The sequence below is a fragment of the Asaia siamensis genome (assembly GCF_014635085.1).
Taxonomy (GTDB): Bacteria; Pseudomonadota; Alphaproteobacteria; order Acetobacterales; family Acetobacteraceae; genus Asaia; species Asaia siamensis.
In genome coordinates this window covers 401,279-458,949 of the sequence record NZ_BMCH01000002.1, presented here as the reverse complement: position 1 = coordinate 458,949, position 57,671 = coordinate 401,279, and the positions used below count along the sequence as shown (strand labels likewise).

The following is a 57,671-nucleotide window of genomic DNA, read 5'->3' as shown; positions in this document are numbered from 1 at the left end:
CCGGTCAGCAGCGCACCAACGATACCGCCCGTTCCATGAACACCAAAGGCGTCTAGGCTGTCGTCATAGCCGAGGCGCGGCTTGAGAATGGCAGACGCCCAGAAGCAGACCACACCGGCCACAAGACCAATGATCAGCGCCGGACCGGCCAGAACGAAACCGGCAGCCGGGGTGATGGCAACCAGACCGGCCACCGCACCCGAGATGATGCCCAGAGCCGTCGGCTTGCGCGAATGGATCCATTCTGCTGCCATCCAGGCCATGGCACCGCCTGCGGTCGCGATCTGCGTGGTCAGCATGGCCATGCCTGCGCGCCCGTTGGCACCACCAGCAGAACCTGCATTGAAGCCGAACCAGCCAACCCAGAGCAGCGAGGCACCAATAATGGCGTAGGTCAGGTTGAAGGGCGAGAGATCCTCATGCCCGTAGCCACGACGCTTGCCCAGAACCAGTGCCGCGACGAGACCGGCCACACCGGAATTGATGTGAACGACCGTACCACCGGCAAAATCGACAGCGCCGATACCAGCCACCCAGCCAAGCGGGCTCCAGACCCAGTGAGCGATCGGGGCATAGACCACCAGCGACCACAGGATGGTGAACACGCAAAGTGCCGAGAACTTCATGCGCTCGGCAAAGCTGCCGGCAATCAGGGCGGGGGTGATGATCGCGAAGGTCATCTGGAACATGACCCAGACGCTTTCGGGAATGGTCATCGCCACCGGGTTGGCCGAATTGGCGCCCATGGTGAAGGCCTGATCGACACCCTTGCTGATATGCTCGGCAACGCCGTTCAGCATGAAACGCGACATATCGCCGATCCAGGGCGTGCCCGTACCAAAGGCAAGGCTGTAGCCCACCACAAGCCAGACAAGGCTCGCGATACAACAGATGGCGAAAGACTGGATGAGCGTGGCCAGCACGTTTTTCTTGCGTACCATGCCGGCGTAGAACAGGCCGACGCCCGGAATGGTCATCAGCAGGACAAGAGCCGTGCTGACCAGCATCCAAGAGGTGTCGCCGGTATCAATGGCGGCGGGCGCTGCAAAAGCGGGCAGCGGCATCAGGGCGAGAGAAAGAGGAGCAAGCGCCTTGTACATGCGGCTCATATGGCTGTTTCTCCCGTTTCACCGGTTCTGATGCGGATGACAGTGTCCAGCGGCGAGACAAAGATCTTGCCATCGCCGATCTTGCCGGTACGCGCGGCGTTCAGGATCGCCTCGACCACCTCATCGACGATATCGTCGGTCACGGCGATCTCGATCTTGACCTTGGGCAGGAAACTGACCTGATATTCTGCCCCTCGATAAATCTCCGTCTGTCCCTTCTGACGACCGAAACCCTTGATCTCGGTAACCGTTAGACCCTGTACCCCTAATGGGGTGAGGGCTTCACGGACATCGTCCAGTTTGAACGGCTTGATAATCGCCGTGATGAGCTTCATTACATCCCTCCGCGCCGCAACAGGCCCCTGTTTAGGCAAACAGTTCTGCCAGTTATCATGAACGTAAATCGTGCCAGTTTCATAACGAGATTGGCAAGGGCCTATAACGATCCATTTCCCATTTCCTAGGACTGCATTAAAAAAGCCACGGTTATTCAGGCTGCGAGGAAATGCACCCCATGCGACAGGTCGATATCTGCATCAACGGCGCCGGTCCGGTTGGCGCGACTCTGGCCTGCCGTCTCGCGGCGTCAGGTCTGCGAATCCTGCTGATCGACCGGGCCCCCCTGCCCGGCATGGAGCACCCTTCGCTCGATGGTCGTGCCTATGCCATTACCGAAGGTTCACGCCGCATGCTCGATGCGGCCGGTATCTGGCAGCATCTGCCCAGCCCTTCGCAGCCGATACGCAGCATCACCGTCAGTGACGGCCGCCCCGGCCAAGCCGCCTCGCGCCACGGCCTGTGTTTTTCACCCGACGACGCCCCCGTCGAAAATGGCGCGAAAACCCCTTTCGGCTGGATGATCGAAGCGCGCGACCTGCGTGCCGCGCTCAATCATGCCCTGACCGCGCATGAGGGCGCGCTCGAAATTGCCGCCCCGGAAACCGGCAGTTTCGTCTTCGAAGACAACCATGTCGCGATCACGCTCGGATCGGGCGCCTCTTATCGCGCAGCCCTCGTCATTGCCGCTGAGGGTCGGCAAAGCCCTCTGCGCCAGCAGGCGGGCATCATGGTCACGCGTCTGCCCTATAACCAGTGCGGTCTAATCAGCATCATCCATCATGAAAGACCGCATGAGGATCGTGCGCTCGAGCATTTTCTGCCTCAGGGCCCATTTGCCCGCCTGCCTCTGCCAGGCAATGCCGAGCATCCCTATCGCTCGGCCATTGTCTGGGCAGAATCGACCCGACGCGCCGAACGCTTCTACGCTCTCGACAAAACCGGCTTTGCCAGAGCCATCATGCAGCGCCTTGGCGATGATGTCGGCAACGCCGTGCCGGTCGGGCGCCGCTGGATCTATCCGCTCTCTGCCCAATATGCGCAGCGCTATATCGGCCCTCGCCTCGCTCTGGCGGGTGATTCCGCCCATGGTCTGCACCCGATTGCCGGGCAAGGGCTCAATGTCGGCTTCAAGGATGTCATTGCCCTGACAGCCCTGCTCGAAGAGCGTTTCGCGACAGGCGGGGATCTTGGCGGTGCAGATCTGCTCACCCGTTATCAACGTCGCGTACGCCCGGGTAACATGGCCATGATGGCCGCCTGTGACGGGCTTGAGCGGCTTTTCGGCAACGACAACCCCGTTCTGCGTTTCGGGCGCGATCTGGGTCTGGAAGCGATGAGCCGCCTGCCCGGCCTGCGACGCGCCTTTGTGAAGAAGGCCATGGGTCTATGAGCACACCACCCGATCTCAACGCCATCTGGCAGGAAATGCTCAAGCAGAGCGATGTCTGCTGCGACGTACTTATTCAGGGCGTTTTCGCGACCGGCATCAGCGATCATCGCAATTTTCAGGGCGCATTGGCTGCCCTGCTCGGCACAAAACTGGCAGACCGCGCCCTGTCGGCGCCCGTGCTGTCGGCCCTCGTCACCTCGGCTCTGATCGAACGACCCGAAATTGCCGAAGCCGCCGCCGAAGACATGATCGCCATTTTCGAGCGCGATGCCGCCTGCCCCGATTACGTAACGCCTTTCCTGTTCTTCAAAGGCTATCACGCCATTCAGGCCTATCGCATCGCCCACTGGCTCTGGCAGCATGACCGCCAGCATCTGGCCCGCCATATCCAGAGCCTCGTGAGCGAGCGTTTCGGCCTCGACATCCATCCCGCCGCACAGCTCGGTCGGCGCCTCGTTTTCGATCACGGCGCAGGGATCATCATTGGTGAGACCTGCATCATCGAAGACGATGTTTCACTTCTTCAGGGTGTGACGCTGGGCGGCACCGGCAAGGAGACGGGCAATCGTCACCCCAAGGTGCGTCGCGGTGTTCTGGTCGGCGCTGGCGCGATCGTTCTCGGCAATATCGAGCTTGGCGAGGGCGCCAAGATCGGTGCCGGTTCGGTCGTTCTGGAAAGCGTCCACCCCTACACCACGGTCGTCGGCAACCCGGCCCGCCGCATCGGCACACGTCACACCAACATGCCCGCCCTTGCCATGGACCAGCGCCTGCCCCCGGTCGATTACGTGATCTGACCGGACAGACAGAACGAGCGCACCAGAGTTGGAGACACGACACCGGTGAAACGACCCAGCCTGAAAAAGAGCCGAGGGGCCGTCTGCCGGGTCGGCCTCTCACTGACGGGCGCGTTAGGCTTGTATATCGCTATACTGGCTTATCCCCAGCCCGCCTTCGCCTATCGTCTGCACTATCGGCAATTCGATATCTGGTCGGATCGACCCATCGACGATCCTATCTCTGCGGTCCTGGATGATGCGACGCGACGGCTGCAGACATCCATCCTTTATACGCCAGAGCAGCGTTTTCACGTCTTCATCTGCAACACGCGCTGGCGCCTGCAACTCTACGGGATATTCCATCCCCGTGTCGGCGGCATCGTCATCGCGCCTCTCACATCCAATATCTATCTTCGTGAAGCCGATATCGCCCGCAACAGGATCATTCCCCCTGTTGCGGGGCCTATGCTGGATGCGAAGGAACGTCCGCTCGCCTATTATATTACCCATGAGGCAACGCATGTCATGCAAGGCCGCGCGTTCGGTCGTTTCTTCGCCCTAATCCATCCAGCATGGCTCAATGAGGGCTATGCCGATCTTGTGGGTAAGGGCGGTGACTTCGACCTGAGAGACAATCTGGCGCGTTATCAGGCTCATGACCCCCTGATGGATGTGGCCCGGAGCGGCCTTTACCGACGCTATCATCTGGAAGTGGCGTGGATGCTCGAGCACGACGCTGTTCCTCTCCGGATGCTTTATGCGCATCCTCCGGCAGAGAAAAAGCTGCTGGCACGACTGGCCAAGGTGCGACTACCTTGACTCCGGCCAGCTCGCGCTGATCCCGGATCAGTCGAAGGCCTTGCGAACGAGCGAGCCGAGCAGCGTGCCTTCTGCCGCTCCTTTCGCCTCCGTGGCGCCAAGATAGGGGCCGATGGCCCCTGCCAGATTGGACAGGGTCAGGGTCTGCAGCCATATGCGCCCTGGACCGGTCAGTCTGGCAAGAAACAACCCGTCGCCGCCGAACAGCTTGTTGCGTATGCCGGGCAGCATGGTGATGTCGAACTGGACGCTCTCTTCAAACATGCCGACATGACCGGGATGCACATCTATCTGCTCACCGGACGCCAGATCATGCGCGATGATCTCACCGCCAAGCTCGGCCCAGAACTGGCCGTAGCCCGAAATCCGTTGCAGCACGAAGCCCTCACCGCCAAACAGGCCCGCACCAAGCTTGCGCTGAAAGGCGAGGTCGAGGCGCACCCCTTCAGTACCTGCGATGAAGCCATGGCGATGCACGAGATAGGCGCGCGACCCATCCAGCGTATGTTCTGTGATATGACCCGGGATTTTGGCGGCAAAGGCCACCATGCCGGGTGCCCCTTCGGCACGGTATTCGGTCATGAAAAGACCACCGCCTGCAATCATGCGCGAAACCGAGCCGAAAAACCCGCTATTGCCAGCCCCAGCCGTGCTCGTATTCAGGGTCACATGCGGGCTCTTCCAGGAGAGTTCGCCCGTCTCGGCCACAAGGCGCTCACCCGGCTGAAGCGCGATGCGAAGCACCGGAAAAAGCGATCCGTCAATGTGCGCGTCCATGCGAGAGTCTCCTGAAACAGTAAGACACAAAGCTTGGCACGATCACTGCGTTCGATGCAGCGAAAAAATGGGCTATTCCCGCTGTCTGAAGCGGAATTCCTGGCAGGCGCCGTCAGAGAAACTCGATATGGGTCTTGAAGCCCAGAAGCACCGCATCCCGCAGATTGCCCTGCCCGTTGGGACGGATGAAGGCCTGGACCATCGGCTGCATCAGCACGCCACGAAAAGCGTGCCAGCCATAATTGGCTTCCATCACAATGGCATGGCGCTGGATGCCTGTCGCACGATAGGGTAGCGTCCTGCCCTGCGCACGCAGCAATTCCTCGGTGCGCTGCACGCCCGGTGAAATAGCGGTGTAGCTGAACACCACCGCAATCGTATCTTCCGGTCGCGAGGCGAAGGTACCGCGGCTGATAAGGCCACCATAGGCCTGCCAGTTGCGCAGAGCGACATGCTTGTCGTTGTACAGAAAGCCCCAGAGCGCCGTCAGGCCGGCATCGGAATCGTTGCCGAAACGATCACGCCGGTAGGTCGCAAATTTCTGGTCCATCATGACCCAGCTATTCAGGCTGGCATGGTGTTGACGCTGGCTTACCCCGGTCAGCACGTAAGGCTCGCCATATTCATCTTCATGAATATCCGAGAGTGCGGCGGTCGTGAGGGCAACGCCAATCTTGTAATGGCCGGACAGATGACTGCGTATTTTGGGCTCCCAGCCCAGTTCGAGCGGCAGCCTGACGCCATTGATATAGGCACTGTTGAATTTGAAACCGCTTCTGTTCATCCCGTAGGAGAACATCCCCTCCTCAGTCAGATAAAGGCCGAGCTGGATATAGGATTGCGGCAGGGGACGACCACGCACACGCAGCCCCCAGTTTCCGGCGGGGAAGGTCGACGCATAGCCTGTATCGGCAGCGGCGCGCGGTCGCCCGCAGATCGCATTGATCTGAAATGTGCAGAAAAGCGGGCTGGCCGCAAAATCGGAGAGTTCGGCCATACGCCCGGCCGCAATCGAGAGCTTGCCGCCGTAAAGCGTCTCTTCGCCATAGGCCATGACGAGATGCACGACCACATTGCCGCCGCCGCCATAGATTTCGGATGAATGGTTGAGCCAGTCACCGAACATGCGGTTGGCAGGCGTCCCATAGCGTCCGGTCACGACCATATGGGTGGCAAAGCCCTTGATATGGGCAATGCGCTCCCAGTCCACGTTCAGGGAAAGGGCATATTGCCCGGCATTGCTCGAACCCTGCCGGTAATCGCCGACGTTTTTCGTGGGCGCCGTGACCGCCGCCGCATATTCGTTGATGTTGTCGAGCAACACGCCAATGCCATGACGACGCAGCCAGTCTGTCAGCCCGTATGGATTGTAGAAAACAGCCTTCGGCTGGCCGAATGCCGGCACACTGGTCGGCTGCAATTGCCGGTCAGGAAACGGATCATTGATCTGATAGCTGGGTTCCGACCCGGTTTCTTCGTCGCTGTCCTCACCGGCCCAGGCGGGCAGCGGCGCCGTCAACCCGGCCAGACAGGCAGCCGTGAGGCTCCAGCGAAAAAGGGATTTCGACACGATAGGCAGGGCTCACGAAAACGTTAGTCTCATGTCCCTAGCACCGGTCAGCCCCGCCTGCCACCTGCTTTTGAGGCGGAGCTGCTCTGCCTTATAGGCAACTCACTCTTATTCAGCGTCGATCTTGCGTTTGGGAAGCAGGGCCGGGATGAAGGTCAGGGTCGCCAGAAGCGTACAGGCCAGCGACATCAGAAGCAGACGCCCCATGCTTGCCGTACCCGGATGCTGCGACGCCGCCAGAGAGCCGAAAGCCGTCCCGGTGGTTAGCGCCGAGAAAAGAACAGCGCGCGCCGTGGGCGAGGTCAGCGGGCTTTTGATGCCGGCACGCCAGTTCATGACGAAGTAGATATTGAACGACACGCCAACGCCCAGAAGCAGCGGCAGGGCGATGATATTGGCGAAGTTCAGCGTCTCGGGCACCGTCACGATCAGGATGACCGTCAGCAGGGCCGACAGCATCAGGGGCGCCAGAACGAGCACCATATCCAGCAGACGGCGCAGGGCGACGAAAAGAATGATCGCAATCATGGCCAGAGCCGACAGGGCCGCCGTCGAAAAGGCATGCACCATGGTATGGGCGCTCTCGACCACCTCAAGCGCCGTGCCTGCCGTATTCTTGTCGACCGAAAGCATGTCGTTCAGGAAGTGATACAGCACCTTGCTGTCAGACATGCGCCCCTTTGGCAGGATCTTGAGCAGCGCACGCCCGTCAGGCAGCACATAATCGCGCGCGATATCCTGAGGAATGCCCTCAAGTGTCACGGGGGTCGGCTGAAGCACATCCACAAGTTGCGAAAGCTGCTCAGGCAGGAAGCGTGTCAGCGCCGTATTGGCCGCCAGAATCTGCGCATCCGACGCCTTGGCGAGAAGGGCAAGCGATTTCTGGATGTCACGCAGGGGCGAAGCTGGCGCCGTCTTGTCGAGAACAGCCCCAAGCTTGCTGGCCGCCGCCGCAGCGCTGGCGCGCAATGCATTGGCATCGGGAGCAGGCGCAACCTCCTGCCCCACAAGCGTCGGCAGAAGGATCGACGCCGTATCCTGAATCATGGCCAGTTTTTCGGGCTGGTTTTCGGGCACGAACATGCCAAGCCACATGACCGACGAGACACTCGGCAGCGCCTCGAACTGCTTCACCCGCTCAGCCGCAATCCTGAGATTGGGCACAATGACCTCGCCGTCATAGGGCGATGCACGGGGGTCCTGCTCAAGCAGGTGAAGCGCCCGCATACCCTCGGTATCGGGGTTCTTGGTATGCAGCGGATCGGCATCGAAGCTGAGACGCGGAATGAGAGCCAGACCGGCGATGGCCAGCAGGGCATAGAAGGCGAGCACCGGCTTGCGATAATGACGCAGCCAGTGATCGGCCCCTGCCAGTTTCGTGAAGCCAGGCTCACCACGGCTCAGACGCGCACTGAACAGGCAGAGCAGCGCAGGCAGCAGCGTCATGGTGCAGAAAAAGGCAATGATCATGCCAATACCAGCGATCAGCCCCAGCTGTGCCACACCGACGAAATTGGTCGGCACGAAGGCAAGGAAGCCTGCCGCCGTCGCGAGCGAGGCGACCAGAATCTGGTGCCCCGTTTCACGCCCTGTTTCGGCCAGCGCATCAGCCGGTGACATCTCGCCCCCCGATGTCAGACGCTGACCACGGAAACGCACCGAAAACTGGATAGCGAAATCGACGGCAATACCGACAAACAGCACGGCAAAGGCGACAGAAATCAGATTGAGCTTGCCGACCGCGATGGCCGCAAACCCGGTGGTCAGAAGCAGGCCAATCACGAGCGTGATGAGAATGGGCACGATGACACGCACCGAACGCACGGCGAGCACCAGCCAGCACGCCACCAGAACGAGAGAGGTCAGCAGCCCGAGACCCATGCCATGAGCGACTGTCGAGAATTCCTCATCGCTGAGCTGCACCGGGCCTGTGATCATCGCAATGGCGTTGCCACTCTTGACGAAAGGCAGGGAGTCGATGGCCTTGCGCATGGCAGCACTCGCCTCGCCACCCGGCTGGAGCGAGCCGAAATCCTGATGCGGCTGCGTCATGACATATTGATAATTGCCTGCCATGTCGGCCAGCGGCCCCGCCAGAAGATTCTGCCAGGAGAGATCCTTAGGATGGCCCTGAGCCGCATCACGAAGCGCAGAGGCAAAGCCTTGAAGCTCCGGGGTGAAGCTTTCGGGAATGTCCTCACCGGCTGACAGCCCCTCCCCCATCAGGCCGAGCGCCGAGAAGATCCCGCGGGCAGAGGGATCAGCCGAGAGCGTGCCCAGAAAAGGCTGCGCGGCCACAATGGAGTCGAGCAAGGACCCCAGAACCGGCTTGTCGAGATAGAGCAACCCGTGATTCTGCAGGAAGGGTGAGTCGTCAGGCAGTCTGACCGTGCGGAAATTCTTGTGATCGGCACGCAGGATCTTCGCCAGTTCACGCGCTGTCGCCCGCCCCTGTTCAGGCATATCGGCCTTGATGATGGCGACCATCAGGTCGTCATTCTGCGGGAAAAGGCGGCTCAGCTCGGCACCGCGCTGTTTCCACGGCAGGCTGGCGGCAAACATCTCGTCAGTATCGGTCGTCACGCCAAGGCGTTGCACTGTCAGAAACAGGCTGCCCGCCGTCAGAAGCGCAAAAAGGAGAATAACGATCCAGGCGCGTCTTGTGCAGAACGAGACGATCGAGCCGATGAAGTTTGCTAGCATTGGAGTGCGATGAACCCTGCCACGGTGAGACGCCAAAGCGTCACGGTCCGGGCAGGTTTAGAGCATTGTTTCCCGATTGGGAAACTTCATCCGTCACACTCTTGTAACACCTGGATCAGCTGCGTGTGTTGCGCAGGAAGGCCAGCGTCTCGACGCAAGCAGCGGAAGCCTCGCGTCCCTTGTTATGGACATCCTTGCGCGAGCGGGCCTGAGCCTGTTCGTCGGTATAGGTGGTGAGCACGCCAAACGAGATTGGCGTCTCGGTGGCAAGCTGTGCCTGCATGATTCCGATCGTCGCACCAAGGCTGATGAACTCGAAATGGGCCGTATCACCCTTGATGATGCAGCCAAGGCAGATCACGCCCTCATAAGTGCCGGTCTTGGCGAGAGCCTGCGCCATGAGCGGCAGTTCGAAAGCGCCGGGAGCATCAAACACGTCGACATCGCGAATGCCGTGCTCTTCAAGCCATTCAAGCGCGCCGTCGCGCAGACCATGCGTGACATCGGTGTTGAAGCGGCTGACGAGCAGAGCGAGCTTGGGGGTCGGCACCAGGTTGAGATCGGGGGCGACGGGGATGGTCTTGCTCATGGGTGATCCTTATTTCTGAACCATAGTCTCGACGAGTTCCGGCCAGACATCACTGAGCTGATGTCCCATCCGGGTACGTTTGGCATGAAGATAGGCGCGATTGAACGGATTCGATCCGGCTTCGAGGCGCTCCTGACTGACGACTTTCAGCCCCGCTGCCTCCAGACCCGATACCTTGCTGGGGTTGTTGGTCAGCAGGGTCAGGGTATGGATGCCGAGCAGCTCCAGAATAGCGGCCCCAGTCACCCAGTCACGCGCATCGCCGGGCAGGCCGAGTTCGAGATTGGCCTCGAGCGTGTCCTTACCCTCATCCTGAAGCGCATAAGCCCTGATCTTGTTGCCAAGGCCGATGCCCCTGCCCTCATGACCCCTCAGATAGACGAGGGCGCCCGACGGCGCCGCCGCGATCCGCTCGAGCGCCTCGCGAAGCTGAGGACCGCAATCGCAACGCAGGGAACCCAGCGCATCGCCGGTTACGCATTCCGAGTGCAGGCGTACGAGAGGCACGCCCTTTGTCAGATCGCCCTTGACCAGTGCCACATGCTCGATGCCGTCCGGTGCACGAAACGCCTGGATGCGCAGATCATGCCCGCCATAGACGCTCGGCAGCGCGGCGTCGGCAATGCGTTCGACCGCAGGGGGCACAGGTGTCGGCACCACGAGGTCGCTCAGCGCCTCGCGTCCATGCACACGGCACCAGGCCGCGATCTCTTCGATGCTGATGACCGGCATATCGTGACGGGACGCGAATTCCTGCAGTTCCGGCAGACGCGCCATGGTGCCGTCGGCACTCATCACTTCGCAGATCACCGCTGCCGGATGCAGCCCGGCAAGACGGGCAAGATCGATAGCGCCTTCAGTATGGCCATCGCGCGCGACCGTGCCTTCGGGATGGGCGCGCAGCGGAAAGATATGGCCCGGTGTGCTGATATCTTCAGGGCGGGCGTCGGGATGACCGGCAAGCTGGATCGTGCGCGCCCTGTCGGCAGCGGAGATACCTGTCGTAATCCCCGTCGTCGCCTCAATGGAAACGGTGAAGGCTGTTCCACGTGGATCATGGCCGCGTCGAGGCATCATGGGCAGATCGAGGCGTTCGAGCTGCTCGGCCTCGAGAGGCAGGCAAATCAGGCCCCGCGCATGGGTCGCCATGAAATTGACCGCCTCAGCTGTCGCGAATTGGGCTGCGATCACGAGATCGCCCTCGTTTTCGCGCCCTTCATCATCGACCATCATCACCATGCGTCCGTTACGCAGAGCCGCAATGGCTCTGGCGAGCGGATAGGACGGCGTCGTGCTCATGACCGCACCCCGTATTTCAGCAGGCTCTCGACATATTTGGCCAGAACATCGACCTCAACATTGGCCGGAGCGCCAGGGGTTAGTTCGGACAGCCCGGTATGATCCCAGGTGTGAGGGATGATCATGAGCGCAATAGTGAAACTGCCCTCTGCCACGTCGCTCACCTCATTGACCGTCAGGCTGACGCCATCGAGCGCGATCGAGCCTTTTTCAACCACATAGCCGCGCAGGGCCGCCGGAAGACGAAACGTGATATGGTGCGATTCCCCGACCGGCCGCACGGCCACAAACTCGGCCAGACCATCGACATGACCCTGAACGATATGACCTGACAGACGGGTGGCGGGTGTGCTGGCCCGCTCGAGATTGACGCGTGAGGCCTCTTTCAGTCGCTCGAGGGCGGTGCGCGCGAGGGTTTCGGCACTGACAAAGAAATCGGCGAGACCTGACGAGTCATAGGCGGCAACCGTCAGACAGACTCCGTTGACGGCGATGCTCTCACCCAGATCCATGTCCGAAAGACCTGTCTCGACCTGAAGCAGAATTGCCTGGTCACGGGGTTCGACGGTCTTGATACGGCCGATATGCTCGATAATGCCTGAAAACATCAGAATGCAGCCTCGTCAGCAGGAAGGGGATTTGCCCCTTCATCAAGTATGAAACGCAAGGGAGAAGGTCCGTGGGAGCGCACCGAACATCGATCGGGGCCTTCATGCGAGGCTCTTATGGTCAGCCAGTCATCCCACAGGCCGAGCGTCTCGATTTCAGCCAGAAGCGCCGGTCCGGCCTCGACCATGGCCCAGTTCACGCCGTGATCTCCCAGTAGGGCCGGGATTTCGGCGAGATTGTGCGATGCGATCACCTTGTAGCCGCTTCCTATCATCATCTCCCGCCATGAATCCGGCAGCCGGTCCTGACGATCGCAGACAACCACCAGACGCGGTGCCCGGTCTTCATGATCGGGAACATGGCGCACGGTAAAGCGCGGGCGATCGGCCAGAACCGTGCCAATGCCCGTGATGATCGCATCACTCGCCCGTCTGAGACGGTGGGCAATCTCGAGCGAATTCTGGCTGGTGAAGGTTGTCTTGCCCTCAGGCGGGATCATCGAGCCCTTGGCGTCACAGGCCTGTTTGACCGTGATCCAGGGCCGCTGCTTCACGATCCGGGTTGCGAAAGGCGCGATAAGCGACTGGCAGGCTCGATAGGTCTCGGCCAGTGCAGGATGATCCTCCAGAAGATGGACTATGCGCCCTTCAGGCATCTGCCTCAGCCGGGCAATACCGCCACCGGCGACAGGATTGGGGTCGCGCATGCCGATCCAGACCGTGCTGACCGGGCTGTCACGCAGGGCCTCGCTGCAAGGCGGCGTCCGACCCACATGATTGCAGGGTTCAAGCGTCACAAGCGCGGTAGACACCCGATCGATTACACCGAGTTCTCGCGCCCTATGCAGCGCCAGCGCCTCGGCATGGCGCGCCCCTGTGCGATGATGCGCCTCGGTGACAAGGATCTCCCCCTCACGATCGAGCAGGGCACAACCAACAGCGGGATTGGGAGAGGTGGCGCCAAGATAGCGCGAAGCTTCAGCAAGCGCAGCGTCGAAGCCCAGACGGATGGCGTCCAGAGCGGGCCCTGAAAGGGCCCCTTTCTCTAGGTCAGGTCTGGAGGAGAAAACTCCCGGCACAGCAATACGGTCCCATCCCATCAGGACGGTCCCCAGGCGCGAACATCCCTCGTTCTCACCGTGGCACGCCAGGGTGAGAGCGTTTTCTGTTCTCTTCCATCCGGACTGTGACCGTCGGCTCCGGGTTCTGACCGGATCTGCTGACCCTCCGGCTCAAAAGCCGAAGGCGCTCGCGGGCTCGTGCCAATGCACCTACCGCCGGTGGGGAGTTTCACCCCGCCCCGAGAACGTCAATTATAAACCCGGTCTTCATGACCGGGCGCTTACTATGTGCTGTCTTGGCCGCAATTTGCAAGAGCAGGCGCTGAGCCTGCCCCGATACCGTTGAAAAGCCCATGCGGCAAACATGAAAAAGGGCGGGAAATGACCCCGCCGCTTTTTCATAATTCGTGGCTGAAAAGCCGGGTTCAGCGGGTTGCTGCCTGCGGAACCGAATTATGGATAGCGCCCTGCGTGGCGTTGGCGCCGTTGCTCACATTATGCCCGATGGAGCTGACATCGCGCCCTGCGCCATCAACCGTGTTGCAGGCGGTGAGGCCAAGAGCCGGAAGAGCCAGCATAACAGCAAGAGCACCCGTGCGGAGGAAGGAAACCGTGGTCATGGAACATTTCCCTATTAAAATGTTTGGGGCCATTCAACGCCCGGATCAGAAAACGGTTTTCACAGTTACATAAAGAGACGATTTTTACCTCTGACGCTTCGGCCGGCGTATGGGCGGCGTTGTCTGTTCACGGAAAAGAGAGGCTTCTCGCCCTCACTACTGAACCCGGCCTGATCTGCTGCGCTTCCCCTGCATCCCTCTCGGATTTATCGCCGCTGCATCAGGATTTTCATGGCCCATTCATCACCCGCCCTGCTCTGGTTCAGGGACGACCTCCGCCTTGCCGATCATCCCGCACTGAACGCAGCCCTCGATGCGCATGGCGAGTGTCTGTGCGTCTATATCCTCGATAATTCCGGCTCGACGCGCAGCCCGGGGGGAGCATTGAAATGGTTCCTGCATGAGACCCTCACTGCCTTCAGCAAGAGCGTGGAAGCCCATGGCGGCAACTGCCTCATTCTTGAGGGAGATCCGGAAAAGCTGATCCCGCAACTGATGAAGAAAGCGGGCGCAGAAAAGCTCTATTGCCATCACCGCTATCAGAAGGCGGCACGCGATCAGGACGATGCCATCGCCGAGGCGCTGGAAAAGGCAGGGAGTGAAATGGTCCGCCTGCATGGAACATTGCTGCGCGCGCCTGAGACAGTCACCACAAAGACGGGAACACCATACAAGATCTTCACGGCGTGGTGGAAAGGCTTCAAGGCCCTGGGCACCCCTTCCAAACCGGTTGCCACGCCAGGCAAATGCGCGCTGAAATCCTGGGATGCCATTCTGAAAGACGCTGGCAAGGCATTGAAGCCTGCCGACATTGGCAAGGCGCTGCTTCCGACCCAACCCGACTGGGCCAGCAAGATGACCGAATACTGGGAATTCGGAGAAGACGCCGCTCAGGAAATCGCACAGGATTTCGCCTCTGGCCCGCTCGACCATTACGGGACTGGCCGCAACGACATGGCAGCCGAGGAGAGTTCACGACTCTCTCCTTATCTTCGCCTTGGCGTCATTTCCCCGCGGCAGGTCTGGCATTACTGCGCCGACAAGGGCGCCAAGGAAGACCGTGAGATCTATCTCTCGGAACTCGGATGGCGCGATTTCTCGTGGTACACGCTCTTTCACAACCCGCATCTGCCAGACCGCAATCTGAAATCACAGTTCGATTCGCTCGGCTGGCGCCACAGCAGGAAAGACCTCGCCGCCTGGCAGAGAGGGCAGACCGGTATTCCCGTCGTGGATGCCGGAATGCGCCAGCTCTGGGAAACAGGCTGGATGCATAACCGGGCACGCATGATCGTGGCCTCATTTCTCGCAAAGCATCTGCTGATCGACTGGCGTGAAGGAGAGAACTGGTTCTGGGATACGCTGATCGACGCCGACCCGGCATCCAACGCGGTCAACTGGCAGTGGGTCGCCGGGACAGGGATTGAAGCCTCGCCCTTCTTCCGCATTTTCAACCCCCTGCGCCAGACGGACAAATTCGACCCGAAGGGCGATTACATCCGCCGCTGGGTGCCCGAGCTTTCCAGACTGCCTGATGACGCCATCGCTGCCCCTTGGGATGCGGCACCAAAGGTGTTGGAAAAAGCTGGCGTCAAGATTGGCAAGACCTATCCCAGACCGATTGTCTCGCTCAGTGACGGGCGCGATCGCGCCATGGCAGCCTATCGCAAGACGCGCGGCTCATGACCGGGTGATCTGCAGGGTCACAGAGTCGCCGTTTCGCGCGCTCAGAACCAGCGGCGCAGCGGCACCAGCCCCGAGACTGGCAATTTCCTCAAGTGCCGGAAGATTGGCGGCCAGTGAAAAGACCCTGTCGCCAATCTGGCCGTTATGGCCCTGCACAAAGCGCAGGGGCGCTCGAACGGCGCCCTGCTCATCGGTGATCGTGCTGACCGCGGCCTGACTGAGAATGGCGTAGCTATGCATCATCGGCTCTGAGAGGATAAAAAACTGCTCCCAGTCCTTGGCCTCTGTTGCCTGAAAATCGATCCCCTCATTTTCAATGCTGCGCAGATAACGACCCGTACCATCCATACGCCGCAGGGTAACGACGCCGCTCGGCAAGCGATTGGCAAGCAACTGTGGGATTGGCTTGGGCAGGGAAACGACCTTGCGCAGGGTCACCGTAAATTCGGCAAGCGAGGCGTTGTCGGCAAAGAAGAAGAGCCCTGGATAGCGTCCGGGGGGCGGTGTCACCGAAAACAGACAATCGCGCAGCGGGTCGTGATCGACAACCTGACCGAAGAAATCGAGAAGCCAGAAACGGGCAGACGCATAAAGCATGAACGGAACTCTCTTTCTTCAGTCAGCAGCAGTCGCACCAGCGACGGTCAGACATTTCTGCATCACGCTGGGCAGAGCCTGACGCGAAAGGCTCTCTGACGGACAGGCGAAACCGGGCTGGTTATGCAACGCGCCGAAATCGGGCACCCGCGCCATCATAACCCTCAGATGCAGCGTAAAATGTGTGAAAACATGACGTATCTGTCCAGCCTCTTTCCACAGCGCCTCTACTGGCGCCTCCTCCAGCGCGCTCGCCAGATCCTGTGCCTCGTCCAGCCAAGACGTGCCGGGCAGTTCCGTCATCCCGCCGAGCAGACCTTTCTCCGGGCGATGGCGCAGCCAGACAGCCCCTGAATCATCCCGGAGAAGAAACACCAAGCCATGTCGGTCCGGCTTTGCCTTGCGCGGCGCGCGCACCGGAAAACGCTCCGGCTCTCCCGAGGCATAGGCCCTGCACACGCCGCGCCAGGGGCACATGAGGCAGGACGGACGACGCGGCGTACAGAGACCGGCCCCCAGATCGAAAAGTGCCTGGGCAAAATCGCTCGGTGCAGCGCGTGCTGCGGGGTCGTCATTGAGCAGAGTGGCCAGATGGTCCAGCCTGCGACGTACACCGGGCAAAGGCGCGTCTTCGGCGTACAGACGCGACGTAATGCGCTCGACATTGCCATCAACCGGCACGACCGGCACGCCAAACGCGATTGCAGCCACGGCACGCGCCGTGTAGGCGCCGATGCCCGGCAACGCTTGAAGCCCGGCAATATCTGAGGGAAAGCCGCCGAGCGCCGCCACAGCCTGCGCGCAGGCATGAAGATTGCGCGCGCGGCTGTAATAGCCAAGGCCTGCCCAGAGAGCGAGAACGTCCTGCAAGGGCGCTTCGGCAAGATCCTGCACAGTGGGATAACACTTCAGAAACCGCTCGTAATACGGCATAACCGTCACCACAGTGGTTTGCTGCAGCATGATCTCGCTCAGCCATACGGCATAGGGATCGGCCACCTGGCCGGGCAGAGCGCGCCAGGGCAAGACACGCCTTTGATGGGCATACCAGTCGAGAAGTGCGGAAGCTGAAGGAGTCACCCCGGCGATATGAAGCGAGATTTGCCTTCGGACAAGGGCCAGACGCGCACAGCCGCCGATAAACCATCGCGCTACAAGGCTGCGTCTCGCCCCGGCAGTGACAGGCCAGCGGCCAGATCCGGCGTTCAGAAGCAATCACTCCCTCCGGCTGCCGCCGAACGTCCTCCGGAACGCCGCGCCATGACCGGGCGCGCTCTGGGCTCGATCCTGCCTCAGGTCACGAAACCGGCCTTCAGCAAACGCGCAGCCCCAGCCATCAGGCTTATTCTCGACTGGGCCGAAATCGTAGGCCCCGCCCTTGCAGCGCAGACGGAGCCCCGACGGGTCAGCGCAGGCACGCTGACAATTGCCTGCACCGGGCCTGTCGCGCTGGAGCTTCAGCACCTGGCCCCCCAGCTTATCGAACGGATCAATACCCATTGCGGCCCCCTGCGCAGTGGGCGCGACCTGCGCTTCGATGACGGCTCCATTCTGGTCAGGAAACTCAGGATCTTGCAGGATCCGTCGATTGTGCGTCCTGTCACGCCGGCCGCTCGCCCCATGCCGCAACCCGTTTCCATACCAGACATGAAGGAAGGCGATCTGCAAGCCGTTCTGGCGCGTCTGGGGGGGCATATAAAGCGCAGACCGCGGCGCTGACTCCTGCCCAGAAACCTCTTACCCCGCCTGATTTTCGCCTGCGCCGACCATTTGTCACGAAACGAAATCGCGCAGTTACGCTTTCGTCTTTATTCCGCCCCCACTCGGCACGATATGCAGAAAAACCGGAAAGCGACGTTTTACCGCTCTCCATGGAAGGGAAGACTGAAGCCATGCAAGGTTCATACAGATTGAGGGCGGCTCTTCTTGCCCTGCCTCTGCTGATGCCCCTCTCTGCCCATGCGCAGCGGGGCGGCGGCGGTGGTTTCCACGGTGGTGGCGGGCCGGGCGGCGGCTTCCATGGTGGCGGAGGCGGTGGACCGGGCGGTGGCTGGCATGGCGGAGGCCCCGGCGGCGGCGGACCCAGTGGCTGGCGTGGTGGCGGCGTGCCCGGCGGTTGGCGCGGCGGTGGAGGCCCTGGTGGCTGGGGCGGTCGCGGAGGCTATTATGGCGGTGGCTGGGGTCGCCCATGGGGCGGTGGCTGGCGTGGCCCCGGCTGGGGCTGGGGTGGCCCGGGCTGGGTCGGTTATGGCTGGGGCTCGCCCGGATGGGGCGGCGGCTGGGGTTGGGGCGGATGGGGTGGAGGCTGGGGCGGATGGGGCCTCGGTGTCGCAACCGGCGCTGTCATCGGTGCTGCCGTGACAAGCTCCTACTACGCCAATCCCTATTACGGCGGCGGCTATGCGGCAGCCCCCTATACCTATCAATGCGGGGGATATGCCAATTGCGCACCCCCTCCAGGCTATACCTATCCCGGCACATATCCGGGAACCTATCCGAACGCCTATCCCGGCGACCCGGACCCAAACGGCTACTAGGCCAGGTATAAAGAAAGGTGCAGGCCGGATCGGCCTGCACCCGCATTTGAACCCGGGGTCAGCGCATACGGCCGCGGCCGAATATGAAGCTGAGAACGAACAGCACCAGGAAAATAAAGAACAGGATCTTGCCGATCGAGGCAAAGTCAGCGGAGATGCCGCCAAAACCGAGCAGCCCGGCAAGCAGGGCAAGGATCAGGAAAACGATTGTCCAGCGAAGAAGGTCCATGGCGATAACTCCTTGAATGGAACATAACAAAATCGTCATGATCCCGGGTCTTTGGGTGAACGGGTCAGCCACGCAACGGTTTGCTTCGTAACGACAGGGCCTTGTCTTTTAATCTGGAAAGACGTTTCTGGGCGAAAGCCGGTGCGGGAACCGGCAGCCTGTTCCCGGGCCAATGCTGCAGGAGATGATCCCATGAGCGCATTTCGATCTCTCTATCGTCATGGTTTTGCCCGGGTTGCGGCCTGCACGGTTCCTGTGCGCCTTGCCGACCCTCGCCATAACCTGCAGCAGATCGTTGCGCTGGCCCATGAAAGCGCCGCTGCCGGTGCGGCTCTCGCTGTCTTCCCCGAACTTTGTCTTTCGGGCTACGCAATTGACGATCTGCGCCAGCAGGACGCCCTGCTCGATGGTGTGACCGATTGCCTGCTCCGGTTGCAGACCGAAAGTCTCGCCTGGAAGACTGTCATCGTCGTTGGCGCGCCACTCGTGCAGCGAGGTCGGCTCTTCAACTGTGCGGTGGTACTCCATCAGGGCAGGATTCTCGGTATCGTGCCGAAATCCTACCTGCCGAATTATCGCGAATTCTATGACTCGCGCCATTTCGTGGCGGGAGTCGACATCAGTGACGAGACGCTGCGGCTTGGCGGACAGGACGTGCCATTTGGGGCCGATCTGATTTTTGAAGCGCAGGATCTGCCCGACTTCACGCTTGGCATCGAGATCTGTGAAGATCTCTGGGTCCCCAACCCGCCCAGCACGGCGCTCGCCCTGGCAGGCGCAACGGTGATCGGCAATCCTTCGGCCAGCACCATCACCATCGGCAAGTCCGAAGACCGCCATTTGCTGTGTCGGGCCCAATCGCAACGCGCCCTTTGCGCCTATGTCTACGCTGCGGCGGGGGCCGGTGAATCGACAACTGACGTCGCGTGGGACGGTCAGGTTTCCGTCTATGAGGCCGGTCGTCTTCTGGGCGAGTCAGACCGCTTTCCTGTCACGGCGCAGATGACGCTTGCTGATATCGATCTAGACCTGATTCGTCAGGAGCGCATGCGCATGGGCAGCTTCCATGACTGCGCCCGCGCCAATGATCATGGGCAATGGCGCCGAATCAGCTTCACACTGGCGCCCGTCGAGGGCGATATCGGCTTTCACCGCGTCGTCCCACGCTTTCCTTTTGTACCCGAAAATCCGGGCCGACTGGATCAGGATTGCTACGAAGCCTGGACCATTCAGGTGCGCGCCCTCACTCAACGCCTCAGGACGAGCGGAGTCGAACGCTGCGTGATCGGCGTGTCTGGCGGCCTCGACTCCACGCTCGCCCTTCTGGTGGCGGCCCGCGCTGCCGACGAACTCGGGTGGAGTCGCGACCGGGTTGCTGCCTATACCATGCCGGGTTTTGCAACCGGCGATGCCAGCCTGAGTCTCGCCCACCGGCTGATGACAGCGCTGGGCGTCGATTCCCACGAACTCGACATCAGACCGACGGCCATGCAGATGCTGGAGACCATCGGGCATCCCTTCGCCTCGGGTGCGCCGGTGCATGACATCACCTTCGAAAATGTTCAGGCGGGGCTGCGTACCGACTTCCTGTTCCGCCTTGCCAATCAGCGCAACGGGATTGTGATCGGCACGGGTGATCTGTCCGAACTGGCGCTCGGCTGGTGCACCTATGGCGTGGGCGACCAGATGTCGCATTATAACGTCAATGCTGGCATGCCCAAAACGCTTATCCAGCATCTGATACGCTGGCTGGCCCGCAAGGGTAGGCTCGGCGACACGATCGCCCCTGTGCTCGAAAGCATTGTCTCGGCGGAAATCACGCCTGAGCTCGTGCCTGCCGGTGCCGAGGGCGTGCAGAAGACCGAAGACAAGATCGGTCCATACGCCCTGCAGGATTTCACACTCTATTATGTGCTGCGCTACGGCTTTCGCCCGAGCAAGATCCTTTTCCTCGCGCTGCAGGCCTGGGAAGAACAGGGTCGCGGTGTCTGGCCAGCCCACTTCCCCGAAGACAGGAAACTGGCTTATGACGCCACCGTCATTCGCCACTGGCTCAAGGTGTTTCTGACGCGCTTCTTCGGCTTCAGCCAGTTCAAGCGATCGGCTCTGCCCAACGGGCCCAAGCTCTCATCGGGAGGAAGCCTGTCACCCCGCGGCGAATGGCGCGCGCCTTCAGACGGAACAGCAGCAGCGTGGCTTGAAGAGCTCGAGCAGACCACTCTCTAGACACACATTCCGTCCACCCCACCGATCCGAACCCGCTCTCCTTCGCGAGGCAGCGGCCTAAAACCCTGCGCGAAGCTTTGCCTCTTTCCAAGCTCACAGCACGAGCGCGAAAACGTCTCTTTCCTTTCACGAAGCAGGATCGGCACAAAGCCTCGCTTTCGCAGCTGACATGTCAGAAGGAGGCGAATTTAGCGGCATTCTTTAAAGGTGCAGGCTGCGCAGATTCGAATTCGTCCCGACCATTGATCAGAAATTCGTGAGCCGCGTTTTTGCTTTGGCAGAAAAAAAAACACAAATCGAACTAATAACTGGGCAGAATTTTTCGAAGCCCCTTATCCACCACTCTCACATTTTCCGACTTTATATCAATGGACTAGAGGAAGGGGTTTTTCGGAAAACCGGAAACGTATCAGGAAGATGAAATTATTTTATCAATAATTCGTCTCTTTTTCTTTCTCAGTATAAATTATATCTCGCCCATCGTCACGACACTGTAACATGACACAAACCACATTCATCGCAACAATGTGAGTAATCGCCTTTCCACAATGCGGTCGGAAAAGATCAAAAAACCTCAAAATTCCAAGGGTTTCTTCATTTTTGATTATTGCAAATTATTTCCTCATCACAAAATTGCGTTCATTATGTGGGTTTGAGGCAAACTAGTATCGAATCATGTCGAATACCTTTGATTTATTGACTCGAGGGATTGGTTAAGACATTTATAAAAAAGTTGATTTTCCGATGCAGATCTTGGTAGACGGCTCGACCGACAGCAGGGGCGGTGTCCTGCGCGAAATGTAACGGTCTTTGTCTGAAGCCTCCAATAATAATATAAGGAGCTGGTCGCATGGCGATCGTAACGGTAGTTGGTTCGTCTGGCATGACTGTACAGGTCACCGTGGAAGGTGCCCGCATGCAGACACTCGCCTCGAGCTACGCAGCGCAGATTCTGGGTGCTGTCGCGACAGGTGACGTCACCTCTGTCGATCTCGCACTGGGCACCAATACCAGCCCGTCTGCCACGACAAGCCTCGTCCAAGGCGTCATCACCACAGGTGGTGCCTTCTCGATGGCAGGAAACTACAGCAATCTCGTCATCGGTACGCTGGGTGCGGAATTCAACAGCGCGGATCAGGACCTGCCGCTTACGCCGAACGTAAAGGCCGTAACGGTCGACGGCACGGGTATCACGGCCAGCACGCTCTCCGTTCTTGCTGGCGACATGGAAGGCGTGACCTTCTACGCAGGCAATTACAACGGCACCTTTGTGTCGACCATGGGTAACAATCTGTTCGATGGTCGCAACCATACCGGCAACTGGACGATCGCGACCGGAGACGGCAACGACACGATCTATGCTGCAGCTGGAACAAATAACATCCGTGCGGGTGAAGGTCAGAACCTCATTACCCTCAGCACGGGCGCCAATTTCGTTGCGTCTGAAGGCCAGGACACGATCACCGGCGTCGAAAATTCTTCCGACACGGTTACAATCCTTGGTGGTCAGTCCGTCGTCACCCTGCAGTCCAACTCGCTTGTCGTCGATTCGGCCCTCGCCGGAAGCCAGATCACGGTCGGCATCAACAGCACGGTCTTCGGTGGTACTGGTTCGACAGTCAACTTCTCGAGCAGCACGGGTACCATCGTTGGCACCGTGGGTGACACCATTTCCGCAGCTGGCGATCTCGAAGTCTATCACGGCTCGAATCAGTCGATCAGCGTCTCCGGCGCCCTGAAATTCATCTCGGGCACGGGCAACACCTCGATCAATGCAGGGCTTGGCACGATCTGGGGTGCAAACGACCTGCGCGCTACCGTCAACACGAACGGTCTCGCCCTGTTTACGGCAAACCAGCCCAACACAACTGGCAGCCAGTATATCGACGCGTCTTCTTCGAAAGGCACGCTTGAAGCCTGGACCGGCGCTGGCAACAACACGATCATCGGAACGTCGGGTTCCGATCACATGGTCTTCGGCACGCAGTTCGCCAACTCCAATGGCGACAGCTTTGCGACCGTCACGGGCGGCAGCGGCGCTGCGAACACCTTTGGCGTTCTCGCAGGCCATAATGGTGGTGACATCACCATCACCGATTTCGGTAGCGCCGCGGGCAACATGTTCTTCATGTATAACTACAAGCCCGCCGATGCCGACAAGGCCGTGCAGGCATTGCTTGCCACGGCCACGGTTAGCGGCGGTAACACCACGCTGCAGCTGGACAACAACATGAAGGTGACCTTCCTTGGCGTGACCGATCTCAAGGCCTCGAGCATCGTCATCAGCTAATGTCTACCAGCGCGAGCTTTTAACTGCGCTTCTACCGAAGGCCCGGTTTGCAAAACCGGGCCTTTTTGTTTTTCTAGCGATGAATTTGGACGTGGAGATCTTGAAGGCTATAAAAGGCCACTTGCGTCCTCATCATTGAGTGAGTGGTTTTTGCCCGAATTACCCGATCCTAATACAGGCGTCCCCTTTGTTTCCGAGACTGCCGATCATGAGGTAATTTCTGCCTCACTTTATCTTGCGACTCATCGTGCTGACTCGCTGCAAGCGGAATTGCGTCTCGCAACGCAGCAACTCAAGCTCATGCGTCGCTCGCTCTCATGGCGCATGATGGAACCGTTGCGTTGGGTAAGAGCGCTCACCCTCGGCAGGCTGCCTCGCGGTGTTCCCCTCAATGAAGCCTGGGTGCACATGCAGGATGCGCTGCGCACTGAGGGTGTCAAAAAAGCGGTCAGCCGTTTCGTCGCGGGCGGCATAGCAAAAAGACGCCTGTCGCGTCATCGCGATCAGGCGAATGATCCGCTTTTCGTTTCGACAAAAGCACAGGCTGCATTTCTGAGACAGCCTACGCTAAAGGCGTCATCCATACTCCGCCCCCGTTATCTGCTCATTGCTGATATGGGTCTTCAGCAATGTACAAAGTATCGCGTGACGCAGAAAGCGGAGCTTCTCAGGCGTCTCGGCTGGACCGTACAGATCGTCGATTGGGAAGATAGCAACGAAGCCCTCTCGTCACTTCAGGTCGCCACCCAAGTCCTTTTTTATCGTGTACCTGGTGTTGCATCTGTTCTCCCGCTCATCGCAGAGGCAAAGCGTCTCGGTTTGAAACCTCGCTGGGAGATCGACGACCTCCTGTTCAACAAGATTCTTTATCGGCGCAACGGCAATCTCGCGACGCTTTCTCATCAGGAGCAACAGGAACTCTATCAGCTCTCTGATAATTACCTCAGAGCCTTGCATGCCTGCGGATGCGGACTAGCCTCGACCGAGGCTCTCGCCAAGCAAATGGGCGAGGCCGGCGTCGAAGACGTCATTGTGCTTGAAAATGCTCTGGATGAAGAAACCTTGCGACTTGCAGAGGCACTTCTTGCAGTGCCCCCCTCTCGCGATCCTGAGAAAATCTGGGTCTGTTATGGCTCGGGGAGCCGCGCGCATGACGCAGATTTCAAATGCGCTGAGACCGGTCTCATTGAAGCAATGCAGCAGGACCCCCGGATCAACCTGTTGATTGTCGGACCGCTCCGCATTTCAAAGGACTTTGCTCCATTTGGCGCGAGGGTGAAGCGACGAAGCGAGCTTTCCTATGCTGCCTATCTTGGAGAATTGGCGCAGACCGACATTGCTATTGCCCCGCTCGAGACCACTGTCTTCAATGATTGCAAAAGCAATATCAAGTTTCTCGAAGCCGCGATCCTCGAGTTACCCTCCATCTGTTCACCAACCGACACCTATCGGCAGGTGATCCAGTCGGGGCAAAACGGCTTTCTGGCAGAAAAGGCAGAAGCCTGGCGTGACGCCCTGCTCTTGCTGGCGCGCGACCCTGCCCTAAGGCAGCGCCTCGGTCGCAGAGCAAGGGAGACGGCCCTGTCGCTCTATGCGCCAGAGCGTATCCTGACGCAGCAGGCCGCTCCGATTTTCGGCAGGCCTCCCGCTTTCGCCCATAAGGCACCGCGCATATTGCAGGTTAATCTTTTCTTCGCGCCACGTTCATACGGGGGGGCGACGATCGTCGTCGAGGCCATGCTCGACCCGTTGGCGAAAGCCGGTTTCGAAAACAGCGTCATGACCACGCGTCCGGTCATTGATGAACTACCCGACGGCGCATTGCGCTATCGCATACTCGGCACGGATGTGTTTTCAGTTGTCGCCGGGCGCAATGGCGGGGCTGACAACCTGACCATCGAGCGTCAAATCGAACGCTGGATCGACGCCTGGGATGCCGATCTGGTTCACTTCCATGCCATCCAGGAAATGGGGGTAGGCATGGCCCGGGCCTGTCAGCGGCGTGGCATCCCTTACGTCGTCAGTCTGCATGATTGCTGGTGGCTATCAGACAATCTCTTCATCACGCGCGATGACGGTCAATACCATCTCAAAAGCAGTGAGATCCCCCCTGCCCCTGGCGATTCGACCCGTACACGTTATCTGAATGAGCGGCGCAAACTCATGCGTCAGGCGCTGGACGGCGCGGCGGCCATTCTCAGCCCATCCGAAGAACACAAGAGCCTTTATGTCCGTAATGGCGTGCCTGCGGATCGTATCCAGATCAACCGCAACGGTTTCACCTGGCCATCACGCCCGAAGGCGAAAAGACCTAGCGGCGCTGAACTACGTTTCGGTTTCGTGGGCGGGACTGGCAAGATCAAGGGCTCAGGGCTGATTCGCAAGGCTCTGGAAAGCATGACACGCGGCGACTGGGAGCTGGTGCTGGTCGATAACACCCTCAACCTCGGCTACCCTTCCATCGATACATCGGAATGGCTGGTGAAGGGTACAATCCGCACCGTACCCGCCTATACCCAGGCAGAACTCGATGATTTTTACGATCAGGTCGATGTGCTTCTTTTCCCGTCGCAATGGCGCGAGAGCTATGGGCTGACCGTTCGCGAGGCGCTGTCGCGCGATGTCTGGGTCATTTCTACGGCGCCCGGTGGGCAGGCGGAGGAAATCGTCGATGGCGTCAACGGTTCGCTCATCCCGATTATTGACGATCCTGCGCCGCTTCAGGAGGCCATCGAGGCACTGCTTGACCGCAAGGACCGCTTCGACGGGTATATCAATCCGAACAAGGCCAGCCTGCCGAGCTATGACGATCAGGCTCAGGAGCTCGCCAGTCTCTATCGTCGCATTCTGGACAGGGCTCCCTGACCCGAACATTCAAACGTCAACCTGCCCAAAAAAAACCCTCTTCCTTCATGGGGAGAGGGTTTTTTCTTGCTCGTTGCGGAAGAGGCTTCAGCCGCACGATCGGAACAGACCGGCTGCTGAAGTCCCAACCAGAGCTGTTTCGCAGGAATGCCCCTGCCGCAGGCCATCGGCTTGTGGCAGGGGAGCGAAATCAGTCAGCCGAGGGCAAGGCGTAAGCCAGAACATAATCACCCTTGTTGGCATTCGTACCCGTACGGGTAGCACCACCGGCGACGACCAGCACATATTGCTTGCCGTTTTCGACATAGCTCATGGGCGTACCCTGACCGCCAACTGGCAGACGCTCACGCCAGACCTCTCTCCCGGTGCGGAGATCGAAGGCACGCAGATAATTATCGAGCGAACCATGGAAGAAGGCGAGATTTCCCCCTGTCAGGAGCGGGCCACCCATCGTGGGCATACCGACCGGGATATAGAGATGCGGAATAATCCCCTTGTCACCGAAAATGCCGTGGATACGGGCATCCTGGATGCTACCTACAGGCACCTGCCACAGGGTTTTCTGCGTCTTGAGGTCAATCGCCGTCAGAGAGCCGAAAGGCGGCTTGAAGCATGGCGCGCCCATCGGCGAGACGAACATGGAGCGTTCCACACCCCAGGGGGTGCCTAGCTGCTCGGAATACTCACCTTCCGTCGAGGGCACGAGACCAGCCTTGGCCGCCTCTTCGCGTTTGATGAACTGCCCCCACATCGCCATGCGGATATCATTCACCACCAGCACACCGGTCTGCGGATCGATGGCACCGCCACCCCAGTTCGAACCGCCGTAATAACCCGGCCAGATCAGGGTCTTCTGCTTGTCAGAGAGCGGTGTCCATTCACCTTCCCAGCGCATTTTCTTGAAAGCGATGCGGCAATAAAGCTGATCGAAAATTGTCGCGCCCCACATATCGCTCTCCTTGAGGGGGGCGACACCGATCGACAGATCGGAATAGGGCTGAACCGGGCTGATACGCTGACCGGGCATGCCGTCAGTCGCAACGGGACGATCCGTCACCTTCACGACAGGCTTGCCCGTGCGACGATCCAGCACGAAAACCTGACTGCGCTTGGTGAGTGCCACGACGACAGGCGTGGTCTCGCCACCGGCGCCGGGCAGATCATAGAGGATCGGCTGCGAGGTCACGTCATAATCGAACATGTCCTGGTTGGCCGTACGGAAATGCCAGCGCTCCTGACCGGTACGCAGATCAAGGGCGAGAACGGCGTCGGTATATTCATCCGAATAGGGATGGCGGTTGCCGCTCCAGAAATCGGGCGTCTGGTTACCCAGAGGAATGAAGGCAAGACCCAGCTTGGGATCATAGGATGCAGTACCCCAGAAATTCGGAGTTTCCGGCGCATAGATCTGTCCGGCCGGAAGCGGACGGCTGTCCCTGTTGCCGCGTGATGCATCCCACGCCCAGACGAGACGGCCAGTGCGCACATCATAACCGCGGATAACGCCAGAAGGCTCACCCACCGTCATGTTGTCGTTGATCTTGCCGCCCACCATGATCACACCGTCTGCCACCAGCGGGGCAGAGGTGAGATAATAGGAGCCGGGCGCTGTCGGGCCGAGACCCTCAAGAAGATTGACCATGCCATGATCGCCGAAATCCTCGCACAGCGCGCCAGTAGAGGCGTCGAGTTCGAAGAGGCGGGCGTCATTGGTGGTGCTGACGATACGACGGGCGCAAGGTGTCTGCGCCGTGATCGGTGCAGGCGCTGCCGGGGTCTCATCAACCGGAGCCTGTGCCGGAACAGGCGCAGCAGGGTCAGCCGGTTGCTCCGCAGGCGTCGGTGTCGCTTCTTCCGGACCGAAAGCCTTTGCATCGGGGGCCAGCAGCGACATGGTTGTCAGATCGGCGTAGCTGACGCCACGGCAGCGCTTCCAGCCCTTGTTACCGCGCGTCACCTGCATGTGCGGGTCGAAACGCCAGCGCTCATGCCCACTCACCGGGTCGAGAGCAATAACCTTGTTGAGCGGTGTGCAGAGATACAGCGTATCTGCCACCTTGAGCGGCGTCACCTGATATTCCGAGCCATCAATGGCCAGATCACCCGTATGGAACGTCCAGGCGAGTTTCAGCCCCGAGACGTTATCGGCGTTGATCTGGACATAAGGGGCAAAACGGTCACCCGTCAGATTGCGCCCCCAAGCTGGCCAGTCATTGCCATTCTGCTGCCCGAGCGCCGTATCGACTTTGGGACTGTGCGCCGGATCAGCCGTAACCTCGGCATGCGTCCGGAACATGTTGAGCGACACACCGGCAAAGATGATTGCATAGAGCGCTGCAATCCCGAGCCCCCAGCTGCGCCGTACCCCGACACCGCGTCCGGCGCTCTCGCCGGAGCGGACAGCCGGACCGAACCAGGGTGAAAGCACCCCGACCACGATTGGCAGCACAAGGAACACGACCACGCGTGGCACGACCAGCCAGAAGACGTCGCCCACCTCGTTGAAGGCCCAACCGACGGCAATCAGGCTGAGAACGATGGAGAGCGGCAGGGCAAAAGCCTTACGCGCCATAAGCGCGAGGCCAACTGCTGCCATAAGCAGACCAAGCGGGATATAGGCCCAGCTTCCGCCCAGCCAGGCGAGGTCAGCCCCGCCAAGCGCCAGACCGACGCCAAGCAGCGCGATCACCAGACCGATCACGACACATAAAAGATGGATAAGGCTTCTCACGAGCAATCCTCACGCTACGCCCCCCAAGCCTGACACCATCACAGGGCGTCAGCCATGGCGAGCCGTTTGAGCATTGAGCGTTTTCAAACCGGCAGAACCCGAAACCATTGCCGCGTGAACCACCCGAAAACAGGAAAAAATCAAGTCAAGAACCAGCCTGAAAGCTCAAAGGATGGCTAATGTGCCGCGCAAAACTTTCCTTTACGTCATCACATATTCATCACTACGCAATATTCACGGTTTTGTGACCGCATACCGTCAATCATGACAAAGCATGTACGCATGATGACCTGAAACCGGCTGCGCTATGGCAGGGAAGACATAATGGAAAGCGCATACTGCGTGGCCGGGTTCATGCGTCCGCCCCGTGCCCAGGCAATGCCATGCTCCATATAGAAATCATCACCCGCTGCCCCACCCTCCAGTACGGGCAGACGCGCCAGCTGGGACTCAGACAGCAGGGAAACGGGCATGAGTGCTGCCGCATCACAGGACTCGACCAGATGCTCGATCAGCGTCGGCAGGCTGATCTCGATCAGCCTTGGAGGAAAAGCGAGGCCACGTGCCAGAAGGATCTGCTCAAAGCGATCGCGCATCGCCATGCCTCTCAGGGGCAGCAGCCAGACCCGATCGACGAAATGCGCCCACTGGTCGAACACCTCCGCACTGGTCATCAGCACATCGTCTATGATGATCACACAATGTTCGAGGCACAGCGTTCGCGTCTCGAACCGGCCCGACGACGCCACATCGAGCAGATTGACGGCAACGATATCAGTCCGGCCTGCATGCAGATCGTCCAGCAGACGTTTGCGCATACCGTATTCGATACTGACAGTCAGAAAAGGCTGCTCATGTTTCATGCGCGCCACCCAGCTTACCAGCGGACGCTCGAGCATAGGCGCCTGAAATCCGATACGCAGCGTACCGTGCAGCAGCGCGGTTTCTCGCGTAAAATCCTCGCTCAATGCCTGTAATTCATGATCGATGCGCCGCGCTGCCACCAGCACACGCTCCAGACCCGGCAGAGGCACGAGATGACCCTGCACGCGCTCGAACAGACGCTTGCCGAGAATTTCCTCGATCTCGATGCAGGATTTCGAGACTGCGGCGGGAGAGATGCCCAGACGGGCTGCCGTCTGCCTCATACTGCGTGTCGTATTGAGCATATCGAGCAGATGCAGATGGCGCAGTTTGAGCCGTCGGTGAAGCGTGATGCCTGATCTGGCCATGTCTCTCTCCTTCGGAGCGTCAACCAAATGGTTGACATGACATAACCCTATTTTGCTTCAATAACGAAACGTTTTAATTCCATAATCTTTCATCGGCCATTTACCGACACAGGCGGTTACCGCGCTTTGCTCCAATAATCACCGGCAGGAAGCATGATGACAGATTCCCAGAAACAAAAACGCCTTACCAAGAAATGTATCAAAGCATCGATGTTTTTGTTGCTGGCCTCTGTGTCCGCCCCGGCTTTCTCAAGCCTTGCCGAAGCCGCTTCCAGCCCTGATGCCCCGGACCGCGCCCTGCCGCACTCCCGCGCAGCCGTAAAAACCGCCAAGAAGCAGCAGGCGGCCCCGCTTCGTAGTGCGACGCATCACAAACCGGTTGCTGGTGGTGCCGAAACCCTGACAGTCACCACCGCCCGCCGACGCCTGCATTTCAATTCGGCCCAGCACGAAGCTGATGCCACGACGCATATCACGTCAGAGACACTCACCCGACAGGGCGTCGTCTCTCTGCTCGATCTACCCCGTGTCGCGCCCAACCTCACCGTGCAAAGCGTCAATGGCACCGGCTCGACCAATTTCTTTCTGCGCGGTATCGGGCTGAACGACTACACGCAGAACAACATGTCCTCGGTGCTCGTTTATTATGACGATGTCGCCTACCCGCTGGCCCGTATGGCGGCCGGGCTGATGTTCGATATTGCGGGCGCTGCGGTGGAACCGGGCCCCGTCGGGTTCAGCCATGGCCAGACCGATACGGGCGGTGAAATCGCGTTTCGCACCTCGGACCCGACCGATGACTGGCATGGTGGCGTATCGCAGGATATTGCGAGCTATGCCCGCAGCCGCACCAATCTCTTCGTTTCCGGCCCGATCATAAGCGACAAGCTGAGCTTCCGTATCGCCGGGCAGACCATGCAGGGCGGCGGCTGGCAGACCAACCCGAGCACTGGCGCCCATCTGGGCGATGCCAATCTCGGTGCCCTGCGCGCCAAGCTGCGCTGGCGCCCCGAAGAACATACTGAAATCATGCTGAGCGGCCATTGGGTGCAGGACAATTCGCAAGTCGTGGCCGCAAAGCCTGTGATCAATTTCCTGCCCAGCCGTGGCTACCCGACACTCTCCTACCAGCAGGCGCAATGGGATTATAATGCCCGCCTGGCCAAGCTGATCGGCCGCTCGACATCCCTGTCACCCAGCGCGCACAACACGATGTGGGGTGCCGACCTCAAGATGTCTCATGATTTCGGCTTCGCAGCGCTCAAGAGCATCAGCGCCTTCGAGACCGAACGCGTGGGCGAATATACCGATCAGGACGGCACCCTCTGGGCGACCGGCGATAATTACCGCAATATCGTCGCCAACAGCTTCTCTCAGGAACTGCGTCTGGAATCACGCAAGAAGCAGCCGCTCGAATGGGTAGTCGGGGCCTATTACGACCGCGTACGCATGACGCAGCAATCGTTCTTCGATTTCACCGATTACGTGCCGACACGTGGCTATCTGCAGGAGACCTCCTTCGGCCAGAACGAGCAGACTTTCTCGCAATTCGTGCACCTCTCCTACAAACTCCCCTATCGGGTGACGCTGATCGGGGGGCTGACGCATGAGGCGGATGATCGCCAGCTGCTCAATCTGCGTACGGTGCAGTTCGGGCGACGCAGCCTGCAATTCCAGTCCACCGGCTCGAACATGAACCAGTTTGCCGGAACACTTGGCGTGCAGTTTCAGGCCACCAAGGATCTCATGACCTATTTCAAGGTAAGCCGCAGCATGAAGCCCGGCGGCATGACCGCCAATAATACGGTGGTGCAGGGCCAGCTCGACCCGTTCAAACCCGAAACCGTTCTGGCTTATGAGCTCGGCTTCAAGGCCGACATCATTCCCAACAGGTTCCGGCTCAACGCCGCTGCTTTCTATTATGACTATCACGACCAGCAATATCTCGGCAGCTATGTCGTTCCCGGCTACGGACCTCTGGGGCGCTTCGACAATATTCCGAAATCGCAAATCTGGGGTGTGGAATTCAACACCGAAATCAACCCCATCCGTCACGTCTATCTGACGCAGAATTTCGGCTTCCTGCGCAGCAAATACCAGAAATTCCAGGCCATCAACGCGTCGGCTGTCAACGCACAATATCAGCAGACCGGCATATGGGCACCGATCTACACGGATTATGCCGGCACTGAAGGCATGAACCCCAAGCTCACCCTGAATGGCTCGGGCGATTACCGTCTCACCTTCCTGCGCCGCTATGAAGGCGAAGCAGGCGTCGACTGGAATTTCCGCTCGGCACAATCGATGGTTCCCGGTGGCACCGGCAATTACCAGCTTCCTGCCTATTTCCTGCTCGGTGCGCATGTCACCGTGCATCCGCTCAAAGGCCCATGGACAGCCACCATCTATGCGTCGAATATCCTGAACCGGGAGTATTTCACCACGAGCTCGCAATCGACCACGACCTATTTCCGCATACCCGGCCCGCCACGCTTCATCGGCGGCCGCATCGGCCTCACCTACTGAGCGCCTTACCCGGCAAGGAGACATGTCTCATGACAGGATCGGATCAGGACAGGAAACGGGTCATCATGGCCGCCTGTGTGGGCAATTTCCTCGAATTCTACAATTTCATGGCTTATGCGTTTTTCGCTCCCATGATTGCCAAGGCGTTTTTTCCCAATAGTTCGGGGCTGGCAGGGCTATTCGATGCCCTGATCACCTTCGGCGCCGGTTTTTTCCTGCGTCCGCTCGGCGCCTTCTGCGTGGGCATCTATGCCAGACGCTACGGCCATCAGGCCGCGCTCATGCTCACCTTTGCGATCATGGCCACAGGCTCGCTTCTGCTCGCTGCCACCCCATCGACCCGTTCGATCGGCCTGATTGCCGCTTTTCTCATCGTTCTGGCCCGCATGCTGCAGGGCTTTTCAGATGGTGGCGAGGTCGGCCCTGCCACTGCCATGCTCTACGATGCGGCCCCACCCGGAAAGGGCGGCATCATCAGCATCATGCAATATGTCACCCAGCTTCTGGGCATGGTCGTGGCCGTCATTTTCGGGCTGATCCTCTCCCTCACCCTCTCCCATGACGCTCTTTATGCCTGGGGCTGGCGTATTCCGTTCTTCATCGGCATTGCCATCCTGCCATTCGGGTTCTGGCTGCGTCGCCAGCTCCCGGCACAGCATGATCATCACGCAGAACCGCATCCTTTCGGCGCCACACTGCGCCTGCTGGTCACGCCAAAGATCCTGCTGGTCTTTGCCCTCATCATCTGCGGCACCATCACCAATTACCTGCGTACATTCGGTGTGAGCTATGCGATCGCCGTTCTGCATCTTCCGCCCGGCACGGCCATGCTCGCCATGGCGCTCGGGCTGATCTGCGGTGTGGTTGCAGTCATTGCGGGCATGCGCATTGCCCATAACAACCCGGACCCGAAGCTTTTCGTCATAATGGTGTCCATCATCGGCACACCGCTTTGCATGCTCTATTATGCGCTTTCCATCACCTATCCCGGCCTTGGCACACAGATCGGCCTGAACCTGACGGTCTTTCTTTCTTCCGGCCTGCTCATCGCGCCGGTCTGGCGGCTGCTCTTCGATGCCATTCCCGACCATAGCCGCGCTTTCATCTTCGGGCTCGTCTATGCTCTGGCCGTGTCCGTTTTTGGTGGCCTGACCCAACCCGTCACGGTGCTGCTGATCGCCCGTTTCCATGACCCCATGGTGCCCGCCTGGATGCTGGGGGTTTTGATGCCGCTCTCGCTTCTGGCTTATCTTGCCCTGCGCAGGCGCATGATCCCGCCCGCGCCCGGCGCGACGATCATCACCTCCGAGGCCGATCGGGCCTATTGACCCTGTTCCTCCGACAAGGATTTTCCTGATGAAAAATACCGATGCCATTCTCTCCTTTGTCGATGACCGTGCGCAAAGCCTGATCGCGCTGAGCGATGCTGTATGGGAAGTGCCGGAGACAAACTTCGAAGAGATACGCTCCTGCGCGCTGCATACTGAAAAACTGGGCGAAGAGGGCTTTCGCGTTACACGTAATGTCGCAGGCATCCCGACCGCGGTCATGGGCGAAGCCGGAGAAGGCGGCCCGGTCATTGCCTTTCTGGGCGAATATGACGCCTTGCCTGACCTGACCAATGCGGCAGGGGTAACGGAGCATACGCCCCTGCCCGGTGACGGCAATGGCCATGCCTGCGGGCATAATCTCCTGGGATCGGCAGCGCTTCTGGCAGCTACCGCACTGAAGAACTTTCTGGCAGCGCATGATCTGCCCGGGCGTGTGCGCTATTATGGCTGCCCCGCCGAAGAGGGTGGCGCAGGCAAGGCCTTCATGGTGCGTGAAGGCGTATTCGATGATGTCGATGCGGCCATTTCCTGGCATCCGCTCTTTTTCACCGGCGTGTTTCCGCCCTCATCGCTGGCCAATATCCGTCTCGACTTCACCTTCACCGGCAAGGCCGCCCACGCAGCAGCAGCGCCCTTTCTCGGTCGCTCCGCACTCGATGCTGCCGAGCTGATGAATGTCGGTGTGAATTACCTGCGAGAGCATATGCTGCCGAGCTCACGTATCCATTACGCCTATCTCGACGCTGGTGGCGCAGCCCCCAATGTCGTTCAGGCCAAGACAACCATCCGCTATGTCGTGCGCACGCTCGATCTGGCTGATCTCGTGCCTTTGACAGAGCGCGTGCGCAAGATCGCTCAGGGCGCTGCGCTGATGACAGAAACGACGGTGCAGGAGCGCGTGATAAGCGCCATGGCCAATATCCTGCCCTGCCCGCCTCTCGAAGCCGCCATGCAAGGCCATGTCGAGCGTCTGGGGCCTCCCCCTTTCGACGAGGACGATCGCGATTTCGCCCGCAAGATGCAGGCGACCTTCCCGAAAAGCGATATCATTGCTGCCTTCCATCACGCTGGCGCCAAGCCCGACCTCGACCAGCCCTTGGCCAATTTCGTGCTTCCCGCAGGCGGCAACCGCTCGTCGCTGGGCTCTACCGATGTGGGTGATGTGAGCTGGACCGTTCCCACCGTGCAGGCCCTTGGTGCGACATGCGCCATCGGCACGCAGCTGCATTCATGGCAGATGACGGCTCAGGGCCAGTCTTCCGTCGCCCATAAGGGCATGGTGCATGTCGCCAAGGTCATGGCCATGACAGGGCTCGACCTGTTTACGAACCCTGATCTGCTGGAAGCCGCCAAAAAGGACCATGCCGAGCGTCTGGCCGTGCAGCCCTACGTAACGCTCATTCCGGAAGACGTCATGCCTGCCGCAGACAGTGAATGAATGAGCCGGTGTGGGGCTTTGGCCCCACACCCGTCCCGAAAACCTTTCCTTCGGGAAATCTGTGTCAGCGCCTTTTCTTCAGCAATGCCTGCGCACAGGCGACACCGATCAGGACGAGCCCCCAGATGGCGAGCGTCAGGTAGTCACTGAATCCCAGAAGATTGAAGCCTGTTGCGATAAGCTGCAGCATGACCATGGCCAGAACCAGCCCGGTTACACGTCCGAACCCGCCATTGGGATCGACCCCACCCAGCACCGCAGCAAGAACGGTTACCAGCAGATAGGATTTGGCATAGGCCGCACTGGCGGAATTATACCGTGCCAGCATCAGGCAGGCAGCGCAGAAGCAGAGAAAACCCGAGAGCGCGTAGATCCTGATCGTTACCCGGTCGACATTGACCGCCGAATAGCGCGTGGCGAGCGCGTTGGAGCCGATCATACGGATCGAGATGCCGAAAGATGTGTGCTGCAACACGACATGCATGACGCCAGCCACCACCAGAAATACCAGAAAGGCGAGCGGTATCTGAAGCAGAGACGCATTGCCGATCTGACCATAGAGCGATGGCAGACCGGAGATCACCTCGCCTCGCGTCAGCCAGATACTCGTACCTTCAACAATCGACATGACGCCCAGCGTGACCAGAATGGGGTGGACTCTGGTGCGCACGATCAGCCAGCCCGTCAGCCCGCCGAGCGCCGTACCCAGCACCATCCCCGTCATGAGCGCCAGAAGAATACAGAGCGTGACATAACCTGCGCCATGCCCTGCCAGAGGCAGATGCGCCAGTACCGTTACCATGGCGAGACCGCAGGCATTGGCTATGGCGATAATGGCGAGGTTGAGCCCTCCGGACATCATGGGGATGGCCATGGCCAGCGCCAGCAGACCAAGCTGCGGCAGCTGGAACATCATCGACCGCATCGAGCCGAGGCTGAAAAACCCTGGCACGACAAGGCTGAATCCAACCGCCAGGGCAAGTGTGGCAAGAGCCTGACCCGAAACACGCGCTGGAAACACCCGCCGCAATGGCCCCAGAAGATCGTCCATGGAGACGTTCCGTCCCGTCAGATTTTCAGACATTGGGTGCCTCCTCGACAAGGCGGGAACGGGTACGACTGCGCACCGACAGCGCCGTGAGGCTGGTCGAGGCGAGGATGATCGCCCCTGTAATGATCTCGAAGCAATAGGGCGAGATATCGAGCAGATTGAGGCCGTTCTGAATGATGGCCAGCATCAGGATGCCGAGTGTAATGCCGCCAATCGTGCCAACACCGCCCAGGAGCGAGGCACCCCCGAGTACGGCAGCGGAGAGCACGGAAAGCTCGGTGCCATAAAGGGCATTCGGCACCGCCTCACCCACACGATTGGCCTGAACGAGCCCTGCCAGAGCGGCCATGAACCCGGCAAAACCATAGGCGAAAAACTGCAATCGGGAGATATTCAGCCCGATACGGCGCGCGGCTTCGGCATTGCCGCCCATGGCGTAAAGCTGGCGGCCTGTTTTCGATCGGTTGAGCAGCACCCAGCACAGCCCGAGCGAGGCAATCATGACAATAATGGGCAAGGTGATGCGCACCAGATCGCCCCCTGCCGTCTCGAACTGCAGAAAGGTAATCCGATCGCTCCACCACTCGGGCAGATTATAAATGGAATGCCCGCCCGTCGCGTACATCAGCAGGGCGAAATACACATTCATGGTCGCGATGGTGATAATGATCGAATTGACCCGCGCATAATGGACCAGTGTCGCATTGATGAACCCGAGCAGCGTGCCGACAATCAACCCTGCCGGAATGACCAGTACCGGCGACAGCCCGAAACGCGTGGCCAGAAGGGCTGCCACATATTGCGCCACCGATGCCGTCGCTGCGAAAGAGATATCGATCCCGCCCGCGATCAGCACAACAAAGAGCCCGGTGGCCATAATGGCCTGGACGGCATAGCTCTCGGTAAGATCGACAAAATTGGAAATGCTGAGAAAATTAGGCGTCGCCAGAGAAAGTGCGACGATGAAAATAGCGATGACACAGGCCAGCCAGAATTCAGGCCGGTTTCGCAGGGATGAGAGGTCAGGCATAGATCCGCTCCTCAAGGGCCTGTTCGGTTATGAGAGACGGGTTGTAGTCGCCAGCGATACGTCCATTGCGCATATGCAGAATGCGATCGCAGGTCGCGAAAAGCTCGATCATCTCATCGGAAATCACGAGAATACCGACGCCCTGATCGCTCAATTCGCGTATCAGGGCATAAATGCCTTCCTTGTTTTTGATATCGACACCAACAGTCGGACTATCGAGAATCAGGATTTTCGGATGGGACGCCAGCCAGCGCGCCAAAATGACACGCTGCTGATTGCCGCCCGAAAGCGTATTGATGGCATCTTCGACCGAGCTGAGCTTGATATTCAGACGTGCGACCCAGTCACGGGCGAGTTGCGTGCGTGACGCATCCGAAATCAGCCCAAAGCGATTTGCGAGGCCGGGCAGGACAGCAATATCCAGATTATCGACGATGGATTGCTCTGCATTGATGCCCAGATTCAATCGGTCTTCCGAGACATAAGCGAGGCCTGCAGCCAGAGCGTCCTGATTATTACGGAAACGACGCTCCTGCCCATGGACAATCAGCGCCCCGGAATCGGGTTTTGTCATGCCAAAAAGCGAAAGTGCCAATTCGGTGCGCCCCGCGCCGAGCAGACCCGTCAGCCCCAGAACCTCGCCTTCATGCAGGCAAAGCGACACGTCATCATATTCACCACGACGACTCAGATGGCGCGTCTCCAGCACCACATCACGCGACGTGCAATCGCGCGCGACATGATGCGAGGCGATTTCGATGCCGGTCATGAGGTGAATCAATGTCCGCTGGTCAAGCGCATAAGCCGGATAGGTGCCAACCATACGCCCGTCACGCATGACCGTAATCCGCTCGGCTATGGCCGAGACCTCATCCAGTCGGTGCGACACGAAAACGACGGCAATCCCTGCAGCCGAAAGCTTGCGCACCAGATCGAGCAGACGACGCACCTCGGCACGCGTAAGCGAAGCAGTTGGCTCATCCATGAAAATCAGGCGGGCCGATCCGGCGAGGCCGCGGGCAATGGCAACAATCTGGCGTTCAGCGATCGACAATGAGTCGACGGGCAAATCGAGGGGCAGATCATGACCGAGCCGATCGAGAGTCTCGCGCGCCTTGCGCCTTATGGCCGCTTTCGGGCTGAATCCGCGCCCGAGATTGGCATCAAACGCGATATTTTCGGCAACACTCAGATTGGGAAAAAGCGCCAGATCCTGAAATACGACCTGAATGCCCAGCGCCCGCGCCCGCATCGGGTCGAATGACAGGATTTCCTGCCCCGCAATGCGCATCTCGCCGCCTGCGTCAGGCGCATGAACGCCGGAAACTGCCTTGATGAGCGTCGATTTGCCGCATCCATTCTCGCCTACCAGGCAATGAATTTCGCCCTCACGCACATCCCAGTCGATGCCACGCAGGGCCTGAAAATTGCCGAATGTCTTGAAGACATTCCGCAATTCCAGAAAGACAGCCGCTGTCACAGCCCGAGCGCCACCAGCTCGTCGATGGTCGATCTGTCGATAATCTGCATCTTAGGCGCAAGAATGCTGCGCTGTGCCGGATCGACCTGCAGCGCGCCGATATCCTGCATCTCCATGCCATTGGTGATCGGCTTGTCATTGGCCAGCATGACGCCCAGACGCACGAGTGTCTGACCGGCAAGAAGCGGATTCCAGATATAGCCGCAGCGAATGGCCCCGGAGCGCACATATTTTGCCCCCTGACCGGGCGAGAAAGGGCCGACTACAGAAACAGTCCTGATCTTGCCACGCGCATCGACGGCGCGGGCAGCGCCGATCGGCCCCTGCGACCCGAAGGCCACAATCCCGGTGAGGTCAGGATGCGCGCGCAATTGATCCATGACGGTGCGATAGCTGTCATCCACGCTTTCACCGCAGCCAAAGCGATCGCCGATGAGATGCATGTCGGGATATTTTGCCTTTTGCAGCGCAATTGCCGCGTCGGCGCGCATTTTATGCTGCGGCACGGTCAGCGAACCGACGATGATAATGTAACCGCCCTTGCCACCCGTTGCTTTGGCCAGCGCCTCCATATGGCGTTCGCCATCTGCAGCGGGGGTGGTGAACTCGAGGTCCCATTCCGCGCCTTGCTGGCCGGGGCTTTCATGGCTGATGACATGGATGCCTGCAGCACGGGCGCGTTGCAGCACAGGCACCAGTGAGCTGGCATCATTGGGCACCACGCCGATGACATCGACCTTGCGGGCGATCAGATCCTCGATCGCGCTGACCTGCTGGGCGGCATCGGCCTGTGTCGGGCCAATCATCCAGGCATTGCATCCGGCCTCCTTGCCCGCACTCTGTATGCCGCGCTCCATGGCGTTGAACCAGGGAATGCCACCAATCTTGGCGACAACGGCAATCTTCTTCGGGGCATCACCGGCGAAGACCGGCGAAAGCCGGGCTGATGCAAAAGGCGCAAGAGCGGTAAGGCTGGCAGCGGCACCCATGAAGCCGCGACGGGATACGATCATGGTCTCAACCTTTTCAGGTCGTCACGAGGCGCCACACAGACGCGCTCGCGACCGGGGGGAGAGGCAGGAAGAAAAAGAAGACGTCAGCGGCGCTGGCGGCCGAGCGCCTCGCGTGCCGATTTCATCTGCACATCGGTAAAGGCCTTGGCATGGGCTGCCAGATCACGGCTGTCTTCCCAGAGATTGCGCCAGATGCCCAGAATACCTTCCAGCGGCTGCCCGACCACGGCAGAAGAGAAGGATTCGAAGGTGATCGGCCCCTGGTAATTAATGCTTTCCAGCGCACGGAAAATGCTCGGGAAATCGACAGAGCCGGAGCCCAGATAGCCACGATGGGAATCGCCGGTGTGGAAATAACCCAACAGATCGCCAGCTTCGCGAATGGCCTCGGCTGAATCGGCTTCCTCAATATTCATGTGATAGCAGTCGAGATGCAGCTTCACATTCGGCATCTCGACTTTCCTTACATACGCGATCGCCTGACGCGCCGTATTGAGCACATTGGACTCATAGCGATTAACCACTTCCATCCCGAGCGTGATGCCACTCGCCTGCGCCTTTTCGGCGACGCGACGCACTACATCGATGGAACCGAGAATGCCGTCAGCAGTCACGGGTGTCGCGTATTTCTGAAAAGCCGAATAAAGAATACCGCAGACATGGGTAGCCCCGACATCGCGCGCGAGCGAAATGGCATCGAGAAGATGCGCCTCACCACGCTTTGTACGCTCGGCATCGCCAGAAGAAATATCCATCTCTGACGTCAGACCGAACGACATGGTGATGCCGAGCTTGTTGCGCTCGAGTTCGCGCAAGGTGGCCGGCACATCGAACCCCTTGAGGTCCATCGTAGAGGCCTCGATGAGGTCGTAGCCGAGTTCGGCGGTCGAACGTATGGCCATGGCGGCGTCTTCAGGTGTCCAGCCAGCGGTCCAGACAAAAGCATGCAATCCAAGCTTGTTCATGAGAATTCTCCTGTTCTGGGGGGGGCGGTCGAACCGCGCACCACAAGCGTGCAGGACAATCTGACCTGCATGGGGGCGGTGCTTTCGCCCGCAATACGATGCATGAGGCGCGACCAGGCCTGAGCCCCCAGAGCATCAACCGGCTGACTAATGGCCGTGATGGGGGGATGGGTGGCACGCATCCATGCATAATCGTCGTATCCGACAAGCGACACGTCGCCGGGTACGGCACATCCGCTCTGGTGCAGACAACGCAGCGCGCCCAGAGTGATGGAATTTGTAAGAGCGATAATGGCTGTGGGGGCCTCACTGCCTGTCAGCATCTCGGTCAGCACCTCAGGCCCTTCTTCGGCATGGTGCCCCACTTCCAGAACCGTTGGCACCGGCAGACCGGCCTGTACACAAAACGCGGTAATGCCGGCACAGCGTTCGCGGATATTGGCAAGCGACAGCGTGGTGGCGACCACCAGAAGGCGCCTGTGACCTAGCCCGACAAGATATGCCGCAGCCTCAGTAGCGGCCTGCTCGTTATCGACCGCAATCGTATCGGCATTGCAGGAATGCGGCAGCCGGTCGATCACCACATAAGGCACGCCAGCCGCGTCGAGAAATGACGCATCGGCGAAAAGATCGTCATTGGGCAGAACGATCATGCCCGCTGGACGCCATGACAAAAGCGCCTTGAGTCGCGATGACGCGAGCTCGGAGTCCTCGCCCGCACTGGCCACGATAATATCGTAGCCATCCTTGCGGGCGCGGTCTTCCAGACAGGCAATAAGGGCCGTGAAAAACGGATTATCCAGACTTGGTACCAGCACACCGATAATGCGGTTGCGCCCTTCGCGCAGTTGCATGGCGGCCCTGTCGGGCAGGTAATTCAGTCTGTTGATGGCCTCTTCGACACGCGCACGCACAGCGTCAGACACGTTTTTACGGTTGCGCACGACATTGGAGACGGTCGCGACAGAAACCTGCGCCTCTTCTGCGACATCGCGGATCGATACCTTGGCACCTTTGCGTGACATGAGACGCCCCTCAATCGGTTAAACGTTTAACCGCAAAGAGACGTAAGATGAATTTCACATATCAGGGAAATGACGTTTCTGTCATTTACCGTCATTCTCTTCCATGCCCGCGTCTGACGATCCGGCTGCGACGGCCTCTGCCAGGCCAGAATCTCTGCGTTTTTCGTATCAGCGCCGAAGCATGGAAGGAAAAATGCCTCTTTGTCAGATAAGAGGAATCCCTGCTGTCAGTAAGGTCTCATGGCTTGTGACAATAGAGGCGTACCCATTCCGGCGGCTCCTGCTCGAGACGCCCATCGATCGGGATATGCCGCTCCTGCGCCCAGCGATATCCCCACATGGGGCCGAATTTTGTGGCGATCTTGGGCTCCTGCGTGAAAGCGGGGTCTGACTGGGCCTGCGCCAGGGTGACGAAGCGATAATGCTGCTGTCTGAACAGGTCGAGAATCTGTGGGAGGACCGCCGCATTCAGCCGGTTATCGTGAAAAAGCATGACCGCCGGCACATCACGGCCCATGATCTTCTCATCCAGCGCCTGATAATAGGGAATTTCGATACGCGCATAGTCGATATAGGCTTGCCGTATACGCGCCTCATCCGCCGAGTTTTCTGCTGAGTGGGCGCATTCATAGGCATCGTTGAAAAGGTAATCCTCCACGTCGATCGTTGTGGCGGCCTGCCTGTATCCAAGACGCCTGACAATCTCCGACAGGGCAATCCGCTTCGGTTCGGTATCGCCAACGTGATTGAACGGAAAACGGAAAAACTCGAGCTTCCGTCCTGCCTTGTGAGCGAGCGGTCCGATACTGCGCTCGCCCTCTTTTATCTCGTTTTCGAATTGCGCCGGGGTGAGCACATTGCTGTCGACATGATGCGCCGCATGATTGGCCAGTGCCAGAGCGCCCTGATTCCACTGGGCAAGAATTTCGGTGCCAGGCGACCCAAGGGCCTGCACCTTGTCTTCGTTCACGAAGGCGGTGACCGGTACTGCGTCATGACGCAAGGCGGCAAGAATGGCGCGATTGGCAGCCAGTGCGTCTTTCTGATTATCACTGCGGGACGTTTTGCCCGGCATGACATAGGGCAGATCATCGAAGGTTACCGCCACCTGATGTTCAGGCAGCGGCGCTGCCTGGGCGGTTACGGAAAAAAGACCCAATGCCCCTAGTTGCAACAGTGCCTCGGTGTATCGATGCACCGTTGCTGTTTTCTTTTTCATCGCCACGCTTCCCGGGCGCAGGACCATGAATCGCCATGGATTTACTGCCGCCCCCGATCATTACGAAAATGAATTCCGGTATTGTTGCGGCACAAAAAAGAAAAATAGGGCCAGAAGTCATAATCCCGGCAGCATGAGGGCGATCAGAGCGCCCTCCTGTCATGAACTCAGGACTGGCTGACGCTCGCGGGAAGTTCGTTGACTGTCACGACACGCCAGACACCATTGATCCGCTCCAGAATGGAGAGAGACAGGTTCTGAATCGAGAAGCGCAGGGCAGTGTCAGGATGGACACTCAGGGCATGCGAAATCGCCGCACGAATGGCCCCGCCATGGCTTACCACCACACTGTCCTGCCCCTCGCTTCGGTCGGCCAGCTCATCCAGCGCGTGGCCGACGCGGGCACAGACATCAAGCATGCTCTCACCACCGGGAGGCTGCTCGGAGGCTGAAAGCGACCAGAAATTATGAGCCGTCTGACGCAGTTTCAGGGGGAGTTCCTCATGGGGAAGATTATGCCACTCACCCATGGATTGCTCGGTGAAGCGCGGCTCGATCGTCAGGTTGCGCGTGCCATATCCCGCCGCGAAAATGGCCTTGGCCGTGTCCTGGGCACGCTTGAGCGGCGAAACAACCCATTGCGCATCAGCAGGTAATCTCTGACCCAGAGCGGTATAATAGGGCACCTGCAACGCCAGATGCTCGGAGCAGAGATCGACGTCGAGCGCACCATAGACGCGCAGCCGTGCCGTTGCCTCGACAATGGCATGGCGGATCAGCCAGATGCGCGTCACGCCCGAAGGCAACTGCATGGAATCCAGAAAATGACCATGCGCCTTTGGTTCAGAGGAAGAGGCCGTTGGGGACTGGGTCATGATACCAGAGACTTTCGCGAGAAATGGGAATGAGGCGCATAACGTGGCACCGGATCGGCGGCTTCAAGCCGATCCCAATGCGCAAGGATAAGCGATATTTTCGCAAAGGCGCGGCGTATATCTGCAAATTCACGAGCAAGGCGCGACTGGTCTGTCAGACCCGCATGAGAAGGCTCGCCTGAAACCAGACGTGCCCCGGCACACAGACGCAGCGCCCCGGCATTATCGCCGCCCAGTGCGGGGTGCGGCACCGGCACAGGCTGACCCAGATGACAGAGCAGTTCCGCCAGCTTCTCACCAGCAATCCAGGGCGACAGATCGGCATTGAGCCAGCGATGCAGGGCGCGGGCGCGCTCGAGCGACAAAGGCTTTTCCGCATCTTGCGGATCGTTGACGAGAAAGGAGAAGACGGTCGGCACGACATCCCAGACTTCCTGACCGTCGATACGCGCGCGCTCAAGAGAGGGCACAGGCAAAAGGGTCAGAGCCGCATGGCGCGCGATTACATCGCGTGCCGTTAACTCGAAACGTCTCAATGTCTCGATGATGCGTGTTCGTGGCACAGCACCGAATGCCTCACTCTCGGCAAGCGCCGCCTGCCAGCGCAGGGAGAGGCCCAGATTGCCATCACGGGCCAGACGATCGGGCGTGCGCGTTGCCGGCCAGTCGCAACGATTGAAATACGCCGAAAGCCCCTCGGGCAGAGAGAAGCCAGCCAGCGCCTCGACCTGGCTCTGCGGCAGAAGCACGGCACCGCAGAAAGGCGGCCCTGTCAGAAATTTCGACCCGGTCGTCATGACCATCATGCCGCTGCGTACCATCATGCCGACGCGCTCGGGGGCGAGACGCGCCTGACAGGCATCGACAACGAAAGTCAGTTCATCGGGGTAAAGACCGGCCAGCTCCGCCAGCAAATCGTGGCACGGCCCGACCAGCCCGGTCTTGGACATATCGAGCTGATGCAGAATGACATGGCGCCCCTCGGCCACCTCGCGCATGACGCAGGCGCGCACCTCGTCATTGAGCGCCTTCGTCTCTCTTGGCGACCCATCAGGATTGCGTATGGCGATACCAAGCAGACGTGTCTGTTCGGGAAAACCGTCGAGAAGACGGGCCTTGTCAGCGCTGTTACCGAGCGCCGTCTCCGCCGCGAAATGCCGCCCTTGCGCGGCAAGCGGTACGCCACTGCCGGTTTCATCGGGCGCGATCAGCACATTGGTAATCGCCGCCCCCCTGGCCCGCATCAGACCGACAGCCAGAACCGCCAGTTCGCAATCAGTGCCTGAGGCAGCGAGAACGACATTATCCCGTGAGTCGAGACCATAGAGCGCGGCCAGACCGTCTTTCACCGTAAGGCAGGAAACTTCACGCGCGCGCGGTGCCGGGGTACCGTGCAGCGCATCCAGCAGGAAAGCCCGTCGGGCACGCTCGGCCCCCAGATAGCCACGCTCGGAGAGGGATGACGCCGTAGAAGATGAGAACGTAACCGCCCAGGGGCGCGGGCGATGCGAACAGCCATAGCGATTGAGACCGGTCTCCGGGTCGATGCTCAGCCTTTCATCGCCGCCATCTGCCATCAGATATTCCGCCGGCGCCAGACACGACCAAAGCGGCTTGAGCCGCGCCAGAAGCAGGGCGGGCTCGACCACCGACACGGAAGCCTCGGGACAGAACTGCGTCAGCTTGGGCCAGAGCGCCGTCACACGCGACGCCGAAGGCGGCTGATCAGCTGCAAAATCATGCAGCCATTCCAGCCCGGCAGGCAATGTCGGGGTATCGCAATCGAGCTGATGGAAAAGCGCCGCCACGCGCGCCGCGACGATAGCCGCCAGGGGGCGATCATGCGTGGGCAGACCCTGAAGAAGGAAGCCCCATTCAAGCGCGTAACGCAGCAGGGTTGGCGCCATATCAGGGCGCTCGAAAGCAATCGCGCCAAGAACGATGGTGTCGGCAGAGACCGTGAAGGGCAGATGAAGGCGCGGCGAAAGATCGAAGACGATACGGTCTGAAAGACTTTGCAGGTCAGGGCGGTCGAGCGCTGCCAACAAACTATCCGTCACTTTTTCTGCAAGCACGCGGCGCCATCCTGTCATGAAGAGGCCGCTTTATAGCCCAGACCACGATGATTCCCAAATGAGGGGCACGCTATGAACCATGCGTGCGCAACAGCCTGTCATCAGTGAATTGCGAGGATTTCGGGCCTCGAAATCTCCCAAGAGTCACAATTATTAACTTAATTCAGACGCCCATCAGCCATGCGCCTGACTGTCATTGTAGCGCGCGGGGCAACGCTCCACGCTCATCATCGGCACGACCACGCCCCATTCTCCAGGTGATTATGCCACAACTTTGACCTTGAACAGGACGACCCTGCCACGACATCGAGATCAACACGCCGATTGACAAGCCAAGCCAAACCCGAGCGTGAAGAGGCATATTGGCGCGATCATGCATGAGGGTCTCACTCCGATGGGGTTGACGACGTTCCTGCCCCCGACGCGCGTAATCACGGGCGATGCGATGCGACAAGGACGTGTACTCTCGTCTTTTGCATCTTCCCTGATAAAAAGAATGAAGACATGTCCCGCGCTGCCCGGAAGATATCCGCTCTTCGCGTTTTGTCCGCCCTCACCCTTTCGCTAACTTACGCTTCGCAAGCTCTCGCCCAGCGGGTTTCACCCCAGTTCGAAAAAATAATCACCCTCAGGCTAACGGAACAGCTACGCTGTGACTGAACGACGCCAGCATGCCTGAAACGGATTCATCAGATACCGGCGACCATGAGTGTCATCTACGGCTTACTCTTTTACTTACTGATTACCGACGTCCCAGTCACTTTTTATACCGGGTGGAAGTGGCGGACGTGATCCGGGAATCCTTGATCAGGCTTGTCGTGCGAGAAACTGTTCAACAGAGTTTATGCTCGTCGACCAAGTGGATATTCTTTCGCCATCTTCATTCACGAAGTCCATATCATCAAGCACTAGATCGAAATTTATCGCTCGTTTCATGCTATGCTGCCACCTGAATAGAAGTTTCTCCTGTATGAAGACTCTATTTTCCAATATCTGACATGGCCATGAGTTGATAAAATTGGCATTTCTCGGTCGATAAACATTGGTCAGAAAATAAGACTTCCCTGTTTCCAAAAGTCTTTTCGCCGAATTTCTCCACGATTCTTCGTATTTTTCTTTACTGAAAAAGCTCAGATTGGAGAAGAAACCTTCCCTTTTTTCTTCTATGTAGAGGGATCCGAAATAGCCATCTTCGTCATACGAAATCGCCCTTCTTCCAAATCTTATATCGAACATCCGAGTAACTTCCGCAGCACCAAGAACCATGACATATCAGTCGAGTATAATTCATAATTGCCGCACCAAAAGAATAGGATATTAATTTTATAGTAAAATTTTTGTGCTTATTACGGCTTTGAACCATATAGCTTCTTCAGTCACGCCTGTCGCGAAATTAGTCATAATTTCGCCAATTCCAAATAAATATTTCTATGCCTTGAGTGTATTATAAGAAACATGCTCGCTTAATTTTCAATTTCCACGTAAGAAGGGTACCGCCATGAAAACAGAACTCAGTCACGAGGGAAGAGCGCTTCTGAGATTTCTCGTCAAAGAGATCCTCCCAGGTGCTATTGTGGACAGACGTGCAGACATCGTTAAAAACTGCATCGGATACAAGCAAGTTCATGAGCAGCTCAGACTCCCAAGACGGTCAGAAACATGGGGAAGAAGTCTCGAATTGAATGGTCTGGCCAACATGGCCGAATGGGTATTTGAACAACATCTTCCTGCGATCAGCGGCCTGATCGTCACCGAAGAGACCAGAGCACCCGCAGTTGGCGGCTATATTCCGCTTATGGAGCGATATAGATCCGACTGGCTAACCGAGATCGAAAAATCTCAGCAGCAGGACTGGACTCCATTCATCTGACCACTGTCTAGTTGTGCAATGGCTCTGAATTGTACGAGCTGGGTTCTTACCCCTGTCCTGACATGCTTGCCTCAGGCGAACCGACGCGTGAACAGCCCATTTGATGAACGTATATGGGACAATAGTGCATTGACTAACGACAGGATGAAGAGCCAGTCGATTTCGAAGTTTCACGTCGCTATTGCGCACAACCTGCCAGTTCAGGGAGAGATCTTCGAATACCCCACCCGAAGCCGCCCCCTACGCGATTAACTCCCGTATGAAGTACGCACGGACTTACACCCTGTCACCGCGCACATAGGCAGAGAGACGCGAAGAGACCATGGGGATAGTCAGCATTGTGCTGCCGAGCGCCATGAGGAGCAGTGCCGTGAAGGTACTGTTCGTGATGATATGCCGATCGAGAAGCACGTTGGCGAAGATGATCATGATAAGGGCTTTTGTCTGAAGCAGCCAGCCAAGCGTGGCCGCGTCGCCTTTGGGCCAGCCGAGAACTCTGCCCGCAATCTGCACACCTATCAGCTTGCCGCCCACCGAGGCGCATAACAGCAAAGCGGCGGCGGCAAAGACGGCTCCTCCGCCTATGGTCCACTCGGTGCGCAGACCGGTTGACAAGAAGAAAACCGGCATGATTGTCAAAAGTACGAAATGGCGGAAACGGTCCATGTCTTCCTGTCTGAACCAGGCAGCATCGAGCACCGCGCCCGAGAGGAAGGCACCCACCATGAAATGGAGCCCGGCCCAGTCAGCCGCAAAACCGCAGCCTGCAAGCCAGACAAGGCCGAGATACCAGCGATCCTGCTCTGCAACGCGGGCCATGAGCACGCGAAACGCCAGGGTGGCCAGACCGAAAAGGACCAGAAAGCCCAGCTGGCGCCCCATACGCTCCCAGTCGAGCAGAATGACTGCCAGAACGCCCCAGATGGCCACATCGTCCAGAGAGGCATAACGCAGGATACGCTGCCCGAACGGCGTCCGCAGAATGGAGAGTTTCTCAAGAAACAGGACGAGGATCGGCAAAGCCGTCACGGCACAGGCAATACCGATACCAAGAACGACCTGCCAGCTTGCCCCTGCCGCCCCCCTCCACCCCGGATAACGAAGCATCACCAGCGCTGCCAGACTGCCCGTTACAAGAGGGACGGCCAGAGCAAGCCCTGCCGTCAGCCCAGTTTCGCCGCGACGACGCCATGCTTCGCGGATATCCAGTTCGATACCCGCAACCCAGACGAACATCATGACCGCCCACCAGGCAATGCCGTTCAGGGCCGTGATCGTGCCAGGCGTGAAAACGGTCTTGTAGTAATCGGGGCAGAACGCCCCCAGCACGCCGGGGCCGAGCAGAATACCGCCAATAATCTGCACCACCACGAGAGGGGCCCAGAAATCGGTACGCAGCAGGCGCCAGACGAGATAGGGCAAGGCATAGATCACCAGCATCGCAATCAGAAAGATCTCGGTGGGTGTTCTTGGCACTGGTTTATCCTTGCACTCGTATTGGCACTGGCAGCCTGCCGGATCTTCTAGAAGAAACTCCGTCATCGCCAGGCATAAAAAAAGCGGGGACCAAAGCCCCCGCCTTTTCATTTCCGATCCCGAAAGGGACAAAAGATCAGTTCTTGGCCTTGTCGACCAGCTTGCCCTTGGCAATCCAGGGCATCATGCCGCGCAGCTTTTCGCCGGTCTTTTCGATCTGGTGCACGTCGTTGCGCGCGCGGATGGCCTTGAAGCCGACGCCGCCCGACTGGTTTTCCAGAATGAAGTTGCGCACGAAGGTGCCATCCTGAATATCGGTCAGAACGCGCTTCATCTCGGCCTTGGTTTCTGCCGTCACGATGCGCGGGCCTGTAACATATTCACCATATTCGGCCGTGTTCGAGATCGAGTAGTTCATGTTCGCAATGCCGCCTTCGTAGATCAGATCCACGATCAGCTTCATTTCGTGCAGGCACTCGAAATAGGCCATTTCGGGAGCATAGCCACCCTCGACCAGCGTCTCGAAACCGGCGCGGATCAGTTCGACCAGACCGCCGCAAAGCACGGCCTGCTCGCCGAACAGATCGGTTTCGACTTCTTCCTTGAAGCTGGTCTCGATGATGCCAGCGCGGCCGCCACCATTTGCCGAAGCGTAGGACAGGGCGATTTCAAGCGCCTGACCCGTTGCGTTCTGGGCAACCGCCACGAGCGACGGCACGCCACCACCCTTCTGGTATTCAGAACGCACGGTGTGGCCGGGGCCCTTCGGCGCAACAAGGAACACGTCCAGGTCAGGGCGGGCTTCGATGATGCGGAAATGGATCGACAGGCCATGAGCAAAAACGAGCGCTGCACCCTGCTTCAGGTTCTTTTCCAGCGAGTCCTTGTAGAGCGCGCCCTGGCCTTCGTCAGGCGTCAGAACCATCACGACATCGGCCCATGCAGCGGCGTCAGCGGGGTTCATGACCTTGAAGCCAGCGCCTTCTGCCTTGGCAACAGCCGACGACTCAGGACGCAGGCCGATGACCATATCGGTCACGCCGCTGTCCTTCAGGTTGTTGGCATGGGCATGGCCCTGGCTGCCGTAACCGATGATGGCAACCTTCTTGCCCTTGATCAGGCCCAGATCACAGTCACGATCGTAATAGACGCGCATCAGAAAGACTCCTCGATGGATTGAAAGACTTCGGTACCACGGCCTATAGCGGCGATTCCGGTCCGGGACACTTCCGCAAGACCAAGCGGTTGCATCAATTCGACGAAAGCATCGATTTTCTCGGCACTTCCCGTCAGTTCAAAAACGAAAGACCCTGCCGTCGTATCGACAGCGTGGGCACGAAACGCCTGGGCAATACGCATACCCTCGGTACGCATCTCGCCCTTGCTGACCACCTTGATCAGGGCCAGCTCGCGCGCCACATGCGGGCCGCATTCCGTCAGGTCACGCACGCCATGCACAGGAATAAGGCGCGCAAGCTGGGCCTTGATCTGGGCAATGACCATCTCTGTGCCAGACGTCACGATGGTGATCCGCGACAGATTGCGCGAGGCATCGATGGCAGAGACGGTAAGGCTCTCGATGTTATAGCCACGTCCTGAAAACAGACCGACGACGCGGGCCAAGGCACCGCTCTCGTTTTCGATCAGAACCGCAATGACGGCTCTCTGGATATCCTGTGCCATCAGACCAGCATCATGCCTTCTTGTGTAATCCGGGCTGCATTGGACTCCTGATCGGGGCCAAGCAGCATCTCGTTATGCGGGGCGCCCGACGGAATCATCGGGAAGCAGTTCTCGTCCTGCGCCACACAGATATCCGCCACCACCGGGCCGTCATGACGCAGCATTTCATCGATCACGCCATCCAGCTCGCCCACGCAGGTGGCGCGCAGCCCCTTGCCGTGAAACGCTTCTGCCAGACGGATGAAATCAGGCAACGCCTCGCTATAGGATTGTGAGTAGCGCGAGCCATGCAGCAATTCCTGCCACTGACGCACCATGCCCATATAGCGGTTGTTCAGGATGAACAGCTTCACCGGCAGGCGATACTGCGCCATCGTGCCGAGCTCCTGAATATTCATGAGCGTCGACGCCTCGCCGGCAATATCGATCACCAGCGCATCGGGATGCGCCACCTGGGCGCCGACCGCCGCAGGCAGACCGTAGCCCATGGTGCCGAGGCCGCCAGAGGTCAGCCAGCGATTGGGCTTGTCGAACTGGAAGTGCTGCGCCGCCCACATCTGATGCTGGCCGACTTCCGTGCTCACGAATGTATCGCGACCCAGAGCCTGCGTGGCTTCATAAAGACGGCGAATGGCATATTGCGGGCGGATGATGGCGCTCGGAGCCTGATCCTGCACAAAGCCGAAGGAATCCAGTGCGCGCCAGCCCTCGATCTGCGCCCACCAGGGGCTCAGATCCTGACCATCGCCATCCCAGGCAGCAAGAAGCGCCTCGATCGTGCGGCCGACATCACCAACCAGCGGCACATCGACGCGGATGATCTTGTTGATCTGCGAAGGGTCGATATCGGCGTGAACCTTGAACGAGTTGGGCGAGAACGCATCCACACGCCCGGTCACACGATCATCAAAACGCGAGCCGAGCGCGATCAGCAGGTCGCAGCCATGCGTGGCCAGATTGGCCTCGTAGCTGCCATGCATGCCCAGCATGCCCAGAAACTGGCGGTCGGTGGTCGGGAAAGCGCCCAGACCCATCAGGGTGGAAGTCACCGGGAAATTGGTACGGCGTGCCAGCTCGCGCAGGCCTTCCGCAGCCTTGGGCCCGGCATTGATCACGCCGCCACCCGTATAGAAAAGCGGACGCTTGGCGCGCTTCATGGCGGCGATGGTCTGGCGGATCGCCTCGCCATCGGCGTCCAGATTGGGGCGATACGGGCGATGCAGACGCCCTTCGCCCGGCGCGGGCAGAGGCGCGTTGCCGACCGAGATGTCCTTGGGCAGATCGATCAGAACGGGGCCGGGGCGACCACCTGCGGCCACCTCGAAGGCCTCACGAACGATCGGCGCCAGATCCTGACCGCGACGCACCAGATAATTATGCTTGGTGGCAGGACGCGTGATGCCGGTCGTATCGGCTTCCTGAAACGCGTCATTGCCGATCAGCGCCGTTGGCACCTGACCGCACAGGCAGATGAGCGGGATGGAATCCATCAGCGCATCGACCAGACCGGTCACGGCATTGGTGGCACCGGGGCCACTGGTGACCAGCACCACGCCCACCTTGCCGGTCGAGCGCGCATAGGCCTCTGCCGCATGAACGGCGGCCTGCTCATGGCGCACCAGAACATGGCGGATATGATCCTGCTTGAACAGCGCATCATAGATGGGCAGCACCGCGCCGCCGGGATAGCCGAAAATGACCTCGACGCCCTGCTCCACAAGCACGCGCAGGAGCACCTCGGCACCATTGAGCGGCGCTGTCGAAGTTTTTCCGGTCTGCTGTGTTGACGCGTTCATGTGAGCGCACCCCTTTCATTGAGCGGGCGGGTTTATGACGGGTGTGAGGATTCGTCAATGGCCGATTGAATGAAAGTTGCTATTTTTTCGAATTCCCTTTTCGAAAATTGCGTACTCTCGTCATATCTTTGCAACGAAATCATGCAATCCTGCTCTGCGCCCAGCGCATGGTGATTGAACCAGGTTGCCTGACGTCTCGTATATTGCCCCGTCACGATGACAGCGCGGCGGATAGCCTCGTCCAGAGTGAGCGTTCCCGCAAGAGCGGCGCTCAATTCCGGAACGCCATGGGCGCGCATGGCGGGCAAAGCGGGCGAAAGCCCCCGTGCGACAAGGCGTTTGACCTCATCGAGGGCTCCGGAATCGATCATGTGCGAGAACCGCTTGCCAATTGCCTCGCGCAGCATGTCACGCGGTGGATCCAGCCTGACAGAGACAAAGCGGCACGGTGCTGGCGGCAGGCCTGGCTGACTGCGCCAGTACGCAAGCCCCTGCCCTGTGCCACGCAGCACTTCGAGCGCCCTTCCAACACGCTGGCCATCGCTCGGGCGCAGACCCTGCGCCGTTTGCGGATCGTCGCGCATCAGGATTGCGTGTGCCGCCTCGCTCCCCTGTTCGGCCACGAGCGCACGCGCCGCCTCACGCGCCTCGTCGCCCGGTTCGGGAACCTCCACCAGACCGTCGAGCAGTGCGCGCATATACATGCCCGTCCCACCGCACAGGATGGGCATCCGCCCCTGTGCCCATGCCGTCTGCATGTCATTCAGCGCCGTCTCGCGCCACCAGGCAACACTGCCCGGCTGCGCGGCATCGAGGACCCCGTAAAGCCGATGCGGCACGCGCGCTTCGTCAGCCTCATCGGGGCGTGCCGTCAGCACATGCAGATCGGCATAGACCTGCATGGAATCGGCATTGATCACCGTGCCCCCGACACGTTCGGCCAGCGCAAGCGCCAGTGCCGACTTGCCCGAACAGGTCGGTCCCGCCACAATAAGGGCGATCGGGGCGTCAGCCATTTTGTCTAACTGTCCCAAGCGTTCTTCTCTGATGGGCCAAGATGACCTTACCTTACGTTCTCGTTCTCGTTGCCGACCCTGCACAGGGCACCCTGTCCAAAGATGCCATCGACATCGCCCGGAACATGGTCAAGGGCAAGAACCCCGTCGTGCTTTCGGCGGGCGAAGCCGTCGAAATTCCGTGCCCCACGCCAGCTCCCGGCGCGCCAACCATTGCCACCATACGCGCAACGCTTGCGCGGCATAAGGTCGATGCGCTGCTGGTCAAGACACGCGGCCGTCGCAAGGCTGTGCTCGTCGCCGATATGGACAGCACCATTCTCGACGGTGAAAGCCTCGATGAGGTCGCAGCCCTGCTGGGAGTAGGTGATGCTGTCGCCCAGCTCACCCTCGACACCATGAACGGGAAACTGGATTTCGAGGAGTCCCTGCGGACACGTGTCGCACTTCTGGAAGGCAAATCGACCGACTGCCTGGAGGAAGTCTGGCAGAAATCACGACTCAATCCCGGTGCCCGGACCCTGGTGAAGACCATGAGCGCCCATAATGCCCGCACGGCGCTCGTGTCGGGTGGTTTTACCTACTTTACGAGCCGTGTCGCTGAAGCCTGCGGCTTTGACGAGCATTACGGCAACGAATTCGACATTCAGAATGGTGTCTTCACCGGCAAGCTCGCAGCCCCGGTGCTGGGCCCCGACAGCAAGGAAGAGCACCTGCAGCGTCTGCTCGAAGAGCGTGGCGTAAAGGCCTCTGCTGCCCTGACCACCGGAGACGGCACCAATGATCTGCCGATGCTCGCCGTGGCCGGTCTGGGCATCGCCTACAAGGCGAAACCGAAAGTCCGTCAGATGATCGAAATGCAGGTCAATCACTCGACCCTGCGCGCCCATCTGTTCGCACAGGGTTATCCCGCGAGTGTTTTCGTGGAGTGAAGGCTTATGGGGTGCTGCCCCATTCCCCGGAAAGGGGCTCGCCCCTTTCATCCCCTTTGAATCAAGGGGTGAAGATGGCTTCGATACTTAGATCGAAAATCTCTGCTACGGCGAAAGCCAGGGGCAGGCTCGGGTCGTAGCGCTCATTCTCGATCGCATTGATAGTCTGACGCGAGACGCCCAGCACCTTGGCCAGCGCATTCTGACTCATGCCCTGCGCCAGACGCAGATCGCGCATCCTTCTGCCAAAAGGCACGCGATCTCTGACAGGCTCAGGGCAACGCCCTGAACCCGTTTCCCGTCACTGACAATCCGAAGAGATCGCATCCCCCTGCAAGCTGCGATCAGCGAAATTCTGGGCCTCGCTTTCGGCGGCATTCAGAAGCGGAGAATGCTCGACACGGTAATGGTGGATGCTTACGCGCGTTCCGGCAGAGCACAGCGCCTGGCTGAGCTTCTCCTGCTGGGCCGGGGGCACCTGCGTATCGTTGGTGGCGATACCGAGCATGACCGGTGAAGCCAGCTTGAGCGAAGGATAGCGTGCCCACTGCAAGGCAGGGGCGAGGGCATTTTCGGCGTCGGGCTGGAACGTATTGTCAGGCGTTAGACCGGCATGTTCGACCGCACCAAAAAAATCACCACGGCATAGTTCACTCGCCTTGCGATACAGAGGCAGGGCGCGAGGCTTGAAGGCGCTCGACGGATCGAATGAGGTGTCAGCCGCCCCAAGAGACGCCCCCAGCAGAAGACCATAGACAACACCGGGCGCAAAGCGGCGCGCGCCATGCGCCTGGGTCAGGATATGACCGGAATCACCATCGAAATAGGGCGCCCCGAGGGCAATCGTTCCCTTGATCTGCAGGCTCGGCGCGTAGTTTTTCGCCAGAGCCGCAGCCGCCAGCACGGCTTGCGCACCCTGATCATGACCCAGCAGCACGACATGACCGCTCAGGGACGGGAAGCGACGCCGCGCCGCACGCACGGAATCCAGCACAGCCATGCCCCCGGATTTCGCATTCAGATACAGCGCCGCTCCCGGCTCGCCGAGACCGGGATAATCGGTCGCAACCACGGCATAGCCGCGCCGCAGCCAGCTTCCGTAGAAACTTGCCTGCGGGCCGCCGATCCCCATGATCGACGGGGCGCAGGTCAGACCGATACCGCTCGTGCCATGAGCCCAGGCCATGACGGGCCACCCTCCGGCAGGCGGCGTACCGCGTGGCACCATGACTTCGGCAGAAACGGCAACAAGATGGGTCGGGTTATGCGCATCGGTGCTGCGATAGGCCATGCGATAGGCCGTGCCAGGGATAGGCGCGTTTTTCTGCTCCATCTTGATGGCCTGACCGGCAGCCACAGGAGCGTAGCGCGATTCGGCGTCTTCATCGGCATCCATGGCGCAGGCGGTCAGGGTCAGGGCGGAAACAGCCATCATGGCAAAGACAGAACGCATCGGACCTCTTCGATCTCAGGGGCGGAAACCAGGCGACAGGAAAACGGCAAACGCCGCGTGACACGCGAGGTTCGGGAGAAGCGACCGGCAGGGTGACCTGACGGTCTGGCAAAATCATGACGGGTATTGCCTCGTTCGCCCCGGCTCAGCCAGACGTTTTCTGTAACACGGCCCCTTAGCCGGACGGAGCATGACGCCCTGTGGCAATGGGCTGGTCAGGCCATACGCTCCGTGACCGGAGGCCGGTTGCAATGCAGAAAGACCCGGAGCGATTCACAGGAACGTGAATGCACCCTGCCAAAAATAGAATTATTTTTCTTTTATGTATTGAGAAAGAGAATATTAATTTCCCGTGCCGCGAGGGTGCCCGTCGGCGCGAGAGTTGAGAACCGCATCCGGTGGCAGATGCTATAAGGCCCGCATCGGGCGCGGGTCCAGCGCGCCACGCCGATTGCGGTCGCAGAGGAGAGGAAGACGTTTCATGAGCAGTCTGATTCAGCATTACATCAACGGGTCACGTACCGAAGGTCATGGCAGCGCGCGGGGCGATGTGTTCAACCCGGCCACGGGTCAGGTCACGGCGCAGCTCGCCCTGGGTGATGTAAAGGATGTCGATGACGCCGTTACGGCTGCCAGGGCGGCCTTCCCTGGCTGGGCACAGACGACGCCTCTCGCTCGTGCCCGCGTGCTTTTCCGCTTTCGTGACCTGATCGAGAAACATGCGCGCGATCTGGCGGCAGTCATCACAGCCGAGCATGGCAAGGTGCTGTCGGATGCGCTCGGCGAGGTCACGCGCGGCATGGAGGTGGTGGAATTCGCAACCGGCGCCCCTGAACTGCTCAAGGGCGAATTCACCGAGCAGGTCGGGCGCGGGATCGATGCCTGGTCGATGCGCCAGCCTCTGGGCGTGGTGGCCGGCATTACCCCGTTCAATTTTCCCGTCATGGTGCCGCTCTGGATGGCGCCGATGGCCCTCGCCTGCGGCAATTGCTTCATTCTCAAGCCCTCCGAGCGCGATCCCTCGGCCTCGCTGATACTGGCCGATCTGCTCAAGCAGGCCGGTCTGCCAGACGGTGTCTTCCAGGTTGTTCACGGCGACAAGCTGGTGGTCGATGCGCTGCTCAAGCACCCCGACGTGCAGGCAATCAGCTTTGTCGGCTCGACCCCCATCGCCCGCTATATCCACGAGACCGGTGTGGCTCATGGCAAGCGCGTGCAGGCACTCGGCGGCGCCAAGAACCACGCCGTCATCATGCCCGATTGCGATCTCGACAAGACGGTCGATGCATTGATGGGCGCTGCCTATGGCTCTGCCGGTGAGCGTTGCATGGCCATTTCCGTGGCGGTTGCCGTCGGGCCCG

The 57,671-nt window shown here is 59.4% G+C and carries 47 protein-coding genes and 1 riboswitch (2 of these 48 running past the window's edge); of the genes, 15 read left to right on the top strand and 32 right to left on the bottom strand.

Translation table 11 applies throughout. From position 1 onward, the window contains the following. On the bottom strand, positions 1-1,100 hold the 5' portion of the coding sequence (locus IEV53_RS05560; RefSeq protein ID WP_304500469.1) for an ammonium transporter. Its footprint begins 232 nt before the window's first position; 1,100 of the gene's 1,332 nt are visible here — the first part of the coding sequence; the start codon lies at positions 1,098-1,100; its stop codon lies beyond the left edge, outside the window. 5 nt (positions 1,101-1,105) lie between these two features. Next, complete coding sequence (gene glnK / locus IEV53_RS05555) at positions 1,106-1,444, bottom strand: P-II family nitrogen regulator (protein ID WP_025841918.1); 339 nt, start codon at positions 1,442-1,444, stop codon at positions 1,106-1,108. 170 nt (positions 1,445-1,614) lie between these two features. Between glnK and IEV53_RS05550 the strand changes: the two genes are divergently transcribed. The 3 genes from IEV53_RS05550 (at position 1,615) to IEV53_RS05540 (ending at position 4,436) form a co-directional block, all read left to right on the top strand. Continuing rightward, positions 1,615-2,838: a UbiH/UbiF/VisC/COQ6 family ubiquinone biosynthesis hydroxylase gene (locus tag IEV53_RS05550; RefSeq protein WP_188425778.1), complete on the top strand. Its 1,224-nt coding sequence runs from the start codon at positions 1,615-1,617 to the stop codon at positions 2,836-2,838. Beyond that, positions 2,835-3,635, top strand: a complete 801-nt coding sequence (cysE, locus tag IEV53_RS05545; RefSeq protein WP_188425777.1) for a serine O-acetyltransferase — start codon at positions 2,835-2,837, stop codon at positions 3,633-3,635. Before IEV53_RS05550 ends, cysE begins: the two co-directional genes overlap by 4 nt. 120 nt (positions 3,636-3,755) lie before the next feature. Then, on the top strand, positions 3,756-4,436 hold the full coding sequence (locus IEV53_RS05540) for a hypothetical protein (RefSeq protein ID WP_188425776.1): 681 nt from the start codon (positions 3,756-3,758) through the stop codon (positions 4,434-4,436). Positions 4,437-4,463: 27 nt separating this feature from the next. Here the strand turns inward: IEV53_RS05540 and IEV53_RS05535 are convergent, their stop codons facing one another. The 8 genes from IEV53_RS05535 to IEV53_RS05500 all read right to left on the bottom strand — a co-directional run bounded on the left by IEV53_RS05535 (position 4,464) and on the right by IEV53_RS05500 (position 13,663). Further along, positions 4,464-5,213: an AIM24 family protein gene (locus IEV53_RS05535; protein WP_188425775.1), complete on the bottom strand. Its 750-nt coding sequence runs from the start codon at positions 5,211-5,213 to the stop codon at positions 4,464-4,466. Between the two features lie 112 nt (positions 5,214-5,325). Continuing rightward, complete coding sequence (locus IEV53_RS05530; RefSeq protein ID WP_229719644.1) at positions 5,326-6,783, bottom strand: carbohydrate porin; 1,458 nt, start codon at positions 6,781-6,783, stop codon at positions 5,326-5,328. Between the two features lie 108 nt (positions 6,784-6,891). Next, positions 6,892-9,486 (bottom strand): MMPL family transporter, encoded by a 2,595-nt coding sequence (locus IEV53_RS05525; protein ID WP_188425774.1) that lies wholly within the window; start codon positions 9,484-9,486, stop codon positions 6,892-6,894. 115 nt (positions 9,487-9,601) lie between these two features. Further along, positions 9,602-10,075, bottom strand: coding sequence for a 6,7-dimethyl-8-ribityllumazine synthase (gene ribH, locus IEV53_RS05520; RefSeq protein WP_188425773.1), 474 nt, complete (start codon positions 10,073-10,075; stop codon positions 9,602-9,604). Positions 10,076-10,084: 9 nt separating this feature from the next. Beyond that, positions 10,085-11,374: a 3,4-dihydroxy-2-butanone-4-phosphate synthase gene (gene ribB / locus IEV53_RS05515; protein ID WP_188425772.1), complete on the bottom strand. Its 1,290-nt coding sequence runs from the start codon at positions 11,372-11,374 to the stop codon at positions 10,085-10,087. Further along, positions 11,371-11,982, bottom strand: a complete 612-nt coding sequence (locus IEV53_RS05510; RefSeq protein WP_188425771.1) for a riboflavin synthase — start codon at positions 11,980-11,982, stop codon at positions 11,371-11,373. Before IEV53_RS05510 ends, ribB begins: the two co-directional genes overlap by 4 nt. Further along, positions 11,982-13,082, bottom strand: a complete 1,101-nt coding sequence (ribD, locus tag IEV53_RS05505; RefSeq protein WP_188425770.1) for a bifunctional diaminohydroxyphosphoribosylaminopyrimidine deaminase/5-amino-6-(5-phosphoribosylamino)uracil reductase RibD — start codon at positions 13,080-13,082, stop codon at positions 11,982-11,984. The genes IEV53_RS05510 and ribD overlap by 1 nt, the downstream gene beginning before the upstream one ends. A 63-nt stretch (positions 13,083-13,145) precedes the next feature. Further along, positions 13,146-13,294: riboswitch (FMN riboswitch) on the bottom strand. Between the two features lie 174 nt (positions 13,295-13,468). Next, positions 13,469-13,663 (bottom strand): entericidin, encoded by a 195-nt coding sequence (locus IEV53_RS05500; RefSeq protein ID WP_229719642.1) that lies wholly within the window; start codon positions 13,661-13,663, stop codon positions 13,469-13,471. A 231-nt stretch (positions 13,664-13,894) separates the two neighbouring features. On the opposite strand from IEV53_RS05500, the gene IEV53_RS05495 reads away from it, so the two are divergent. Further along, entirely contained in the window at positions 13,895-15,349 is a 1,455-nt protein-coding gene (locus tag IEV53_RS05495) for a cryptochrome/photolyase family protein (protein ID WP_188425769.1), read from the top strand. Here IEV53_RS05495 and IEV53_RS05490 read toward each other — a convergent pair. Together IEV53_RS05490 and IEV53_RS05485 are read right to left on the bottom strand one after the other, a co-directional pair. Next, positions 15,344-15,946 carry a hypothetical protein gene (locus tag IEV53_RS05490; RefSeq protein ID WP_188425768.1) on the bottom strand — a complete coding sequence of 201 codons (603 nt, stop codon included), beginning with the start codon at positions 15,944-15,946 and terminating at the stop codon, positions 15,344-15,346. The two genes, IEV53_RS05495 and IEV53_RS05490, sit on opposite strands and share 6 nt — an antisense overlap. Before the next feature lie 18 nt (positions 15,947-15,964). Beyond that, positions 15,965-17,026 carry an A/G-specific adenine glycosylase gene (locus tag IEV53_RS05485; RefSeq protein WP_188425767.1) on the bottom strand — a complete coding sequence of 354 codons (1,062 nt, stop codon included), beginning with the start codon at positions 17,024-17,026 and terminating at the stop codon, positions 15,965-15,967. A gap of 9 nt (positions 17,027-17,035) precedes the next feature. On the opposite strand from IEV53_RS05485, the gene IEV53_RS05480 reads away from it, so the two are divergent. Together IEV53_RS05480 and IEV53_RS05475 are read left to right on the top strand one after the other, a co-directional pair. Further along, on the top strand, positions 17,036-17,665 hold the full coding sequence (locus tag IEV53_RS05480) for a DUF721 domain-containing protein (protein WP_229719640.1): 630 nt from the start codon (positions 17,036-17,038) through the stop codon (positions 17,663-17,665). Between the two features lie 173 nt (positions 17,666-17,838). Next, on the top strand, positions 17,839-18,483 hold the full coding sequence (locus IEV53_RS05475; protein ID WP_188425766.1) for a BA14K family protein: 645 nt from the start codon (positions 17,839-17,841) through the stop codon (positions 18,481-18,483). A gap of 58 nt (positions 18,484-18,541) precedes the next feature. On the opposite strand, the gene IEV53_RS05470 is transcribed toward IEV53_RS05475, so the two are convergent. Continuing rightward, the gene (locus tag IEV53_RS05470; RefSeq protein ID WP_188425765.1) at positions 18,542-18,712 is read right to left on the bottom strand and encodes a DUF1328 family protein; all 171 of its coding nucleotides are present in this window, start codon (positions 18,710-18,712) and stop codon (positions 18,542-18,544) included. Positions 18,713-18,904: 192 nt separating this feature from the next. Between IEV53_RS05470 and IEV53_RS05465 the strand changes: the two genes are divergently transcribed. The 3 genes from IEV53_RS05465 to IEV53_RS05455 all read left to right on the top strand — a co-directional run bounded on the left by IEV53_RS05465 (position 18,905) and on the right by IEV53_RS05455 (position 26,093). Next, positions 18,905-20,938: an NAD(+) synthase gene (locus IEV53_RS05465; protein ID WP_188425764.1), complete on the top strand. Its 2,034-nt coding sequence runs from the start codon at positions 18,905-18,907 to the stop codon at positions 20,936-20,938. Between the two features lie 850 nt (positions 20,939-21,788). Next, complete coding sequence (locus IEV53_RS05460; RefSeq protein WP_188425763.1) at positions 21,789-23,228, top strand: beta strand repeat-containing protein; 1,440 nt, start codon at positions 21,789-21,791, stop codon at positions 23,226-23,228. A gap of 150 nt (positions 23,229-23,378) precedes the next feature. Then, positions 23,379-26,093 carry a glycosyltransferase gene (locus IEV53_RS05455; RefSeq protein ID WP_188425762.1) on the top strand — a complete coding sequence of 905 codons (2,715 nt, stop codon included), beginning with the start codon at positions 23,379-23,381 and terminating at the stop codon, positions 26,091-26,093. 190 nt (positions 26,094-26,283) lie between these two features. Here IEV53_RS05455 and IEV53_RS05450 read toward each other — a convergent pair whose 3' ends face one another. Beyond that, entirely contained in the window at positions 26,284-28,824 is a 2,541-nt protein-coding gene (locus tag IEV53_RS05450) for a membrane-bound PQQ-dependent dehydrogenase, glucose/quinate/shikimate family (protein ID WP_229719638.1), read from the bottom strand. A gap of 305 nt (positions 28,825-29,129) precedes the next feature. Then, positions 29,130-30,056, bottom strand: a complete 927-nt coding sequence (locus IEV53_RS05445; RefSeq protein WP_188425761.1) for a LysR family transcriptional regulator — start codon at positions 30,054-30,056, stop codon at positions 29,130-29,132. A 210-nt stretch (positions 30,057-30,266) separates the two neighbouring features. Here IEV53_RS05445 and IEV53_RS05440 point away from each other — a divergent pair, with 210 nt between their 5' ends. From IEV53_RS05440 to IEV53_RS05430, 3 genes are read left to right on the top strand one after another with little or no spacing between them, the layout of a single operon-like run. Next, entirely contained in the window at positions 30,267-32,582 is a 2,316-nt protein-coding gene (locus tag IEV53_RS05440) for a TonB-dependent receptor (RefSeq protein ID WP_188425760.1), read from the top strand. Between the two features lie 29 nt (positions 32,583-32,611). Then, positions 32,612-33,910, top strand: a complete 1,299-nt coding sequence (locus tag IEV53_RS05435; RefSeq protein WP_188425759.1) for an MFS transporter — start codon at positions 32,612-32,614, stop codon at positions 33,908-33,910. A gap of 28 nt (positions 33,911-33,938) precedes the next feature. Further along, positions 33,939-35,351: an amidohydrolase gene (locus IEV53_RS05430; protein WP_188425758.1), complete on the top strand. Its 1,413-nt coding sequence runs from the start codon at positions 33,939-33,941 to the stop codon at positions 35,349-35,351. Positions 35,352-35,415: 64 nt separating this feature from the next. Here the strand turns inward: IEV53_RS05430 and IEV53_RS05425 are convergent, their stop codons facing one another. The 10 genes from IEV53_RS05425 to IEV53_RS05380 form a co-directional block, all read right to left on the bottom strand. After that, a complete protein-coding gene (locus IEV53_RS05425) occupies positions 35,416-36,435 on the bottom strand; it encodes an ABC transporter permease (protein ID WP_229719635.1) in 1,020 nt (339 codons plus the stop codon). Next, positions 36,428-37,432, bottom strand: a complete 1,005-nt coding sequence (locus IEV53_RS05420; RefSeq protein WP_188425757.1) for an ABC transporter permease — start codon at positions 37,430-37,432, stop codon at positions 36,428-36,430. The genes IEV53_RS05425 and IEV53_RS05420 overlap by 8 nt, the downstream gene beginning before the upstream one ends. Then, entirely contained in the window at positions 37,425-38,912 is a 1,488-nt protein-coding gene (locus IEV53_RS05415) for a sugar ABC transporter ATP-binding protein (protein WP_188425756.1), read from the bottom strand. The genes IEV53_RS05420 and IEV53_RS05415 overlap by 8 nt, the downstream gene beginning before the upstream one ends. Further along, positions 38,909-39,925, bottom strand: a complete 1,017-nt coding sequence (locus IEV53_RS05410) for a substrate-binding domain-containing protein (RefSeq protein WP_229719634.1) — start codon at positions 39,923-39,925, stop codon at positions 38,909-38,911. The genes IEV53_RS05415 and IEV53_RS05410 overlap by 4 nt, the downstream gene beginning before the upstream one ends. An 83-nt stretch (positions 39,926-40,008) precedes the next feature. Beyond that, positions 40,009-40,890, bottom strand: a complete 882-nt coding sequence (locus IEV53_RS05405) for a sugar phosphate isomerase/epimerase family protein (RefSeq protein WP_188425755.1) — start codon at positions 40,888-40,890, stop codon at positions 40,009-40,011. Then, positions 40,887-41,915 (bottom strand): LacI family DNA-binding transcriptional regulator, encoded by a 1,029-nt coding sequence (locus IEV53_RS05400; protein ID WP_188425754.1) that lies wholly within the window; start codon positions 41,913-41,915, stop codon positions 40,887-40,889. The genes IEV53_RS05405 and IEV53_RS05400 overlap by 4 nt, the downstream gene beginning before the upstream one ends. A 238-nt stretch (positions 41,916-42,153) precedes the next feature. Beyond that, on the bottom strand, positions 42,154-43,134 hold the full coding sequence (locus IEV53_RS05395; protein WP_188425753.1) for a polysaccharide deacetylase family protein: 981 nt from the start codon (positions 43,132-43,134) through the stop codon (positions 42,154-42,156). A gap of 167 nt (positions 43,135-43,301) precedes the next feature. Next, positions 43,302-44,009 (bottom strand): histidine phosphatase family protein, encoded by a 708-nt coding sequence (locus tag IEV53_RS05390; RefSeq protein WP_188425752.1) that lies wholly within the window; start codon positions 44,007-44,009, stop codon positions 43,302-43,304. After that, positions 44,006-46,102, bottom strand: coding sequence for a hypothetical protein (locus IEV53_RS05385; RefSeq protein WP_229719632.1), 2,097 nt, complete (start codon positions 46,100-46,102; stop codon positions 44,006-44,008). Before IEV53_RS05385 ends, IEV53_RS05390 begins: the two co-directional genes overlap by 4 nt. Before the next feature lie 789 nt (positions 46,103-46,891). Beyond that, complete coding sequence (locus tag IEV53_RS05380; protein ID WP_188425750.1) at positions 46,892-47,350, bottom strand: hypothetical protein; 459 nt, start codon at positions 47,348-47,350, stop codon at positions 46,892-46,894. A 232-nt stretch (positions 47,351-47,582) separates the two neighbouring features. Here IEV53_RS05380 and IEV53_RS05375 point away from each other — a divergent pair, with 232 nt between their 5' ends. Continuing rightward, the gene (locus IEV53_RS05375) at positions 47,583-47,954 is read left to right on the top strand and encodes a hypothetical protein (RefSeq protein WP_188425749.1); all 372 of its coding nucleotides are present in this window, start codon (positions 47,583-47,585) and stop codon (positions 47,952-47,954) included. Between the two features lie 276 nt (positions 47,955-48,230). On the opposite strand, the gene IEV53_RS05370 is transcribed toward IEV53_RS05375, so the two are convergent. From IEV53_RS05370 to miaA, 5 genes are all read right to left on the bottom strand, one after another. Then, a complete protein-coding gene (locus tag IEV53_RS05370; RefSeq protein WP_229719630.1) occupies positions 48,231-49,430 on the bottom strand; it encodes a cation:proton antiporter in 1,200 nt (399 codons plus the stop codon). Between the two features lie 136 nt (positions 49,431-49,566). After that, positions 49,567-50,586, bottom strand: a complete 1,020-nt coding sequence (gene ilvC, locus IEV53_RS05365) for a ketol-acid reductoisomerase (RefSeq protein WP_188425747.1) — start codon at positions 50,584-50,586, stop codon at positions 49,567-49,569. After that, on the bottom strand, positions 50,586-51,113 hold the full coding sequence (ilvN, locus tag IEV53_RS05360) for an acetolactate synthase small subunit (protein WP_127101603.1): 528 nt from the start codon (positions 51,111-51,113) through the stop codon (positions 50,586-50,588). The genes ilvC and ilvN overlap by 1 nt, the downstream gene beginning before the upstream one ends. Continuing rightward, the gene (gene ilvB, locus IEV53_RS05355) at positions 51,113-52,909 is read right to left on the bottom strand and encodes a biosynthetic-type acetolactate synthase large subunit (protein ID WP_188425746.1); all 1,797 of its coding nucleotides are present in this window, start codon (positions 52,907-52,909) and stop codon (positions 51,113-51,115) included. The genes ilvN and ilvB overlap by 1 nt, the downstream gene beginning before the upstream one ends. 32 nt (positions 52,910-52,941) lie before the next feature. After that, positions 52,942-53,943 carry a tRNA (adenosine(37)-N6)-dimethylallyltransferase MiaA gene (miaA, locus tag IEV53_RS05350; protein WP_371869836.1) on the bottom strand — a complete coding sequence of 334 codons (1,002 nt, stop codon included), beginning with the start codon at positions 53,941-53,943 and terminating at the stop codon, positions 52,942-52,944. A 23-nt stretch (positions 53,944-53,966) separates the two neighbouring features. Between miaA and serB the strand changes: the two genes are divergently transcribed. Beyond that, on the top strand, positions 53,967-54,857 hold the full coding sequence (serB, locus tag IEV53_RS05345; protein WP_188425744.1) for a phosphoserine phosphatase SerB: 891 nt from the start codon (positions 53,967-53,969) through the stop codon (positions 54,855-54,857). A gap of 61 nt (positions 54,858-54,918) precedes the next feature. Here the strand turns inward: serB and IEV53_RS05340 are convergent, their stop codons facing one another. Then, a complete protein-coding gene (locus tag IEV53_RS05340; protein WP_188425743.1) occupies positions 54,919-55,095 on the bottom strand; it encodes a helix-turn-helix transcriptional regulator in 177 nt (58 codons plus the stop codon). Positions 55,096-55,158: 63 nt separating this feature from the next. Beyond that, positions 55,159-56,310: an alpha/beta fold hydrolase gene (locus IEV53_RS05335; protein ID WP_188425742.1), complete on the bottom strand. Its 1,152-nt coding sequence runs from the start codon at positions 56,308-56,310 to the stop codon at positions 55,159-55,161. Between the two features lie 481 nt (positions 56,311-56,791). On the opposite strand from IEV53_RS05335, the gene IEV53_RS05330 reads away from it, so the two are divergent. Next, positions 56,792-57,671: the 5' portion of a CoA-acylating methylmalonate-semialdehyde dehydrogenase gene (locus tag IEV53_RS05330; RefSeq protein ID WP_188425741.1), read on the top strand. It continues 617 nt past the right edge of the window; only the first 880 of its 1,497 coding nucleotides appear in the window; its start codon is at positions 56,792-56,794; its stop codon lies off the right edge, out of view.

Bases quoted from the DNA above. Each gene is read 5' to 3' on its own strand.
- IEV53_RS05440 (WP_188425760.1), top strand. From the start codon at position 30,267: ATGTTTTTGTTGCTGGCCTCTGTGTCCGCCCCGGCTTTCTCAAGCCTT.
- IEV53_RS05500 (WP_229719642.1), bottom strand. From the start codon at position 13,663: ATGACCACGGTTTCCTTCCTCCGCACGGGTGCTCTTGCTGTTATGCTG.
- IEV53_RS05495 (WP_188425769.1), top strand. From the start codon at position 13,895: ATGGCCCATTCATCACCCGCCCTGCTCTGGTTCAGGGACGACCTCCGC.
- ilvB (WP_188425746.1), bottom strand. From the start codon at position 52,909: ATGAACGCGTCAACACAGCAGACCGGAAAAACTTCGACAGCGCCGCTC.
- IEV53_RS05405 (WP_188425755.1), bottom strand. From the start codon at position 40,890: ATGAACAAGCTTGGATTGCATGCTTTTGTCTGGACCGCTGGCTGGACA.
- IEV53_RS05375 (WP_188425749.1), top strand. From the start codon at position 47,583: ATGAAAACAGAACTCAGTCACGAGGGAAGAGCGCTTCTGAGATTTCTC.
- IEV53_RS05490 (WP_188425768.1), bottom strand. From the start codon at position 15,946: ATGCTTTATGCGTCTGCCCGTTTCTGGCTTCTCGATTTCTTCGGTCAG.
- IEV53_RS05535 (WP_188425775.1), bottom strand. From the start codon at position 5,213: ATGGACGCGCACATTGACGGATCGCTTTTTCCGGTGCTTCGCATCGCG.
- IEV53_RS05480 (WP_229719640.1), top strand. From the start codon at position 17,036: ATGAAGCGAGATTTGCCTTCGGACAAGGGCCAGACGCGCACAGCCGCC.
- cysE (WP_188425777.1), top strand. From the start codon at position 2,835: ATGAGCACACCACCCGATCTCAACGCCATCTGGCAGGAAATGCTCAAG.
- serB (WP_188425744.1), top strand. From the start codon at position 53,967: ATGACCTTACCTTACGTTCTCGTTCTCGTTGCCGACCCTGCACAGGGC.
- ribH (WP_188425773.1), bottom strand. From the start codon at position 10,075: ATGAGCAAGACCATCCCCGTCGCCCCCGATCTCAACCTGGTGCCGACC.
- ilvC (WP_188425747.1), bottom strand. From the start codon at position 50,586: ATGCGCGTCTATTACGATCGTGACTGTGATCTGGGCCTGATCAAGGGC.
- IEV53_RS05425 (WP_229719635.1), bottom strand. From the start codon at position 36,435: ATGTCTGAAAATCTGACGGGACGGAACGTCTCCATGGACGATCTTCTG.
- IEV53_RS05395 (WP_188425753.1), bottom strand. From the start codon at position 43,134: ATGAAAAAGAAAACAGCAACGGTGCATCGATACACCGAGGCACTGTTG.
- IEV53_RS05340 (WP_188425743.1), bottom strand. From the start codon at position 55,095: ATGCGCGATCTGCGTCTGGCGCAGGGCATGAGTCAGAATGCGCTGGCC.
- IEV53_RS05400 (WP_188425754.1), bottom strand. From the start codon at position 41,915: ATGTCACGCAAAGGTGCCAAGGTATCGATCCGCGATGTCGCAGAAGAG.
- IEV53_RS05435 (WP_188425759.1), top strand. From the start codon at position 32,612: ATGACAGGATCGGATCAGGACAGGAAACGGGTCATCATGGCCGCCTGT.
- IEV53_RS05390 (WP_188425752.1), bottom strand. From the start codon at position 44,009: ATGACCCAGTCCCCAACGGCCTCTTCCTCTGAACCAAAGGCGCATGGT.
- IEV53_RS05470 (WP_188425765.1), bottom strand. From the start codon at position 18,712: ATGGACCTTCTTCGCTGGACAATCGTTTTCCTGATCCTTGCCCTGCTT.
- IEV53_RS05465 (WP_188425764.1), top strand. From the start codon at position 18,905: ATGAGCGCATTTCGATCTCTCTATCGTCATGGTTTTGCCCGGGTTGCG.
- glnK (WP_025841918.1), bottom strand. From the start codon at position 1,444: ATGAAGCTCATCACGGCGATTATCAAGCCGTTCAAACTGGACGATGTC.
- IEV53_RS05430 (WP_188425758.1), top strand. From the start codon at position 33,939: ATGAAAAATACCGATGCCATTCTCTCCTTTGTCGATGACCGTGCGCAA.
- IEV53_RS05460 (WP_188425763.1), top strand. From the start codon at position 21,789: ATGGCGATCGTAACGGTAGTTGGTTCGTCTGGCATGACTGTACAGGTC.
- IEV53_RS05445 (WP_188425761.1), bottom strand. From the start codon at position 30,056: ATGGCCAGATCAGGCATCACGCTTCACCGACGGCTCAAACTGCGCCAT.
- IEV53_RS05475 (WP_188425766.1), top strand. From the start codon at position 17,839: ATGCAAGGTTCATACAGATTGAGGGCGGCTCTTCTTGCCCTGCCTCTG.
- IEV53_RS05335 (WP_188425742.1), bottom strand. From the start codon at position 56,310: ATGCGTTCTGTCTTTGCCATGATGGCTGTTTCCGCCCTGACCCTGACC.
- IEV53_RS05385 (WP_229719632.1), bottom strand. From the start codon at position 46,102: ATGACAGGATGGCGCCGCGTGCTTGCAGAAAAAGTGACGGATAGTTTG.
- IEV53_RS05380 (WP_188425750.1), bottom strand. From the start codon at position 47,350: ATGGTTCTTGGTGCTGCGGAAGTTACTCGGATGTTCGATATAAGATTT.
- IEV53_RS05550 (WP_188425778.1), top strand. From the start codon at position 1,615: ATGCACCCCATGCGACAGGTCGATATCTGCATCAACGGCGCCGGTCCG.
- IEV53_RS05410 (WP_229719634.1), bottom strand. From the start codon at position 39,925: ATGATCGTATCCCGTCGCGGCTTCATGGGTGCCGCTGCCAGCCTTACC.
- ilvN (WP_127101603.1), bottom strand. From the start codon at position 51,113: ATGGCACAGGATATCCAGAGAGCCGTCATTGCGGTTCTGATCGAAAAC.
- IEV53_RS05510 (WP_188425771.1), bottom strand. From the start codon at position 11,982: ATGTTTTCAGGCATTATCGAGCATATCGGCCGTATCAAGACCGTCGAA.
- IEV53_RS05525 (WP_188425774.1), bottom strand. From the start codon at position 9,486: ATGCTAGCAAACTTCATCGGCTCGATCGTCTCGTTCTGCACAAGACGC.
- IEV53_RS05420 (WP_188425757.1), bottom strand. From the start codon at position 37,432: ATGCCTGACCTCTCATCCCTGCGAAACCGGCCTGAATTCTGGCTGGCC.
- ribB (WP_188425772.1), bottom strand. From the start codon at position 11,374: ATGAGCACGACGCCGTCCTATCCGCTCGCCAGAGCCATTGCGGCTCTG.
- ribD (WP_188425770.1), bottom strand. From the start codon at position 13,082: ATGGGATGGGACCGTATTGCTGTGCCGGGAGTTTTCTCCTCCAGACCT.